At 62.1% G+C, this 55,917-nt stretch carries 58 protein-coding genes and 3 pseudogenes (1 of these 61 only partly in view); 28 read left to right on the top strand and 33 right to left on the bottom strand.

All coding sequences use genetic code 11. The features are described from left to right. From Q8K08_RS00590 to Q8K08_RS00575, 4 genes are all read right to left on the bottom strand, one after another. On the bottom strand, window positions 1-78 hold the 5' end (the start) of the coding sequence (locus Q8K08_RS00590; RefSeq protein WP_305248853.1) for a hypothetical protein. 849 nt of this gene lie to the left of the window's left edge; only the first 78 of its 927 coding nucleotides appear in the window; its start codon is at window positions 76-78; the stop codon falls past the left edge of the window. Next, complete coding sequence (locus Q8K08_RS00585; RefSeq protein ID WP_305248852.1) at window positions 75-872, bottom strand: HipA family kinase; 798 nt, start codon at window positions 870-872, stop codon at window positions 75-77. The genes Q8K08_RS00590 and Q8K08_RS00585 overlap by 4 nt, the downstream gene beginning before the upstream one ends. A gap of 139 nt (window positions 873-1,011) precedes the next feature. Beyond that, complete coding sequence (locus tag Q8K08_RS00580) at window positions 1,012-1,938, bottom strand: ImmA/IrrE family metallo-endopeptidase (protein WP_305248851.1); 927 nt, start codon at window positions 1,936-1,938, stop codon at window positions 1,012-1,014. A 2-nt stretch (window positions 1,939-1,940) separates the two neighbouring features. Beyond that, window positions 1,941-2,321 carry a helix-turn-helix domain-containing protein gene (locus Q8K08_RS00575; RefSeq protein WP_305248850.1) on the bottom strand — a complete coding sequence of 127 codons (381 nt, stop codon included), beginning with the start codon at window positions 2,319-2,321 and terminating at the stop codon, window positions 1,941-1,943. Window positions 2,322-2,476: 155 nt separating this feature from the next. Here Q8K08_RS00575 and Q8K08_RS00570 point away from each other — a divergent pair, with 155 nt between their 5' ends. From Q8K08_RS00570 to Q8K08_RS21880, 3 genes are read left to right on the top strand one after another with little or no spacing between them, the layout of a single operon-like run. Next, window positions 2,477-3,586 carry a multiubiquitin domain-containing protein gene (locus Q8K08_RS00570; RefSeq protein ID WP_305248849.1) on the top strand — a complete coding sequence of 370 codons (1,110 nt, stop codon included), beginning with the start codon at window positions 2,477-2,479 and terminating at the stop codon, window positions 3,584-3,586. After that, window positions 3,583-4,977, top strand: a complete 1,395-nt coding sequence (locus Q8K08_RS00565; protein WP_305248848.1) for a ThiF family adenylyltransferase — start codon at window positions 3,583-3,585, stop codon at window positions 4,975-4,977. Before Q8K08_RS00570 ends, Q8K08_RS00565 begins: the two co-directional genes overlap by 4 nt. After that, the gene (locus Q8K08_RS21880; RefSeq protein ID WP_370870471.1) at window positions 4,977-5,312 is read left to right on the top strand and encodes a DUF6527 family protein; all 336 of its coding nucleotides are present in this window, start codon (window positions 4,977-4,979) and stop codon (window positions 5,310-5,312) included. Before Q8K08_RS00565 ends, Q8K08_RS21880 begins: the two co-directional genes overlap by 1 nt. A gap of 156 nt (window positions 5,313-5,468) precedes the next feature. Here the strand turns inward: Q8K08_RS21880 and Q8K08_RS00560 are convergent, their stop codons facing one another. From Q8K08_RS00560 to Q8K08_RS00485, 16 genes and pseudogenes are all read right to left on the bottom strand, one after another. Beyond that, window positions 5,469-6,065 carry a WYL domain-containing protein gene (locus Q8K08_RS00560; RefSeq protein WP_305248847.1) on the bottom strand — a complete coding sequence of 199 codons (597 nt, stop codon included), beginning with the start codon at window positions 6,063-6,065 and terminating at the stop codon, window positions 5,469-5,471. A 196-nt stretch (window positions 6,066-6,261) separates the two neighbouring features. Further along, entirely contained in the window at window positions 6,262-8,253 is a 1,992-nt protein-coding gene (locus tag Q8K08_RS00555; protein WP_305248846.1) for a type IV secretory system conjugative DNA transfer family protein, read from the bottom strand. A 2-nt stretch (window positions 8,254-8,255) separates the two neighbouring features. Beyond that, window positions 8,256-10,439 carry a hypothetical protein gene (locus tag Q8K08_RS00550; protein WP_305248845.1) on the bottom strand — a complete coding sequence of 728 codons (2,184 nt, stop codon included), beginning with the start codon at window positions 10,437-10,439 and terminating at the stop codon, window positions 8,256-8,258. A gap of 57 nt (window positions 10,440-10,496) precedes the next feature. Then, window positions 10,497-11,480 (bottom strand): ATPase, T2SS/T4P/T4SS family, encoded by a 984-nt coding sequence (locus tag Q8K08_RS00545; protein WP_305248844.1) that lies wholly within the window; start codon window positions 11,478-11,480, stop codon window positions 10,497-10,499. Next, a complete protein-coding gene (locus Q8K08_RS00540; RefSeq protein WP_305248843.1) occupies window positions 11,480-12,799 on the bottom strand; it encodes a TrbI/VirB10 family protein in 1,320 nt (439 codons plus the stop codon). Before Q8K08_RS00540 ends, Q8K08_RS00545 begins: the two co-directional genes overlap by 1 nt. Continuing rightward, window positions 12,796-13,512 (bottom strand): TrbG/VirB9 family P-type conjugative transfer protein, encoded by a 717-nt coding sequence (locus tag Q8K08_RS00535; RefSeq protein WP_305248842.1) that lies wholly within the window; start codon window positions 13,510-13,512, stop codon window positions 12,796-12,798. Before Q8K08_RS00535 ends, Q8K08_RS00540 begins: the two co-directional genes overlap by 4 nt. A gap of 1 nt (window position 13,513) precedes the next feature. After that, window positions 13,514-14,149: pseudogene (locus Q8K08_RS00530) on the bottom strand (virB8 family protein). Between the two features lie 111 nt (window positions 14,150-14,260). Then, complete coding sequence (locus Q8K08_RS00525) at window positions 14,261-15,130, bottom strand: type IV secretion system protein (RefSeq protein ID WP_370870469.1); 870 nt, start codon at window positions 15,128-15,130, stop codon at window positions 14,261-14,263. A gap of 128 nt (window positions 15,131-15,258) precedes the next feature. Continuing rightward, entirely contained in the window at window positions 15,259-15,744 is a 486-nt protein-coding gene (locus tag Q8K08_RS00520) for a hypothetical protein (protein WP_305248840.1), read from the bottom strand. A gap of 2 nt (window positions 15,745-15,746) precedes the next feature. Then, entirely contained in the window at window positions 15,747-16,493 is a 747-nt protein-coding gene (locus Q8K08_RS00515; RefSeq protein ID WP_305248839.1) for a type IV secretion system protein, read from the bottom strand. A gap of 47 nt (window positions 16,494-16,540) precedes the next feature. Further along, window positions 16,541-17,683, bottom strand: a complete 1,143-nt coding sequence (locus Q8K08_RS00510) for a lytic transglycosylase domain-containing protein (protein ID WP_305248838.1) — start codon at window positions 17,681-17,683, stop codon at window positions 16,541-16,543. Between the two features lie 215 nt (window positions 17,684-17,898). Continuing rightward, window positions 17,899-20,241, bottom strand: a complete 2,343-nt coding sequence (locus Q8K08_RS00505; protein ID WP_305248837.1) for a VirB4 family type IV secretion system protein — start codon at window positions 20,239-20,241, stop codon at window positions 17,899-17,901. After that, window positions 20,231-20,497, bottom strand: a complete 267-nt coding sequence (locus Q8K08_RS00500) for a VirB3 family type IV secretion system protein (RefSeq protein ID WP_305248836.1) — start codon at window positions 20,495-20,497, stop codon at window positions 20,231-20,233. Before Q8K08_RS00500 ends, Q8K08_RS00505 begins: the two co-directional genes overlap by 11 nt. 15 nt (window positions 20,498-20,512) lie before the next feature. Beyond that, on the bottom strand, window positions 20,513-20,812 hold the full coding sequence (locus tag Q8K08_RS00495; RefSeq protein ID WP_305248835.1) for a TrbC/VirB2 family protein: 300 nt from the start codon (window positions 20,810-20,812) through the stop codon (window positions 20,513-20,515). 21 nt (window positions 20,813-20,833) lie between these two features. Then, entirely contained in the window at window positions 20,834-21,316 is a 483-nt protein-coding gene (locus tag Q8K08_RS00490) for a lytic transglycosylase domain-containing protein (RefSeq protein WP_305248834.1), read from the bottom strand. Window positions 21,317-21,440: 124 nt separating this feature from the next. After that, window positions 21,441-21,779 carry a hypothetical protein gene (locus Q8K08_RS00485; protein WP_305248833.1) on the bottom strand — a complete coding sequence of 113 codons (339 nt, stop codon included), beginning with the start codon at window positions 21,777-21,779 and terminating at the stop codon, window positions 21,441-21,443. 93 nt (window positions 21,780-21,872) lie between these two features. On the opposite strand from Q8K08_RS00485, the gene Q8K08_RS00480 reads away from it, so the two are divergent. From Q8K08_RS00480 to Q8K08_RS00470, 3 genes are all read left to right on the top strand, one after another. Further along, complete coding sequence (locus Q8K08_RS00480; protein WP_305248832.1) at window positions 21,873-22,379, top strand: hypothetical protein; 507 nt, start codon at window positions 21,873-21,875, stop codon at window positions 22,377-22,379. Continuing rightward, window positions 22,376-23,014: a hypothetical protein gene (locus Q8K08_RS00475; protein ID WP_305248831.1), complete on the top strand. Its 639-nt coding sequence runs from the start codon at window positions 22,376-22,378 to the stop codon at window positions 23,012-23,014. Before Q8K08_RS00480 ends, Q8K08_RS00475 begins: the two co-directional genes overlap by 4 nt. A 215-nt stretch (window positions 23,015-23,229) precedes the next feature. After that, window positions 23,230-24,075, top strand: coding sequence for a hypothetical protein (locus Q8K08_RS00470; RefSeq protein WP_305248830.1), 846 nt, complete (start codon window positions 23,230-23,232; stop codon window positions 24,073-24,075). Window positions 24,076-24,296: 221 nt separating this feature from the next. Here Q8K08_RS00470 and gph read toward each other — a convergent pair whose 3' ends face one another. The 12 genes from gph to Q8K08_RS00410 are packed head-to-tail and all read right to left on the bottom strand — an operon-like array spanning window position 24,297 to window position 36,394. After that, window positions 24,297-24,995 (bottom strand): phosphoglycolate phosphatase, encoded by a 699-nt coding sequence (gene gph / locus Q8K08_RS00465; protein ID WP_305248829.1) that lies wholly within the window; start codon window positions 24,993-24,995, stop codon window positions 24,297-24,299. Then, on the bottom strand, window positions 24,992-25,684 hold the full coding sequence (locus Q8K08_RS00460; protein ID WP_305248828.1) for an HAD-IA family hydrolase: 693 nt from the start codon (window positions 25,682-25,684) through the stop codon (window positions 24,992-24,994). The genes gph and Q8K08_RS00460 overlap by 4 nt, the downstream gene beginning before the upstream one ends. After that, entirely contained in the window at window positions 25,677-26,369 is a 693-nt protein-coding gene (rpe, locus tag Q8K08_RS00455) for a ribulose-phosphate 3-epimerase (protein ID WP_305248827.1), read from the bottom strand. Before rpe ends, Q8K08_RS00460 begins: the two co-directional genes overlap by 8 nt. Next, window positions 26,366-27,322 (bottom strand): CbbX protein, encoded by a 957-nt coding sequence (gene cbbX, locus Q8K08_RS00450; protein ID WP_305248826.1) that lies wholly within the window; start codon window positions 27,320-27,322, stop codon window positions 26,366-26,368. Before cbbX ends, rpe begins: the two co-directional genes overlap by 4 nt. A gap of 23 nt (window positions 27,323-27,345) precedes the next feature. Next, complete coding sequence (locus tag Q8K08_RS00445; protein ID WP_305248825.1) at window positions 27,346-27,735, bottom strand: ribulose bisphosphate carboxylase small subunit; 390 nt, start codon at window positions 27,733-27,735, stop codon at window positions 27,346-27,348. Between the two features lie 11 nt (window positions 27,736-27,746). Beyond that, the gene (locus Q8K08_RS00440) at window positions 27,747-29,225 is read right to left on the bottom strand and encodes a form I ribulose bisphosphate carboxylase large subunit (protein WP_305248824.1); all 1,479 of its coding nucleotides are present in this window, start codon (window positions 29,223-29,225) and stop codon (window positions 27,747-27,749) included. A gap of 30 nt (window positions 29,226-29,255) precedes the next feature. Next, the gene (gene fba / locus Q8K08_RS00435) at window positions 29,256-30,335 is read right to left on the bottom strand and encodes a class II fructose-bisphosphate aldolase (protein WP_305248823.1); all 1,080 of its coding nucleotides are present in this window, start codon (window positions 30,333-30,335) and stop codon (window positions 29,256-29,258) included. 11 nt (window positions 30,336-30,346) lie between these two features. After that, window positions 30,347-31,519, bottom strand: coding sequence for a phosphoglycerate kinase (gene pgk, locus Q8K08_RS00430; RefSeq protein ID WP_370870467.1), 1,173 nt, complete (start codon window positions 31,517-31,519; stop codon window positions 30,347-30,349). A 20-nt stretch (window positions 31,520-31,539) separates the two neighbouring features. Further along, window positions 31,540-32,541: a type I glyceraldehyde-3-phosphate dehydrogenase gene (gap, locus tag Q8K08_RS00425; RefSeq protein WP_305248821.1), complete on the bottom strand. Its 1,002-nt coding sequence runs from the start codon at window positions 32,539-32,541 to the stop codon at window positions 31,540-31,542. Next, window positions 32,538-34,514, bottom strand: coding sequence for a transketolase (gene tkt, locus Q8K08_RS00420; RefSeq protein WP_305248820.1), 1,977 nt, complete (start codon window positions 34,512-34,514; stop codon window positions 32,538-32,540). Before tkt ends, gap begins: the two co-directional genes overlap by 4 nt. A 12-nt stretch (window positions 34,515-34,526) precedes the next feature. Further along, window positions 34,527-35,399 (bottom strand): phosphoribulokinase, encoded by an 873-nt coding sequence (locus tag Q8K08_RS00415; RefSeq protein WP_305248819.1) that lies wholly within the window; start codon window positions 35,397-35,399, stop codon window positions 34,527-34,529. Between the two features lie 2 nt (window positions 35,400-35,401). Continuing rightward, a complete protein-coding gene (locus tag Q8K08_RS00410) occupies window positions 35,402-36,394 on the bottom strand; it encodes a class 1 fructose-bisphosphatase (RefSeq protein ID WP_305248856.1) in 993 nt (330 codons plus the stop codon). 119 nt (window positions 36,395-36,513) lie between these two features. On the opposite strand from Q8K08_RS00410, the gene Q8K08_RS00405 reads away from it, so the two are divergent. The 21 genes and pseudogenes from Q8K08_RS00405 to Q8K08_RS00305 form a co-directional block, all read left to right on the top strand. Beyond that, window positions 36,514-37,461, top strand: coding sequence for a LysR family transcriptional regulator (locus Q8K08_RS00405; RefSeq protein ID WP_305248818.1), 948 nt, complete (start codon window positions 36,514-36,516; stop codon window positions 37,459-37,461). An 86-nt stretch (window positions 37,462-37,547) separates the two neighbouring features. Continuing rightward, window positions 37,548-38,999: a sigma-54 dependent transcriptional regulator gene (locus Q8K08_RS00400; protein ID WP_305248817.1), complete on the top strand. Its 1,452-nt coding sequence runs from the start codon at window positions 37,548-37,550 to the stop codon at window positions 38,997-38,999. A gap of 437 nt (window positions 39,000-39,436) precedes the next feature. Then, entirely contained in the window at window positions 39,437-40,399 is a 963-nt protein-coding gene (locus Q8K08_RS00395) for a HupU protein (protein WP_305248816.1), read from the top strand. Between the two features lie 23 nt (window positions 40,400-40,422). Next, window positions 40,423-42,030: a nickel-dependent hydrogenase large subunit gene (locus Q8K08_RS00390; protein WP_305248815.1), complete on the top strand. Its 1,608-nt coding sequence runs from the start codon at window positions 40,423-40,425 to the stop codon at window positions 42,028-42,030. Between the two features lie 75 nt (window positions 42,031-42,105). Then, on the top strand, window positions 42,106-42,492 hold the full coding sequence (locus tag Q8K08_RS00385; protein ID WP_305248814.1) for a hypothetical protein: 387 nt from the start codon (window positions 42,106-42,108) through the stop codon (window positions 42,490-42,492). 13 nt (window positions 42,493-42,505) lie between these two features. Beyond that, window positions 42,506-42,817 (top strand): hypothetical protein, encoded by a 312-nt coding sequence (locus tag Q8K08_RS00380; RefSeq protein ID WP_305248813.1) that lies wholly within the window; start codon window positions 42,506-42,508, stop codon window positions 42,815-42,817. Further along, window positions 42,814-43,290, top strand: coding sequence for a hydrogenase maturation protease (locus Q8K08_RS00375; RefSeq protein WP_305248812.1), 477 nt, complete (start codon window positions 42,814-42,816; stop codon window positions 43,288-43,290). The genes Q8K08_RS00380 and Q8K08_RS00375 overlap by 4 nt, the downstream gene beginning before the upstream one ends. Beyond that, window positions 43,287-43,613: a hypothetical protein gene (locus Q8K08_RS00370; protein ID WP_305248811.1), complete on the top strand. Its 327-nt coding sequence runs from the start codon at window positions 43,287-43,289 to the stop codon at window positions 43,611-43,613. The genes Q8K08_RS00375 and Q8K08_RS00370 overlap by 4 nt, the downstream gene beginning before the upstream one ends. 84 nt (window positions 43,614-43,697) lie before the next feature. After that, entirely contained in the window at window positions 43,698-44,699 is a 1,002-nt protein-coding gene (locus tag Q8K08_RS00365; RefSeq protein WP_305248810.1) for a hypothetical protein, read from the top strand. Window positions 44,700-44,734: 35 nt separating this feature from the next. Then, window positions 44,735-44,920 carry a hypothetical protein gene (locus Q8K08_RS00360; protein WP_305248809.1) on the top strand — a complete coding sequence of 62 codons (186 nt, stop codon included), beginning with the start codon at window positions 44,735-44,737 and terminating at the stop codon, window positions 44,918-44,920. Between the two features lie 13 nt (window positions 44,921-44,933). Beyond that, window positions 44,934-45,155: a hypothetical protein gene (locus Q8K08_RS00355; protein ID WP_305248808.1), complete on the top strand. Its 222-nt coding sequence runs from the start codon at window positions 44,934-44,936 to the stop codon at window positions 45,153-45,155. Window positions 45,156-45,159: 4 nt separating this feature from the next. After that, on the top strand, window positions 45,160-46,032 hold the full coding sequence (locus Q8K08_RS00350; RefSeq protein ID WP_305248807.1) for a NifU family protein: 873 nt from the start codon (window positions 45,160-45,162) through the stop codon (window positions 46,030-46,032). Next, on the top strand, window positions 46,029-47,207 hold the full coding sequence (locus tag Q8K08_RS00345) for an NHL repeat-containing protein (protein ID WP_305248806.1): 1,179 nt from the start codon (window positions 46,029-46,031) through the stop codon (window positions 47,205-47,207). The genes Q8K08_RS00350 and Q8K08_RS00345 overlap by 4 nt, the downstream gene beginning before the upstream one ends. Continuing rightward, on the top strand, window positions 47,204-49,615 hold the full coding sequence (hypF, locus tag Q8K08_RS00340) for a carbamoyltransferase HypF (protein WP_305248805.1): 2,412 nt from the start codon (window positions 47,204-47,206) through the stop codon (window positions 49,613-49,615). Before Q8K08_RS00345 ends, hypF begins: the two co-directional genes overlap by 4 nt. Further along, entirely contained in the window at window positions 49,543-49,830 is a 288-nt protein-coding gene (gene hypC / locus Q8K08_RS00335; RefSeq protein ID WP_305248804.1) for a HypC/HybG/HupF family hydrogenase formation chaperone, read from the top strand. The genes hypF and hypC overlap by 73 nt, the downstream gene beginning before the upstream one ends. After that, window positions 49,827-50,966 carry a hydrogenase formation protein HypD gene (hypD, locus tag Q8K08_RS00330; RefSeq protein ID WP_305248803.1) on the top strand — a complete coding sequence of 380 codons (1,140 nt, stop codon included), beginning with the start codon at window positions 49,827-49,829 and terminating at the stop codon, window positions 50,964-50,966. Before hypC ends, hypD begins: the two co-directional genes overlap by 4 nt. After that, a complete protein-coding gene (gene hypE / locus Q8K08_RS00325; RefSeq protein WP_305248802.1) occupies window positions 50,963-52,009 on the top strand; it encodes a hydrogenase expression/formation protein HypE in 1,047 nt (348 codons plus the stop codon). Before hypD ends, hypE begins: the two co-directional genes overlap by 4 nt. Window positions 52,010-52,039: 30 nt before the next feature. Then, the gene (locus Q8K08_RS00320; RefSeq protein WP_305248801.1) at window positions 52,040-52,627 is read left to right on the top strand and encodes a HupE/UreJ family protein; all 588 of its coding nucleotides are present in this window, start codon (window positions 52,040-52,042) and stop codon (window positions 52,625-52,627) included. Window positions 52,628-52,676: 49 nt separating this feature from the next. Continuing rightward, entirely contained in the window at window positions 52,677-52,919 is a 243-nt protein-coding gene (locus tag Q8K08_RS00315; protein WP_305248800.1) for a hydrogenase/urease maturation nickel metallochaperone HypA, read from the top strand. Window positions 52,920-52,963: 44 nt separating this feature from the next. Further along, complete coding sequence (gene hypB, locus Q8K08_RS00310; RefSeq protein WP_305248799.1) at window positions 52,964-53,875, top strand: hydrogenase nickel incorporation protein HypB; 912 nt, start codon at window positions 52,964-52,966, stop codon at window positions 53,873-53,875. A gap of 100 nt (window positions 53,876-53,975) precedes the next feature. After that, window positions 53,976-54,527 (top strand): annotated as a pseudogene (locus Q8K08_RS00305) (IS5 family transposase); the annotation flags it as partial. Between the two features lie 100 nt (window positions 54,528-54,627). Here Q8K08_RS00305 and Q8K08_RS00300 read toward each other — a convergent pair. Next, window positions 54,628-55,617, bottom strand: a complete 990-nt coding sequence (locus Q8K08_RS00300) for a TniQ family protein (RefSeq protein WP_305248798.1) — start codon at window positions 55,615-55,617, stop codon at window positions 54,628-54,630. A 110-nt stretch (window positions 55,618-55,727) separates the two neighbouring features. On the opposite strand from Q8K08_RS00300, the pseudogene Q8K08_RS00295 reads away from it, so the two are divergent. Further along, window positions 55,728-55,917 (top strand): annotated as a pseudogene (locus tag Q8K08_RS00295) (ISKra4 family transposase); the annotation flags it as partial.

The raw sequence follows: 55,917 nt of genomic DNA, 5'->3' as shown, positions 1-55,917 counted from the left end.
AAGCAGGATCGGTGCCCAATGAGCGCGGACGCTCTCTTTCAGTGAAGGGAAGCGGCTGGTGTCCAGTCGAAGGGTCATAACATCACCGGCACATTAAGCGCCTTGCTGGCATGGAAAGTGACCTGAGCGCTGCGCTGCGTCAGGAACTGCTTTAGGGCGTCAACATAATCCATCGGCATCAGATCCACCACGCGGCTGGACTTAGTAGGTTCCTCGGCATCAAACCCCGCCAGCGCAGCCTCGACAGCTTGCGCTTCTGTGCGTCGGGTATCCTTTTGATCAGTACTCAGGAAAGGAGTCATCCACTCGGACAGCCGACTGGCAAACTCTTTGGCGGGGTCGAGATCGGATGGTCCCCAAGTCGGTCCAGTGAAGCAATGGCCGTGATCAATCAGCCATGTATCCCCGACGCTGCCGAAAAGAAGATTGCCGCAATGGCGGTCAATGTTGGCAATCCAAGCGTCGAATGCATAGAGTTTGCCTAAGTCTGGCCATTTCGAGATTTGGTCGATGATGGCACGTTTACCTATCGGTGTTGACGCGCGAAGCCGAAATGTGACGTTCGGTACCTTCACATCGGTGCTGACGAAAACCAAACGGGAACCATCAGGCAGTGCAGGTGCCTTGTTCACGCTCAGTATGTCGGGACGGACCAACCCAAGGAAACTGTCGGGGATGGGCAGGCCAAGCCGACGGGCCAGGCAAAAGGCGAGTAGCTCGTTGCAGAGCTGGATCAGATCGAGATCCTTGATTATTGCCTGCCTGATCTCTCCGCCATGAAGTAAAACCTGCCCACGATACGTCTCGTTGACGTTGCCTTCCGTGAAGCCTGCCGCCCCAAGCAACACTGTTGCGAAGTTGATTTCCGCCATGCCGTTCCTGCGCGATAGGTTGATCTTGTCACTAAGTATGCAGGTAAACCGCTTAAACCCGAGGCGGGCAACTAAAAACGGATCAAGGCGACTTTGGCCTATCCGCCTGCGACATTGCTGCGGTGCTTGCGGAGGCAGTCTAAACCGCTTTGAGGAAAATAGGTCGCGGCGCGGCTAGCGTTTTAATCACATGGATGAGAACAAAGACTTGGTGGGTCTGTGTAAAGGATTCAGCAACGCATTCATGGCGGTCGCCGTTGCGGTCCAGCAGGACAAGAGATTTTTGGCCGGATGACCTTTGGCCGCTGATCGGTATCAGCGCGCCGATATCGTCATCAGGCGTGTAGACAGGCTTCCAGTCGTGAGCGCCGAAAATTGTCGTGAAACTATCAGATTGAACGGGACGTCTTAGGGTGGCGCGGAAGCCATCGCCCTCAACGAATTCGGGCATGTTCAACACCACGACTGCGCAGGCGCGATGATTTTTGGATACGTACTGTCGCACGCACGCATAAATCGACGCGTCGAACTTCTTCGATAGCTTGACCGGCGTCCAGATGCTGAACTTTTCCCCTTCGGCTATGTCGCGAAAACTGTCGAGTTGGAACAGGACTTCGGCAGCGAAGACGTTGGCTTCGCGATCGAAAAGCTCAGCCGCATCGGGGTCCAGAGCATTGTCACAGTCCTCGACCAAAGCGTACATCGGACGTTGCCAGGGCATGAAGCCGTGTCCAGACTCGTGTAGTCGCACGAAGCGCTTCTTCACCGCCATCATTGTTTGATCCAAGAATAGCAGACCGGCACTGGCGTGGAACAGGCCCATCACTTTGCCCACAGCGCGCTTGAGGGCACCGCCCGCCTGCTCAGCGCTGGACCGAAGCTTGTCGATGAAGCTGGGGTTAAGGACGTCTTCCTTGACCTCTTCAACCTTCGCAACAGTCATGATCGCCTCAACTGGCGTCGGGAAAACTCCGAGCGCGCCAGCTTCTCGCAGCGCGCGCTCGGCCTCGGCGCGAACGCGGGCGAGCTGCCTTGGGGTTAAGCTACAGTCGTCCGGTCGCCGCATAATCAGCCCTTCTTGGTACGTAGGTATGCGAGGTAGTCCAAGAGGGCGGTTTCCTCATCGGCCGTTAGATTATCGACCGCGAACGTTGCGGCCCGCCCATGCTTGACGTCAGCAGGACGTTGGGCCGACGGCACGATGTAGCCCGCTCGCTCCATCAGCGTCTCGTAAGGGACCGCCAAGACGGTCGAGAGGGTGTATAGGATGTGCGGAGAGGGTTTGGTGATTTTTCCGCTCTCCAATTGGCTCAAGTAGGCATTCGAAATCTCCTTGCCGGTCGCCTCCTCGACATCGCGTTGCGACATCTGAAGATCGGTACGGGCCTTCTTGATGATCTGGCCGAGGTTGGTTGGCCTGGCGGCTTGATCAGTTTCATCATCGGTCATGCAGGCTCCTCCGCGAACCGGACACGGAGTCCGGCCTATAGAATATCGGCTACCTCGATAAGTTCGTCAAGCGAGCAAAGTTAATGCTTGACATACTTAGCACGCATTCTCATCTTAGCGACATCGGCGATTGGCCGGAGAAGCTGGAGTACGAAATGACTGAGTTGAGTGAAGAAGCCGCGGATCGCGGCAAGCGTCGCCGCATCGAGGTTGCGGATGAGACCCTGACCTACCGAAACGTGCTGATCGACGACCTGACGCCGACTGGCGCCCAGCTCGCCGCTGCAGCTGGCTTCAAGCCGAAGCAACACGCCGTTGTGCTGCAGGTGCTTGCGAACGGCGAACTTGAGGACATACGCCCGAGCGAAACCGTGGACCTGAAACGAGCCGATGGCCAGTTCGTGATCGTCGAGACTGATCGCGACTACTTCATCACGATCGACGGTCAGCGCTTCCAGTGGCCGTGCCGCATTGTCTCGGGCGCTATCGTTCGCAAGCTCGGCAAGCTGCCTGCTGGCGTCGCGGTGTACCTCGAGCAGGTTGATGAACCTGATCGTGAGATCGGTGATCAGGACCTAGTTGATCTGGACGGGCGCGGAGTCGAGGCCTTCGTAGGCCGGAAGCCGTCCTGGAAGCTCAACATTCAGGGTGTGATCATCGTGTCCGACACGCCGACCATCGTCGTGAGCGACGCGATGATCAAGGCCGGCTTCGATGTCGCCCAGAGCTGGCACATGTTCCTGAAGGTGGCGGGTCAGGCGAAGCGCGAAGTCGTGTTGACCGATGTTGTCGATCTGCGCACCCCTGGCATCGAGAAGATCCGCCTGACGCCGAAGGAAGTTAACAACGGTGAGGCACCTCCGGCGTCTCGCCGGGACTTTGACGTGCTGGGGGTGGATGAAGCCTATCTCGATTGCACCGGCTTTAAGTGGGAGACGGTGAATGACGGGGGGAGGCGTTGGCTGGTCATCCACCACTATCCCGTTCCGGCCGGCTTCAGCGTTACTCAGACGCGCCTCGCCCTTGAGATCCCGCCGACTTACCCGGCCGCCCAGATCGATATGTTTTACACCTATCCGGCGCTTGCACTCGTGTCGGGTCGAGCGATCGACTGTACTCACATTCCGGCGACGATTATGGGCGTGCCCTACAATGGCTGGTCGCGCCATCGTGGGCCGGGTTCGGAGTGGAATCCTGCGTCCGACAATATCATCACGCATATGGCGCTCGTCGAATCGGCGCTCGGCAAGGAAGTCGGGGAATGATGCCGAACTGGACGCTCAGCTTCGCCGGAGCGACGCTTGATTGCGTCCGCCGGCATCTCTTCCCTGGCGATGGCTGTGAGGCCGCGGCAATCCTTGTCTGCGCCCGCGTGCCAGGCCCTCGACAGCGCCTATTGGTCCGAAAGGCAGTCCTCGTGCCCTATGAGGACTGCGCGCTGCGTGAACCCAACCGCATTGTTTGGCCTGGTCTCTGGATCGAAGAGGCGATCGACCTGGCCGAATCGGAGAATCTGTCTCTCATTTTGATCCACTCCCATCCCGGCGGCCTGTTCGACTTCTCCAGAGCCGACGACCAAAGCGACGCTCGGGTGATCCCTGGCCTGTTTGAGGCCCTCGGCTCGTTTCACGGTTCCGCCATCATGATCCCGGATGGGCGGGTGCGCGGGCGCCTGTACGCTCAGGACGGAACGTGTTGGCCAATTAATCTTGTGTCAGTGATCGGTGATGACATCGACCTGATCTGGGCTAGCGAGCATCCACCGTCCAGAGTCACTGATCGGCCCGTCGCATTCACAAGCGGTATGACCCGCGAGCTGGGGCGCCTGCGTGCTGTCGTGATCGGAGTCTCGGGCACTGGCTCGATCATAGGTGAGCAAGCCGCCCGATTGGGCTTCGGCAGAGTTGACCTGATTGACTTCGACCGCATCGAACCCCACAACTTGAATCGTATTTTGAACGCTACCCAGGCTGATGCCGCGGAACGCCGGCTCAAGGTCGAAATGTTCGCTTCTGCAGTCGCCAGTCATCGCGGCGAAGGTGTCGCGACTGCCATACCGGCATCCATCACTAGCCGGGAAGCGGTGCTGGCGGCCAGCCAGGCTGATGTACTATTTTGCTGCGTTGATACGCTTGAGGCTCGCCAAATGGCAGACTTCATCGCTCAAGCGTTCCTGCTTCCTCTCTTCGACATGGGTGTGGTGATCCCGCTCCGCAAAGCTGCACGAGGAATGGCGATTGCAGATGTATGCGGTCGGGTGGATTATGTTCAGCCGGGCGGTTCCACGCTGCTGGATCGCGAAGTGTACTCACCCGCCAGTTTGCGCGCGGAGTACCTACGCCTTACGGCTCCCGGCGCCCACCAACACGAACTCGTAGCTGGATATATCAAAGGCATGATTGAAGAGGCCCCCTCAGTGATCACGCTCAATATGCGAGTCGCTACGGCAGCGATGAATGAGTTCATTGCGCGAGCTTACCCTTTCCGCCTAGACCCCAACGGGAATTATGCCCGCACGGAGTTCAGCTTGGCAGCGGGTGAAGAAGAGTTCACTGCGGAAGAAGCATTTCCCAAGTCCAATCTTGGCCTCTTCGCGCGTGGTAATCTGGAGCCGCTGCTTGGCCTTCCAATACTTAAACCGCGGAGGGCGGATTGATGATGGACATTCGGAAGTGGTGGCGCGACGTTTGGGCACAGTTCGGACCTGGGCGGCGAATGATCGTGATTGAAGGGGACAGTCTGCCTCAATCCATGCCACGTCGTGATCTCGTGCTGGCGCGCGAAGACGGTGAGGACTGGTGTGTAGGCATGCGCTGCCCCTGTGGTTGCGGAGACATCATCGAACTCCTAGTCATCGCTGAGGCCAAGCCTCGCTGGGACGTTAGAGCTGATCGAGAGAACAGACCGACATTGTCTCCCTCCGTGTGGCGCAAGACTGGTTGCCGGTCACACTTTTGGGTGCGGCGGGGTCGGGTTCATTGGTGCGATTAACTTCGTCCCCAAAGCCAGCTCTCATTGGGGTGCAGACGCCGCGGACGAATTTCTGCGCCACACGTTGAAAGACCGCTTCCGGGAACGCCGCCGCGCAGCAGTCGAACATGTCGAATGTCGGCAAAGGGCCGGTGGCTTCGTCAACCCAACCGAAGCTCAAGCGCGAGCCGCTTCCTTTTCCAGCAACCCTCGCAGCAGTGCCAACCGATCACCGCTAAATTCACCCTCCCTGAGGGTCAGCTCCTGCATTGCCCTAACAAAAAACTGGCGGAAATCCCTGCGCTCCTCGCACCAGGCAAGTAACTTCACCCCTTGGGGCGGATGCACGAGGGCCAGGGGCAGGACCGTGCGCGTTGTCTCTTGTCCGGAAAGGTCGGTGTATTCGAAGGCCACCGGCTGGCTGGCACGGATCGCCCCGTGGAGTGCGGAAAGATCGGCTGCCGCTGCCGCAGGCAGATCTCCGTGCCAATAGGCGGCGGGACGTACGTCCAACAACTGGTAGATTTGACCGAGAAGGGCGGCTTCAGGATCGGTTTCCGCCAGTCGGGCAAGCGTTGCTTCGGCAGCTTTTGCGGCCACCGGATCACCACGATGGCTTGCCAAGGCGAGACCCCTGAGGGCCGCGTCACGCAGTTCGAGATCCAAAGCAGACGCTGGTTGGGCTGCCACGCTGGTCGCTGCACTTTGCCCAAAACCGATAGCGGCGGCAAATCCAGCAAGCCGGGTGCCGAGCGCGCGGCGCGTCAGGGACAAGGGCGTGGGGCGACCGGGTCGCATGGCAAATCCTCGTGGGCATTGGAAAAGACTGCCTTCTTCGCACGGCAGGGGTCGTTTGGTCCAGTATTTTCACGTAGAACCATCGCCTCCGAACCTGGAAAATGCCCGCATTCACAAGGCTGACGGCCTGTTCAAGTACGCGAATTGTTCCGGAGTCGATCCCCGGATGGCACTAAAGTTCCAAGCCTGCGAGGTTGTTGGAGAACTTGCTCATCTTTGAGACCGCGATTGTGATGGGTGGTCTCAAGGCTGCGAGATCAATCTCGGGCTCAGCGATGGCTTCGGCCTGTGTCACCTTGACGAGCACCTTAGTATCGACTGCAGCTAGCTCGGCCTCTGGCGCGATTTCTTCCCTCGCCAAAATCTCGGCCGCCAGTTTCGGCTCTGGTTCAACCGGGACTTCCGCCTTCGCCTTCTCCGGCCGCACAAAATCAACCACCATCCTTTCGGCTAAGCGCCGTTCCAACGCCTCCATCCGTTGGGTCAGCACCTGCACGTCCGCAACTTCCTTTGGCGGATAGGGCAGGGCACCCTTTTGGGCATCGAACAGCTTCTTGAACGTCGGGTCCTGGAAGTAGACGATCCTATGGACCAAGAGCGGGTTCTGCCGTTCCGGGATGAGGATCGCTTGATCCAGGTTCAGCCGCCGCACCTCGTCGGGCGTCAGGAGGGGACGCTCTTCCATGCGCCGACTGACTGACCGCCGCTGCATGAAATCCCGATCCCGCGAAACACTATCCGACACCGAAAGCTTGGTGGTCTTGCCCAAAGCGTCTGAGATTTCCCCCGCCGTTTTCTTGTCGTTGGCGGCAAGGTAAAGCTTCATTCCAGCTGCGGACTCGAGCGAAAGCCGGACATTCTCGCCATAGATGTTGTCGAGGCCGGGGATCGACTGGGTGATGATCGACACCCGCGCACCGTGACCGGCGAGCTGTTTCAGGGCCTGCTCGACGATGGGCATGGGCCCGAGCTGGTCAAATTCATCCAGCATGACCATTACGGGCCAGGGCTCTGATTTCGGGTCGGGGAGGGTGGAGCGCATGGTGGCGATCAACTCACCAAAGAACAGCCGTACCAAAGGTGACAAAGTGCGGATGTCATCGGCGTTGACCACGACATAGATCGACATCGGCCGTTTGCGCAGATCGGCAAAGGAGAAGTCATTGCCGGAGGTTGCGCGATCTACTGCCGGGTTGTTCCACAGCGTCATGCCCGCGCCACCAAGGACTGAGGCGTGGGAGGACAGCGTCCGATCAGAATAGCCTGCGAATTTGCGGAAGGTCTGGGCCGCGTTGGTATGTTTCACCTCCTCGGAATGCTCGCCGTAAACTTCCTGAGTAGCGCCGCGCCCAAAGAGGATGCGGCTGATCTCGCCGATCGTGGGTTTGCCCCGCTCGATGGCCAGAAGCCCTGCGGCCACGAAGAGTTCGCGTCCCTCGGTCAGGAAGTCGCCGGCCGTCCCCTTGTCCGAAACCGTCAAGAAATAGTCAGAAATTTTGGCCAGTTCGGTGTAGCGCTGTTCCAAATTGGCAATGCGGGCGACGCGCTCGAGCGGGTTGTAGCGATGGGTTGGATGTTCAAAATCGAAGGGCGAGAAGCGATAGACCGCATCACCTTCGGCCTGTCGGTGCCGGGAAGTGGCCTCGAAAATCTCGCCCTTCACGTCGAGGACAACGATGCTGCCATTGAAGAGAAGGGTATTCGGGATGACATAGCCCACACCCTTACCAGCGCGGGTGGGTGCCACGACGAGGCAATGCGGGAATTTCTGGAAGGTGGCGCTGACATATGGCGCGGTCTTTGAAGGCGCGCCCAACTTGCCGAAGACCATCCCCGCGCCCAAAGGCTGCAGGAGGCCATTTGCCTTCATCTCCGCGCGCGCCTGGAATTTGGCCTGCCCGTATTCGGTGAGCTGCTGGCGGAAGGTCAGGGCGACGGCGGCAATCGTGAAGAGCACTGTCGATGCGCCGACGATCTGCCAAGGCAGGACCCATGGCACGGAGGTCAGCCGTGCAAAACCAGGGAACTCGGCGATTAGGACAAAGATGCCAGTTGCGTTCGGATCGCGCCCCAAGATCAGGTTTAGGACGAGACCCCCGGCGATGAGACCAACCAGCAGGCCGGACGTGAGACCAAGGGGAAGGAGATATGCAATGCGTTGCATGATCAAAACTCCCGGTCTTGATTGCGATCATGAGCATGTGCCCGCGCGTGTTCCGGCGGTCGCGACGCCGCTTGCGCCACCATTCTGCGTTCCGCCGCTTCCGCTTCATGCGCGCTGAGGCCAAGTGAGGGATGTTCCTTCGCCGCCGAGACGACGGCCACTGCCATAGCCGCCCGAGCGGCTGGGTCCGGCACATCCTTGGCCAGTGCCTCGGCCCGGCCCGCGGCGATATCCTTCAGAACTGACGCCCCGTAGCGTTCCTTCATCTCTTCCGCGAAATCCCGTGCTTGATTTTCGTTGCGGAAGGCGACCGAGCCTTGGTTGGCATGGACGCGTGCCAGCGACCCCAATGCCTCGATTAGCGGATCAGGACTGCGCTCCAATGCGCGATTGTGCGCTGAGTGGATGAGTTCAGCAGCCCGTTCATAAAACTGGTCCACCCGTTCCGCCGCAGAACTGCGACCATGGGAACTGCCGAGATCAAAGCCGTGGCGCTTCGCGACGTCGGCGATATCGGATTTCACCCAAGATTCCTCCTCGCGGGCGTTGGCGGCCCCGGTCTCCAGACGCTTCCGGAGTTTTTCGGCGTCGATCCCTGCAGCGCTTGCGGTCAAGCTAAGCATGCTCTGAAATAATTTGGCACTGCCCGTTTGGAACTCGGTCTCTGCGCCACCAACCACCAGCGTGGTCGCGGTGATGGCGGTGTTGTAAAGGGTCGAACGCGGCTCGGTTTCGCGCTCTGTCTGCCCCCGATCCAGTCGAAAGGCCGCCGTCGCTTCTTTGGCGATGCCCTGCATTTCGGCTCGCAGGTCGTCTTGTCGGTCAGGCGGCAATCGGTCGATCTGCGCGGTTGATTGCGCCACCCAGGCCGAGATTGCCCGCGCCGGGTCGGAAGCAAAATCGCTCCGCTGCCTTTCTTCATCGACATGGGCCGCCATCACCGGACTTTGCGCCAGATGCTTGGCCAAGGCTTCACTGAGCGGACCCTCATCGGGGAACTTCGCCAAAACCTCAGCACTGCCATCCCGGGCATAAGAAGTGACGGCCAAAAGCTCATCGGGCAGAAATCCGGCGGAGCCTTCGCCGTCGACAAAGCGACCGGTGCCGAGCGTGGTTTCAGCATCGGCGATATGCCCGGCCACCACCTTGCGAAATGCCGGGTCCGCGACGAGGCGCTCCGCCAGATCGCGGGTGTTTTCATTGTCCCGGCCAAGGGTCAGCACAAGCTGCGCCTCGTCGCCCGCATAGATGGCGGTCTCGGGGCGGGCGAACTCGGGCTGTGGCCGATGCTCAAGGACAAGACCTTCCGGCCCGCGGTCGGGTTCCTCCACCAACTCGCGGTCAATTTCGGCCGCGCGCTTTACAGCAAGCTCAAGCCCTTCCTCACCACCTTCATAGAAATCATAGGCATGGCGCAGGGCTTCACGGGAATTAGGGAAGGTGCGCTCCGAGACTTTAAGATCAATCTCCCCTCCTGGCAGATTTGCCTCATAGCCTGTGTGAATGCCCCGATCAGTTGCCGCCGCCACGGGCCGAAGCTCTACATTTGCATCGGTCGTGACCCAGTCGCCGGTGGCGATGACGGGCGGTTTTTCGGCAAGGGCATCCTGATACGCGGCCAACTCTCGATCCGCCACTTCTCCACTGGCTTGCACCGCCGCGCGCAATGTCGGCCCGGGTGGGACCGCGTCATTGTGGTCAGTCCAAAGCGCCACTGCCTTTTCAGGCGCGCGGCGCGCGAAGGCCTCGAGATCATCCCGCAGCCCCGTATCGAGCCGCTCGGTCACGGCCGGACCATCTTTGCCCCGCTCAACTTTGCCCAACCGCTCCGTCAGCGAGGCCTCCATCGCATTGAGGAACCCGGCGCGAAACTCCGCATCGGGTGCATGTGAATCCGGCAGGCTCTTGAAATACCGCGTTTCGCCGGTCTCATGGGTGCCATGAAGCTCTGTTCGTGCCATAGTGCGGGCGGTGTTACCATCAATGTGTGCAACCGAGGGCCGTTCGGCCGGATCCGCGCGAAAGAAAGCTTCGCCCGCCAGACGGGGATCGTCGAATTCTTGCGCCGCCCCTGAAAGGGTCAGCCGGACCGAGAAGTATTCCTTGGGTCGGTCGGTGGCAGAGCGCTCCGCATCGCTGCGCTCAGTTCCCGCGCGCGCCGCGCTTGTATTGATTTTGTTTTCCATGGGTTACCTACGGGCAAAAGAGCCGGAAATGGGGAAGGCGCGCGCGCTGCGGCGGTTTCAGTCGTCGAGGCCAGGGAAATACATCTCCATGATCCCGCGCTGATCGCCGAGACGGCCCATCTGCAGGATCACGTCGATCGAGGTCTGAAGATACCGGATCACCTCGCCGAAGCTGAGCTTGGTGCCCTGCGCCATCACGAGAAGCGCTAACCGGTCCATTGCTTTGCGGGCCGAATGGGCATGCAGCGTGGTGAAGGACCCCGAATGGCCTGTGTTGATCGCGTCCAGAAACGTCGCTGCCTCGGCCCCGCGCAATTCACCGAGGATGATGCGGTCTGGCCGCAGCCGGAGGGTGGCCTGCAAAAGCTTGTCGGCCGAGCGGGGTGAGCCTTCATCGCGCTGCGCGATGAGACTGACAGTATTGGGCTGGCCGGGAAGGAGTTCGAGGGAATCCTCTATCGTAACAATCCGCTCATCTGAGGCGACCATTTCCAGAAGCTTGCGGCCCAGCTCGGTCTTGCCGGTCGAGGTCCCGCCCGAGACGATGACGTTTAGCCGCTCGGACACCAGCTTGCCCAAGAAGGCCTCAACATCCGCCCCTTCCGATCCGGCGCGAATCTTAGCGACCATCGCGCGGCGCTCCTCTTCCAGGGAGTTTTCTTGGCCGCGCAGGAAGCTGAATGATTTGGCCGTCCGCCGAATATCCCCCCGGGATCGAAACACTCGAATGCCAATCACCGTGCCGCCCGAGACGGCGGGGGTGCCCACCACCTGACAACGCAACATCAGATCGCGATACCGCACCGCCGCCGAGACCAGCGGCGCCGTTTCCGTGAAGGTGTTCGATGTCGAGTTGGCAATCTGGGAGGCCAGATCGCGCACCGCCCTTGCGGGCAGGGCGGCAAGGCCGCTTGGGGTCATGTGGATTTGCCCCGCGCGCTCCAGCCAGATCGATCCATCGGCGTTGATAGCGAGTTCCATGACCGCTGGGTCTGACAGGGCGGCATCGAGCTGCCCAAGATAGGTGTCGAGATAGCTCATCAGTAGAACGCCAGATCCGCATCGACACGTATCATCACCACCGCGCCTTGGTTGACGCTGATCGTCGGCGGGATGCTGAGATAGTCGGCCATCACGGTGTTGACTGCCTCGCCGAGATCGGTGCCGACATTTTCGGCGGTGTCAGAGGCCACTTCATTGGCCGCATATTTGTCGGCTGCCAGTGTTGGCACGGCACCGATCAGTGAAATCAGAGCGGCCGTGCCAAAACGCTGGAGGAAGTGGTTCCGTACAGTACCGGGCAAGCCCGCGCGCCCGATGCGATCCGTGCCAAAGGCAGCAAGTGTGACGGACTGCCCGTCGGTGGTGACCAGCCGATCCCAGGCGATAAGCACACGCCGCTGACCAGCATCGACCTCGGAATCGTATCGCCCGAACAGCCGCGAGCCGCGCGGGATGAGCACTTGGGACATATCAAACGACCAGACATCATGACTGACGATAGCTGAGACATTGCCGGCCAGATCCGTGCTGATCGCGGTCTCAAGCGCGGCCTCGATCAAAGTGCCTTGCATGACAGTATGGGCCGGATCGGCGATGACCTCTGCTTGCCGGACTTCGGCCGCTTTGGCCCCGGCCCTGCGAAACGCATCATCGCCGGTGGCCGCCTGTCCCGGCGCACCCGGGGCAGGGGCCGCGGTGCCAGCCTCACCGCCCATGTCCATGCTGGAGCGCAGGGCCACCATGTCGGAATGAATCTGCGCCTCATTCAGCATTTCGGCCTCTTGCCTGCGCCGGGCCAATTCTTCTTCCCGGGCGCGCGCGGCTTCAGCCTCAGAGTCCCCATCGATCAGCAGCTTGGTCTCAAGTTCGGTCTGAAGCCGGATGTTCTCGCGCTCAAGATCGGACAGCGCTGCCGCACGCGCCTTTGCATCGGCATCAAGGGCAGCGACCTGCGCTTTCAGGTCTGCGAGTGCCGCCTCATCGGTGACGGTCACCGGATTGGCCTTCAGATCGGCGATCTGGGCATTGAGCGCCTCGATCTCTGCCTGCAAGCGCTCCGCCTCAGAGGTATCCGGCGCTGCCGGGACGATTTGCGGCTTTGGCCGTGAAACGCTGAAGCCATCGGTTCCTGTCCCGTCGCCTTGGAAATCGCTGACTGAGGCCGTCTCGATGGCGGGTGCCGGGGCAGGGGCGTCGGGTGCGGCAAGGACCAGCCAGGCCCCGACGCCGACACCGGCAACGGCTGTGACGGCGGAAAGCGCGTAGGGGTTTATGCCACGGCGGCGCTTCGGGGCCTCAGACGGCCTCATGCGCTCCATGCGGGCGGTGAGTTTCTCGGCCTGGGTCTCGTCAGTCATTGGCTGACCCCCGCCTCAGCGGTCACGCAAACATACTCCTCGCCATAGCGCAGCACCCAACGCTCAGAGCGGGTGCTGACGGTGATGGTGGTGCCGCGGACGGAGGAATTGACCGAGTATTCCTGCCCCTTGGCATCTGCCCGGAAAATCGTCGGCATCGGCGCACCGGGCGGGATGACAAATGTGGTCTTTCGCCCGTCATCCGAAATTGACACCGGCGCAAAGCCGGGCTGGGCGCGGCCCTTTTTCATTATCTTGTAGCTCATGGGCAGGGAGGGGGGGATCTCGCTTCCGGCGGCCGCTGCACGCGTGCTGCCCGGCACGGTGAACTTCACCGAATAGTTCGGCTCTCCACGGCCGCCTTCGGTCACCTGCAGAAAGTAAATGTTGCGCTGCGTCTCGACCGTCAGGTTGGTCATGGCCCCGGCGACCACGGGTTTGATGATTAAGAGGTTCGCACGTTCCAGTTTGTCGATCTTGAAGCTTTCCAGATCGCCGATGGCAATCGACTGGATTTGCTCGCCGCTCCCAAGTTCGACGAGGGTCACGTTTCTAAGGCGCGTGTTGATCCGGTAGACCTGACCTTCCTGATAGGTGGCATAGGTCACACGAGCATCATGGCTGCCGGGCCTGGGCGCGATTTCGGCCAAGGCGGGCAGAGCGGCGAGGCTGGCAAAAAGACCCAGCATAAGAAATGAAGAACGGGGGATCATGTCAGCCCTCCTGCGGGGTCAAGGTTTCAGCGGTGATGCGGTAGTCCGTCACCAGAAACCCGGTCGGGTTCTGCCAGACGAGATCGAGCGCGGTTTGTTTGGAGGGCTCGAAGCGATAGGTGACTGTGGCGGTAAACTTGCCGATCCGGTCAGGCACACCCTCGCCATCGGAAACCCAGGTCTTGGTGAAACGCACCTGGGCGGTGGTATCCGTCACCGGGGTGATCGACAGGACGTCGATGACCACTTTCGAGTTCTGGCCGTAAAGCTTGGGCGGATAGTTGGCGTTGCCTTCCGTCCAGAGGCTGACCAGCCCTTGGCGGGCATTGCCTTCGGACTAGGTATAGGCGCGCAGAATGCGGGACTCATTGTCGTGCTGGTCATAGGTTTCGCGGTCGGTGACATAGGCAAAGAGCAGGCTCTGCCGGATGGCCTCGGCCTGTTCGATCCCGGCCTTTTCGACCGCAACCACACGTTCAGCGACGCCGGTGTCCTTGTCGACGATGGCGAGGAAGGCCTCCGTCTGTTTCAGGGGCAAGAGGGTCACAACGGCGATCATCCCCATCAAGCCGATGGCCAGCCCGCCACCGGCCACGGCATAGGCGATGCGCTCGCGCTTTTTGACGCCGTAGAACATCTCAGCCTCGAGAAAACTTCTCAATTCAGGGGGCGATCCTGTCATTTTCTTGCTCCGGAAATAGGAAATTGCGCGGTCGGCAGTCGTGCGGCGTGGGCCAGCTCGTCAGCGTCAACTGTCGCGGATGAATTGACCCAAACGCGCCCTTGCGGCCTGGCCGCGCTCGGCATCGGACCGTGCCTGATCGCGCAGATGGTGGTGTTCAGTCTTTCCGTGCATGAAGCCCGAGCGCACTTCGTTCATGCGCCGCGCCGAATAGTCGGAAGCCTTTTCCAGCGGCTTACCCGCAACGCGCAGCGCTTGCGGCGCAAAGCTCGCGAGGCTGATCTGGCCGGTGATATGTGTTACGGCATTCGGGATCGCCATGAGGGCAAATATGCCGACGAAAACGATGACGAAGAAACCAAGAATCGAGCCGAGGTCGGTGACGTCCTCGGTTTCCCGAAACACATCGTGCGCCACGGTTACCACGGCCACGATGACTCCAGCCGACGCCACTGGGTACATCAGGTAGCCGATCATGGCCGAGAGCCAGGCCTCGAACATGCCCTTGGTCTTCTCGAAGATCGTAGCGCCGATGGCAATCGGGGCAACCCCGAGCAAAAAGGCGATCATCAGCTTCGAGAAGCCAACGATGAAGACATAGACCGCCATCAACACGCCAAGCACGACATAAAGGACTGCAGCCACGAAGCCGCGCATGATGGACGACATCGCCGAAGACACGGAATCCACATTTCCGGCCATCATGTTCGCCATGTCATCCATGGCTGCTGTGGCGGATGCACCGACACCGCCGCCCCCGAGCCGGAAGTATTCCAAAGCAAGGGCGCTCAGCCCATTGCTGGCGGCGTCGTAAATCTGGGTGAAGTTCGACCAGGTCAGGCCAAACATCAGGACCATAACGATGCGGAACGACAGTTGCACTGCGTCGCGCATGGAAATCCGGTAGACATTCAAGGCCGCGTTGATCCCGACCATGACCAAGAGGAGGGCGAGCAGGGTTGTGTAGATCGGCCCAACAGCACCGGCAGTTGCCTCAAAATACTGCCGCCCGGCGGAGGTGATCGCCGTGTCCAGCGTCGTCAGGATGGTCGAGACACTGTCCATCAGAAACTGCCGCCGCACATCGTTTCGGCGACCGCGATCAGTTTCTTGGCCTCTGTGGAAATCGCTTCAGTCTGTAGCCAGGTCAGACGCTCGACGTTGTGGTATTCGCGCAGAGCAGCCGCCACCGCATCGACCTCGTCCCAATCAGCCACTTTGCCGGCGCAGCCGCAGTCCTTCGTTGCGATGACATTGCGCGCACGCACAAAGCTATAGATGTCGCGCAAAGCTCGCGCTTCGGGGCCGGACCGCGCCAGCTCATAGCCCGCAGGCCAGAAGGCCTGACAGTTCCGAAACTCCTCGTTCACTGCTCCCGGGATAGGCTGGACATCGTCGGGTAGCTCGATTTTCGGCAGAATGCTGAGAAACGCTTCTTCCTCAGCGATATCTGCCGGGGCAGGGGTTGTCTCAGCCACTACCGCCCCGGAAATCAGAGGCATCACCGCCAATGCTGCACCAAGCGCACGTCCAAGATTGATGGTTTGCATCGTCATTCTCCCCCAAGGACCTTGATGAACTTCTGTTCTTCGGCGGCTGTGGCGGCATCCATGACGCCGGCCTCGCCCATGCCCATCAGCTGAGCGGATTCCATGTTCCAGATATTGGCCAGCGCGATTGACAGTTCTGCCGTCACGCGGGTGTTGAGGTCGATGGCCTCTTTCAGCCCTTCGGTGTCTGGAATTTCCTGAACGAGCTCGTGGACCCGCTCGAGGCTTTCAGAAGCCTTGACCGAGGATGTTTCTGCGGCTGCCGAGAGAAAAGCAGCCGTGTTTGCTTGCGTGCCGATCCGAGCCGCCCCTTCGTCTTCGCTGTTCGCAAGTGTGTCGACGGTGGCCACATCAAGACCCGCCGAGGCGAAGAACTCTGAGACATATTGCGCGGCGGGCTTGTCGCCGACCTTGCCCGAGGTCGTCATCAGAGAGTACTTGCCATCTTTCGCGGAAATCAGGCCGCCTGTGAGGTCGGCAACGTCGGGCAAGATGTCGTCAAAGAACGTGTCCGGGTCTGGAATGCCCAAAGCCTCCAGCGTGAGCCCGTTTCGCAAGGCGTCCAGCTGCGCCTTCAGCGTTGCGATCTGTTCGATCTGCTTCAGGATCTGCTCATCGAGCTTCAGGTTTGAGGCGATCATCTCCTTCACCTGCAGCTTGGCCTCGGTCAGCACCTCGCCGATCTTGGCAATGCTGGTGAGGTCAATCGTCGGCACGCCTTGCGCGAAGACGGGGGCAGGGGAGAACAAGGCTGCTGAGATCAGAAAAGGGCCAAGACCCCGGACGAGATTGCGGATCATTCGGAACCACCCTTCACTTTGATAAATGTTGCGTCGATGGCATAGGCCTGCAGCCAGAGGGCGTAGCGGGCCTGATCGACCTTTACGCGCGCTGCCTTGACCCGCTCGACCATCAGCCCGATCCGGACGGCTTCCGCCCGGGCATCGCTGTTGAGGTCCAGCGCCTCTTTGGTCGACTTGGTCGTGGGGATGCGCTCGATGATGGACCGAAGGCGCTTCAGCGAAGCCTCGATTTCGATGCTGGCATGCATGCCGTAGTGCAGTCCCGCGTCGGATGTGTTGCTCGCCTCAGCGATCGCCATGTCGCGCGGATCAAAAGTGCCAACCTGATCGACGCCAGTGATCTTGCCCGCATAGGCATTGAAGAACCCTGTGATGCGGACGACGTAATTCTGCGTCTCCTCAAAGGGCGGGATGCCACCGTATTTGGTGACATTGCCGGGGCCGGCGTTGTAGGCCGCCAAGGCCAGCGGCACCGAGCCAAACTTGTTGAGCTGGGTCAGGAAGTACCGCGCGCCACCATCAAGCTGCAGCATCGGATCATCATAGTAGGCGGGGTAGATGCCAAGATCCTTTGCCGTGTCCGGCATGACCTGCGTCAGGCCAAAGGCCCCAACCGGGCTGCGTGCCCCGATGGAAAACCCGGATTCCTGCTTCACGAGGCTTTGAAACCAGATGCGGAACTCCACCGGGTTCAGCCCGGCGCGGGCAAGGCCCGGGTGTCCGGAATACTTCTGCGCGGTGGCGACAATCATCTCTTCGATGCTGGTCTTAGCATCGCCAAACAGCCGATCGGCGTAGGGGTTGTTGTCCTCCACGGCATAAAGGACTTCGGCCTCGGCCCCGGGGATCATTTCGAGATCGCCAATCCACGGTGTCTTGCCCGTCATCATCGCCAGCGTGGCGTCGAGCGCGTCGAGCTGTTCCTGATGCAACTCGTCGATACGGCGTTTCTTGTCGGCCTCAAGTTCGCGCGCGCCGGTCAGATAGGACATCTGCGCGATTTCCAGCCCATGCTGGATGATCGACTTCGGGTCGACAATCGGCACGCCCTGCGCCGACGCAGGCCAAGGCAGGACGGCCACGCCCAAAGCCAAGGCCCCGAACAGGCCAAGAGGTTTATTCGCAGGGAATGACATCAAGGCTCGACGTGTTGCCGCGAGAGACAAGCCCCGCATCCGGGCTTGCGCCCTTAGTGGAAGTGGTCATAGTGGATCCTGCGGTGGCCCAGCAATTGGTTTTGGCAATCGGCACGCCGGTGCAGGCGGCGAGACCGAGGGATGCCCCCATCATGACAGCCCAAAACCGGACTCGCATAATCAAGGTTATGTAACTAATTGATCTCATTGGTCAATCACTCCTTCCAGAATTTGGGCCGCGCGGCGTAGTCGGTGCCGAAGGCATTGAGCCCGGCTTGACCACCGCCGAGCGCCGTCAGCAAAGGCCCGAGCGCCTTCAGATCGACGTTGAGGACGGTCGAGCCGCGCGGGGAACGTGACAGCACCAAGCGCTGACCCGGGATCGGGTTCAGGACGAAATCCAGCTCACCATCGGTCAGGCGGAAGCTGTCATAGTCGCTCGATGCCGCTTCGCCGTTCGGAAACAGAAGCTGGTTTGGCAGCGCCTCCAGGATCGACCGGGCTTTCGAGCCGCGGATCTGGCTCGGGAACTGGGTCATCATCACGACGACCACGTTCTTCTTCCGGGCCGTCACCAGCCATTCAGCGAGCTTTTTGGCGAAATACTCGTCGTCGAGGACTTTCCATGCCTCGTCGATCAGGATGAGCGTCGGGCGCTTTTCTTCAATCAGCATCTCGATGCGTCGGAAGAGATAGCCGAGGATCGCGGTGCGCTCGGTGCCGAGATCGAGGATCTCCGTCAGATCGACGGCCGTCACATCATGGCTGGTGAAATCCACCACCGGCTCTTTGGCTTCGCCGAAGACCCAACCATAGCGGCCATCCGGCCCCCATTCGCGCAGGCGCTGCGCAAGGTCGAGACCATCGCCGACGTCCCCAAAAAGCTCCTGAAAGCTCTGGAAGTTCCGCAGTCCATCGCGTGCCTTGCCGTTCTGGGCGACGGCGGATTTGAGCGCCTCGGATTGCAGCGGTGTCATTGGCCCGGAGCGGGATTCCAGGAGTGCAACCAGCCAGTCGAGAAGCCAGGCTTCCCCACGCTCTCCGGCCTCCGTGGCGAGCGGGTTCAGACCCGTCGGGCGTCCAGCACGTACTTCGGCATAGCGGCCACCAAGGGCACGTACCGCCATTTTGAGCCCAGCTTCCTTGTCGAAGATGATGGTCCGGCCCCCTGCCCTCTGGGCCTGGGCGGCAAGGAAGGCGACGGTTGTTGTCTTGCCCCCGCCGGACTTGCCGAGAACGAGGGTATGCCCGTTGGTCGGTTCCGCAATCGGATCACCTGGTTCATGGAAGCTGAAGCGGTGCAGCGAGCCTTGCAGGGTCTGGAAGGCGGTGATCGGCGTTGCCCAAGGAAGGCGTGCTTTTTCCGTGCCGGTGTCGGCGGCATGGAGTGCCGCCATATCCGCGAAATTGATCGACGACACTGTCATATCACGCGCCCGGTAGTCCATGTTGCCGGGATGCATAGCGAAGAACGCCGCTTCGAGCGCTGTGACCTCGCGCACGAGCCGCATGCCGTTTTGATGGGCGATGCCGCGGATGCGGGCGACTTCGCTGTCGAGCGTCGCCTCATCTGAGGCAAATACCGTGATCATCATCTGATGAACGCCAAAGCCGAGCGTGCCGCTCTCGGCCTTGTCGGCCGCCTCGAAAAGCTGCGCCTCGATCGTGGCTGCGATGTCCTCGGAGGCCCGCATTTGGGCGACGCGTCGTTTGACCCGTTCTGTGATGCTGCTGCGCTCAATTGGCGTGTAGCTGTGGGTGATGATCGTATCCTGCGCGGCCCCAAGCGCATCGAGCATTCCGGGCCAGGTCGCATTGGCATAGGATTTGACATAGAGGACGGCGGCAAGTTTCGGGTTGGCGGTACCCTCTTCGATCTCGACCACGCCATTGCGAAACTGCACGGAGGCCCCGGCGGCGTCCTCCGCGAGGAGGCAGTACGGGCTGCGCGGATGGTCCCGCAACTCGCCAGTCAGAAGCGAGGCGTAGAAGCCGACTAGGCTGCCATCGCTGATCTTTATCCGACGGGTCTTTATGCCCAGGCCCGTCTCGAGAATTGAGACGACCTCACGCATTTCTTCCAGCCGACGGGCGGTGTCTTCGCCCCAAACTCGGGCCGCAGCCTTGCCGAACAGCGGAACGGCCAGCGGTGCCACTTGCCGCCGGACTACCGTTAGGATCAGAACCGAGTCTTGCAGGTTGCGGCGGTTGAGCTCCTTGCCCCAGGCCTTTTCAATGTCGGCCGCAAAGCTGAGCCCGTGGATCGGCGCAATGCCGGTCTCTGCGGGCCGCATCATCCTGTGCAAATAGAAGGTGAAACGCTCATCGAGCGTATCCAGGAGGTGTGCGAAACCGCCCCGGAGTGCTGAGACCACAGCCGCACCGGAAGTGACGCCGTCGATGCCGGTCACTTCCAGCGACAGCATCAGCGCATTGTCCCGGGTGCGGACGACTTCGTCATCTAGCTCGATGACGTAAGGCAGATGCGCATAGATCTTCGGGTCCGGTGGGATCAGCGTACGCGCCTTGCCCCGCAAGCCTTCCTTCTCAAGAAACATGACGCCGCCCTTTCCGCAGGATGGCCATCGGCGTCAGCTGCATCATAACGGCAAAGACGTGATGCCCGTTTGGGTTTACCTTGGTTGCCAGACGCGCCAGCCCGTACCAGATCGGGGCAGTCAGGAACCACCAGACCGGCTTGAACAAGATGAAGGGCAGCACGGTCATCGCTCCCACTGCCATGGCATAGGGCATCGGCAGGCCAAGAAACTTGGCTTGCCGCGAGAGCCCGAGGATGACCGCGCTTTTCTCCATGGTTCTTGCCCTGCCTTAGCTGAAGGACGAGCGCAGGTTGGCGACGATGGCTGGACCCGCGAAGACGAGGAAGGCACCGACCACGACGAGCGCCACCCAGGCCCAGCTGATGCGGTTGAAGGCCGCGAGGAACCCGGTCACCACGAAAGCGATGCCGAAGAAGGCGGTCGCAAGGGTTCCCCTGAAGGAGGCCAGAACGCCGGTTGCGACAGTTTCGGCTTTGGTGAACACCACCTGCGCCAGCGCGGGCTCGGATTGCGCCAGAAGAAAGGTGCAAAGGGTCAGGCCCAGAAGAGCCACGTTTTGGTTACGCATGAGGGGTTTGTCCTTCTAGGTTCAGAGCTCGGTGAGGATGCGGTCATAGACCGCCATCACCTTGACGATGTGGGATTGAGTCTCGGCGTAGGGCGGCACGCCGTCATACTTGCGCACGGCTTCGGGGCCAGCATTGTAGGCGGCAAGGGCAAGCTCGAGGCTGCCGAAGGCTGTCATCTGTTCGAGAAGATAGCGCGCGCCGCCGTCGAGGTTTTCGATGGGGTCGGCAGGGTCGACGTTGAGGTAATCAGCTGTGCCAGGCATCAGTTGCGCGAGGCCAAGCGCACCGGCATGGCTGACAGCGCCTTGGGTGTAATTGCTCTCGACCTTGATCATTGCCTGAAAGAATGCCGCCCATTCGGCAGGCGAAAGCTCGAGCCGCGTAAGCGCCGGGTGGTCTTGATAACGCGTGGCAATCAGCCGGATCGAGGGCAGGACATCCCTGGGGGCCGCAACGCCCTTGGTACTGTAAGTCACATCAGCAGCGGCCTCAGCCCCCTCCATTTCTCGGGCCTCTTCTTCAACTGGTACAGGGCGGAGCGGTACAATCAGCTGTCCCTGCCCATCATAGCGCAGAACAGACGTATCAAGCGACGCAAGTTGGACGCCACCCCCCTGCCCTTCAGGCTCATTCCACCGGATCACTTCCGCCCGGGAGGCTCCGCATGCCAGTGCAGACAGCGCCAGCGACAGCAGGCACGTCGAGATGGTCGAGGTTGAGCTTGCCAAAGGCCAGGCCGAACATGCCGATCGGCGAATTGACGATGCGTTCCCGCGCAAGGGCCGTGACCAGCAGGAAACGCTCTCCCGTGGGACTGACAACGTAAAACAACCATTCCCCCGAAAATCGTTCGTCGGGCTTTGGCGCACTGACACACTCGATCTCAACAGTCGCTCCTTCGGATGCGGCCAGCTTGCGGAAGTCACGTTCCAGCAAGACAGGCAATGCGCGCCGTTTGGTATTCATGGGGTCCCCTCGGATCATCTGTTGGGAACGTTGTATCGCAGATTTCCTTATGAAACGACGCCTAACAGAAAGTATGGCGCATTCAATACAAAAATGACAAACACGATAAAAGAGGCATACGAATCCGAACCTGCGGTTGATCCGACGGGTGTGCGATGCTGGCAGTTGCACCTGTCGGTCCTCGAGAAAATGGAGCCAAGTTGTGAGACGCAGACGTTGAGAAAAGCCCAAGAAATATTGCCGGTTTTGCGGCCTTTACGTGCTTTTGAAAGATGTGGCCGAGCACGTGTGTCGCACAGACAAGCGGTGCAACTGGCCGCGATCACTGTGGTCATGTTTGTGAACTCCGCAGCTTTCGCACAACCAGAGGTGATTCGCTGCCTGCCGCCCGATGTGCCTGGCACCGACCTGCCCGAGGCAGTTCTCACTGAGTACCGCGCAGAGATCGCGGCCGAGTTCGAGACCTATTTTGCGGCCGTCAGCACCCATATCGCCTGTCTCGATACCGAGCGCAATCGAGCCCTGTCCGAAGCGCGCGTGGCTACCGAGGCCTATTCAGCCTTCCTCAACATCCCCCCAGCCCAGAAGGACCTCCCGTGAAACCTCTCCTCCCTGCCCTTCTCCTGGGTGTCGGCCTCTCAACCGCAACCGTCACCCCGTCAGTCGCTTACCCGGCAGACTGTGCGATCCTTCTGTGCCTTGCCGGGGGCTGGCCCGCGTCTGCCGAATGCACCCATGCCCGCGCGGTCTTCATTCGCCGCATCACGCCTTGGCCGATAGAGCCGCCGCTGCAGATCTGGAACTGTCCGATGCGTGTGAGTTTCCGGGCCGCGCAACGGCCGCTGGAGCGGCTCTACGACATTGCTGCTCGCAGTAGTCCAGTGCCACTGGCCTCCGAAACGGAAGCGAACTCAGCCCTCATTCTTGTGCAGGACCAAGCGGACGTCGACATCTCGGATACTGCTTTTGATTTTGTTCGATCAATCCGTGTGTTCGAGATCACCTTTCACCAACGTTGGACCGAGAAAGGTGACTGCAAGATCTCGTCTGCCGTCTACATTGGCAGCTACGGGGAGCAGGGCGACTATCATCGCCAGCCCGGCACTTCCGCCTCGGTTCCGACCGCATCAGATCTCGCTGTTCCGGCAGACTGCCGCAACTATTGGCATCGGTCCATCTTCGTCGAATGGCGCGACTATGAAGGCAGCTACGGACACGAAGAGGTTCACTACTGAGAACCTGACCCACGGCCATGCCCCACGTTGAACGAAAAACCGACACCTAGAAACAGAAACGACGCCAGACCATAGGCCCGACGCCGCACTGATTTCCTCGTGGTAGTGAGAACTTAGCGCGAGCTTTGGGTCCGTTCAACCGGCAAATGCCTTTGCCGGAACGAAATTTTGCACGCCTCACGGTCTGGTGTCGCCCCAAGACGGAACGACACATCATGGAACTCACGACCGGCGCCATCCTGCGCCGCATCACCGAAACCCCGCTTTCCACGGCGGCCCATAAACTCGCGACGATCATCCTCAATGGGATCGCCTGGAAGGATGGCTACAACGGGCTTGAACGCGGAACTGCCGCCTTCACCCTCGGCAGTCTTGCCGACAAGATGGGCATATCGCGTCAGCACCTGACCCAGCTGTTGGCGGAATTGGCGTCATCTGCCCTTGGGCTCTTGCGTTGGAAGCCGCATGGCAAATTCGCGCCTTGGCTCTTCCGCTTTGGTGCTGTGGATAACCCTCCAACTGAGCCAGATTTCGTGTCAGCCACAGATGACACATCACTATCTAGAGATTCTAAGAACAAAATGATGTTCGCTGGAAGGATCGAGATAGGGCCTGGGTCAAACGTCTACCGCACGCCTTGGGCTGCGATGATTAAATCAGCGAAGACCGCCCTGCCCTGCTGGAATGTCGATTCCCAGATCATCTGGGACGCGTTCCGAGCGTTCAACAAGGCAAGGGGCAACGAGGAGGTGCCGGCAGGATATCTGCTAGGCTTCATGCGGAAGTGGCGGGCGTCGTCGCCAATTTCAGCTCCAAGGACCAAAGCATGGTCGGAGCCGGCGCGCAAAGAAGATCCCAGAATGCAAGAGCTCCATGACCAGATCTGCGCCGCACCAAGCGCCAACCGGCAGTTTCATGCATCGGATCTGTGCAGGCTGATTGGTCAGGCTGCCTACGAGACTCGTGTCCTCGACGTCGCCCGACGGTTCGGATGTCCGAAGTTCGCCGCAATCCTTGCAGTCCATGGAAGGGCGGTACTGGCAGGGGAGATATCACGTTGATACTGGCCTGACGCGGAAAAGTGACGCTTGTCACTTGCTTTGCCCCTTCTTACTTTGCTGACGGGAAGCATGGATTTCTGTAAAGTTTTAGGCTGGCTAGGCTCCAGGCCAATTGATCGTCAAAGCCGGAAACTGGCGGCAGCGGCGAGGGCGACGGCGGAGGGAAAGGCCTTGGCGCAACGGTTTCAAAGCGGCACCAGTCTTTCATCCGCCGAACATGACTAACGGTGAAGCAGTTGCATTCCTGCGGGCGGAGCTACTGGGAGGTTGCCGATGACATGGACGAGCGTTGTGACGAGTGTAGCGAAGCTGTTGAAATGCGCGTTGTGCGGAATGACGGAGATCGGTGATTTCCGGTACCCTGACGTGAATAGGACAAAGGGCAGGTTGGCATTCACGGCGGTTTCGGCGTCCACCTCGCTGTCACCGACATAGACAACCTGTGACTGTCCCAGCGCCTCGGCGGTAGCGAGAAGCGGCCTTGGGTCGGGCTTGCGCACCGGCAGGCTGTCGCCTCCGAGAACCGCCCCGAACCGCTCGATCAGACCCAGGTGCCGCAGCACCGCCTGTGTCGGCCGCAGGGGCTTGTTGGTGCACACGCCAAGCGCGAAACCCCGTGCCAGCAGGTCGTCCAATGCGGCCTCAACGCCGGGATAGCAGGTGGTCAGCCCGACGGCGTCCACATACCCGGCGGTGAAACTTGCCACCATCCCGGCGTGACGCGGACCGGCCGGATCCTCGCCGCTGGCCTGCAACAGCCGCTCCACCAGATGCGGCACGCCCTTGCCGATGAAACTGCGCACCTCGGGCAGGGTCAGGGGGGGAAAGCCTTCCTCGGCCAGCACGCGGTTGGAGGTGGCATGGATGTCGGGTGCCGAATCGATCAGCGTTCCGTCGAGATCGAAGATGATTGCCGTCATGCCGTTTGCCCCATGATCAGGGCGTTCAGCCCGGAAATGCCGTCAAATTCGGTGAAACCCGCGCGCACCCCAAGCGCCCCGGTAAAATCCTCGCCCACGGTATAGGTCGAGGGCGAGACGACGCAGGCCAGACCTGCGGCGCGGGCGGCGGCAAGGCCATTGCGGGAATCTTCCAGCGCCAGGCAGTGAGCGGCAGGCAGGCCCAGACGCGCCAGCGCCAGCAGGTAGACATCGGGCGCGGGCTTTTTGCGATCCACCTCGTCGCCGGCGGCGATCACCTCGAACATCTCGCCCGCCGGTCGGTCCCAGACCGCCAGCGCCAGCGCCTCGACGTTCGGGCGGCTGGTGGTGGTGGCGACGGCCAGCCGCAGGCCCGACGCTCGCGCCTGATCTATCAGGGCGCCGATGCCGGTACGCAGCGCGATGCCCCCTTCGGCCATCAGCGCGGTGTAGCGGTCGGTCTTTGCCCGGTGCATGGCGGCGATGTCGATCTGAGCTGCGCCGATCTCGGCGATGAAGCGCGCGATCCGCTCCTTGCCGCCGGTTGTGGTCAGAAGTCGCCGGTAATCCTCGACCGACCAGTGCCGGTCGAGGTTTGCGGCCGAAAAGGTGTCGTTGAAGGCGCGGCGGTGCAGCTCCTCGGTCTCGGCCAGGGTGCCGTCCACATCGAAGATCAGCGCCTCAAGCACGAGCGGCCTCGGCTGCGCCCCGGATTGCGCGGATGTTCGCCCCGTAGGCCGCCGGGCTATCGGCGCTGCCCCCCTTGAACACCGCCGAGCCGGCCACCAGCACATCCGCCCCGGCAGCGGCGACCAGCGGCGCGGTCTGAGCCGTGACGCCGCCGTCGATCTCGATATGGATCGGTCGGTCGCCGATCAGGGCGCGCAGACGACGGACCTGATCGACCTGGGTCGCGATGAAGGACTGCCCGCCAAACCCCGGGTTCACGGTCATCACGCAGACCAGATCGACCATGTCGAGAAGCGGTGCCGCCACTTCGACGGGCGTTCCTGGGTTCAGCGCCAGACCCGCCTTGCAGCCAGCGGCGCGGATCGCCTGCAGCGTGCGGTGGATATGCGGCCCGGCTTCGACATGAGCGGTGATGAAGTCGGCCCCGGCCTTGGCGAAGGCGTCGATAAATGGATCGACGGGGGCGATCATCAGATGCACGTCCATCACCGTCTTCACATGCGGGCGGAGCGCCGCCACCATCGGCGGGCCGAAGGTGATGTTGGGCACGAAATGCCCGTCCATCACGTCGATATGCACCCAGTCCGCCCCCTCGGCTTCGATGGCACGGCATTCGGCACCGAAACTGGCGAAATCCGCCGCCAGGATCGAGGGCGCGATCTTCAGCTTGCGCGAGAAGTTCATTTCTTTCCCTCCATTTCTGCGGTTCTGCTGTCCAGCCCGCCGCTGAATACGCGGCTTGCCCGCACGTCGGCCTCGACCAGGGTCGAGAGCGCCTCGGCGTCAAGCGGACCCTCGGCAGCGGCAAAGAGCCGGTTGGCCTGCCGCAGGCGGGCGCGGTCGAAGGCATTGCGGATCGAGCGGGCATTGGCGAAATGCGGCTGCGCCCGGCGCAGGCCGATGTATTCGCCAAAAGCGGTGCGGGCGTCGTCGGTCGCGCGGTAGTTCTGTTCCGCCATCATGTGTTCGGTGATCGCCAGCAGCTCGGCGTCGGTATAGTCGGGAAAATCGATGTGATGCGCGATGCGCGAGCGGAACCCCGGATTGGCGTTGAAGAACGTGTCCATCCGGTCGGCATAACCCGCCAGGATCACCACCAGATCATCGCGGTTGTTCTCCATGATCTGCAGCAGGATCTCGATGGCTTCCTGACCGTAGTCGCGTTCGTTGTCGGGGCGGTACAGGTAATAGGCCTCGTCGATGAACAGCACGCCGCCCATGGCGCGTTTCAGCACTTCCTTGGTCTTGGGCGCGGTGTGGCCGATATACTGGCCGACCAGATCATCACGGGTCACGCTGACGAGATGGCCCTTGCGCACATAGCCGAGGCGTTTGAGCAGCCCTGCCATCTTCAGCGCAACCGTGGTCTTGCCGGTGCCGGGATTGCCGGTGAAGCTCATGTGCAGCGTGGGCGTTAGATGCGTCAGGCCCAGGGTCTTGCGCGCCTTTTCGACCAGCAGAAGCGCCGCCGTTTCGCGGATGCGGGCCTTGACCGGGGCAAGCCCGATCATATCGCGATCAAGTTCGTCGAGCACTTCGCGCACGCCCGATGATTCGTATTCGGCGCGCAGGTCAACGGTTGTGGCCAGCGTATCCACGGCAAGGCTCCTTTCCTGGCAGCGGTCCGCCCCCGGCATCGACCGGGGGCGGCAAGGTTTAGTTAGCGAACGATCTCGTGGGTGTAGCGGACCGAACGACCATTCACTTCCTGCCGGGTCATCCGAATCGTCGGCTCGACCTTCGGCCGGTTGACGATGAAGCTGAGCGTAACCGACTCCACCGCACGAGTGTTGTCGAAGGCATTCAGCCGGATGTAGGCATCGCCGTGGACCTTGCGGCAATCCGCCAGTTCCATCATCACGCCTTTGGGATCCTTGAGGTCAAACATCGGGTTGCCCCACATGTCCCAGTAGATGTTCCGCGGATGCGGGTCATAGCAGTACTCGACCCCGACCGCCCAATCCTTGTCGAGACAGTATTGGATCTGGGCTGAGATCTGGTCGTCGGTCAGATCAGGAAGAAACGAGAACGTGCCTTGGGTGTTGCGCATGGTTGTTCTCCCTACAGGCTGACGGACGGCATCGGGGTGAAGTCCGATGTGTCGGTTGAAGTATAGTCGAAGGTGATGCTGCCCCAGACATCCAGCGCGGCCTCAAGCGGTTTGCACCACTTGGCGGCGGCGCGCAGGATGTCGGGCCCTTCGGCCAGGATGTTGCGGCCTTCGTTGCGGGCAAACACCATCGCCTCAAGGGCGACTCGGTTGGCCGTGGCACCGGCCTGGATGCCCATCGGGTGGCCGATGGTGCCGCCGCCGAACTGAAGCACAACGTCATCGCCGAAGAGGTCGATCAGCTGGTGCATCTGTCCGGCATGGATACCACCCGATGCCACCGGCATCACCTTCAGCATGTCGCCCCAATCCTGTTCGAAGAAGATGCCGCGCGGCAGGTCGACCGGGTTGTGCTGTTCGCGCAGCACGTTGTAGAAGCCCTGCGTCACCAAGGGATCGCCTTCCAGCTTGCCCACCGAGGTCCCGGCATGAATGTGGTCCACCCCGGCCAGCCGCATCCACTTGGCGATCACGCGGAACGAGATGCCGTGGTTCTTCTGCCGCGTGTAGGTGCCATGCCCGGCGCGGTGCAGGTGCAGGATCATGTCGTTGTTCCGGCACCATTCCGACATCGACTGGATGGCGGTATAGCCGATCACCAGGTCGATCATGATGATGACCGAGCCGAGCTCCTTGGCCAGTTCCGCGCGGCGATACATCTCTTCCATCGTGCCGGCGGTGACGTTGAGATAGCTGCCCTTGACCTCGCCGGTTTCGGCGCTGGCACGGTTCACCGCCTCCATGACGTAGAGGAATCGGTCGCGGAAGTGCATGAAGGGCTGCGAGTTGATGTTCTCGTCGTCCTTCATGAAGTCGAGGCCGCCCTTCAACCCTTCGTAGACAACCCGGCCGTAGTTCTTGCCCGAAAGGCCAAGCTTCGGTTTGGTGGTCGCGCCCAGCAGCGGCCGGCCGAACTTGTCCAGCCGCTCGCGTTCCACGATGATGCCGCTGGACGGGCCCTTGTAGGTCTTGATGTAGGCGACCGGGAACCGCATGTCCTCCAGCCGCAGCGCCTTCAGTGGTTTGAAGCCGAACACGTTGCCGATGATCGAGGCGGTCAGGTTCGCGAGCGAACCCGGCTCGAACAGGATCAGGTCATAGGCGATATAGACGAAGTACTGGCCTGGCGTGTTCGGTACCGGATCGATCCGGTACGCCTTGGCGCGGTACTGGTCGGCAGCCGTCAGGCGATCGGTCCAGACCACCGTCCAGGTCGCGGTCGAGGATTCGCCTGCCACCGCCGCCGCGCATTCGATCGGGTCGACGCCCTCCTGCGGGGTCATGCGGAACAGGGCAAGGATGTCGGTGTCCTTGGGCACATAGTCGCCATCCCAGTAGCCCATCTGCGCATACTTCAGCACGCCGGACTTGTAGCGTTCCTTCTTGTCCTTGATCTCGGTGCTGTCGGTATTCTTGGCAGTGTCTGCCATATCGGGGTCCTCCTCGTTCTGGAACTGGTTTCAGGCGGCGTTTGTCAGCGTGGTCTTCGGGTCGAGCGTGCCTGCGGCATAACGGCGGGCCATCTCGCTCATCGGCATTGGCTTGATCTTCGAGGCCTGGCCTGCCGTGCCGAAGGCTTCGAAACGGGCGCGGCAGACGGCGGCCATCGCGTCCATCGCCGGTTTCAAGAACTTGCGCGGATCGAACTCGTCGCGCTTGCCGTTGGCGACCCGGCGAAATTCGGCCGTAGCGGCAAGCCGCAGGTCGGTGTCGATGTTGACCTTGCGAACGCCGTGACGGATGCCGCGGACGATCTCGTCCACCGGCACGCCATAGGTTTCACGCATCTGGCCGCCGTTATCGTTGAAGATCTTCTGCCATTCCTCGGGCACGCTGGACGAGCCGTGCATCACCAGATGGGTGTTGGGCAGCCGCGCGTGCAGCCGCTCGATCACGTCCATCGCCAGGACATCGCCGGTGGGTTTGCGGGTGAACTTGTAGGCACCGTGGCTCGTGCCGATGGCAACCGCCAGCGCATCGACGCCAGTTTCCGCCACAAAGCGGGCAGCCTCTTCCGGGTCGGTCAGCAGCATAGAACGGTCCAGCGCGCCTTCGAACCCGTGCCCGTCCTCGGCCTCGCCATGGCCGGTCTCGAGACTGCCAAGGCAGCCAAGCTCGCCCTCGACCGAGGCTCCGACCATATGGGCAAGTCGGGAGACCTCGGCGGTGATCCGCACGTTGTAGTCGAAATCGGCGGGCGACTTGGCGTCTTCCTTCAGCGAACCATCCATCATCACCGAGGTGAAGCCGTTCTGGATCGCCGACAGGCAGGTGGCGACGTTGTTGCCGTGATCCTGGTGGATGCAGATCGGGATGTCGGGATACATCAGCTCCAGTGCTTCCATCATCTTGGCGAGCATGATGTCGTTGGCGTAGCTGCGCGCCCCGCGCGAGGCCTGGATGATCACTGGCGCATCGACCGCGCGCGCCGCCTCCAGGATCGCAAGGCCCTGTTCCATGTTGTTGATGTTGAATGCAGGCACGCCGTAGGCATGTTCGGCGGCGTGGTCGAGCAGTTGTCTTAGAGTGATTCGGGCCATCTGGCGGTCTCCTATGCTGCGTGGTCGGCGCGCATCAGCGCCGCAATTCCGGGAAGTGTTCTTCCCTCAAGCCATTCAAGGAATGCCCCACCTGCAGTGGAGACATAGGTGAACTGATCGGTCACCCCTGCGGCATTCAATGCCGCGACGGTATCGCCTCCGCCCGCGACCGAGGTGCAGAGCCTGGCGCGCGTCAGATCAGCAGCGGCTTGCGCCAAGGCCACGGTGGCGCGATCAAAAGGGGCCAACTCGAAGGCGCCCAAGGGGCCGTTCCACAATATGGTGCGCGCGCCCGACAGGACCGCTCTGAAGCTTTCAATCGCGGCAGGGCCGGCGTCCAAAATCATGGCATCCTCGGGGCAAGCATTCGCCGGGATCACAGCGTTCGGGGCGTGGGCGGCAAAGGTTTGGGCGACCACGGCATCTTGGGGGATGTGAATGATGCAACCGTGTTGCTTTGCCAGGGCGCGGATCTCGGCAACGGTTGCCACCTGGTCCGCCTCGTGCAGCGACTTTCCCATGGGTGCTCCGTCCGCGAACAGGAAGGTGTTAGCCATTCCACCTCCGACGATCACATGGTCGACCTTTGCCACGAGGTTCTTCAACACCGCGATCTTGGACGATACTTTCGCGCCGCCAACTATGGCGACCGAAGGCGATTTCGGCGCCTCCAAAGCCGCATCGAGCGCGCTGAGTTCTTCCATCATCAACGGCCCCGCCGCAGCAGGCATCAGGCGAGCAATTGCCTCGGTAGAGGCATGCGCTCGATGAGCGCACGAGAACGCGTCGTTGACATAGATATCGCCCAGTAGGGCGAGACGGGCGGCCAAGGCTGGGTCGTTCTCTTCCTCACCCGCCTCAAAGCGGATGTTTTCGACCAGCAATACCTGACCGGGGGCCAACCCCCGCGCTGCGTCCAGGGCGCCATCCAATTTGGCAAAAGCCACTGGACAACCCAAAGCTCGCGACAAGTCATCGCGCAAATGGCGCAAGGAGAACGCCGCATCGAACCCGCCTTTGGGCCGCCCGAAATGCGACAAGACCACCAGCGCGGCACCTTTCGCCAACAGCACCTTCATGCCGTTCGCAAAGCGGGTGATGCGCGTCGCGTCGGTCACGCGACCCGCGGCCATCGGCACGTTCAGATCAGCACGCACCACAAGGCGCTTGCCCGATATGTCCATGTCTTGAATGGCGGCAATTCTCATAGCAGCCTGCCCATCGCCACTGCGGTATCGGCCATGCGGTTGGAAAAGCCCCATTCATTGTCGTACCACGACAAGACCGAGCAGAAGGTGCCGTCCATCACCTTGGTCTGATCCATGTGGAAGACCGAGGAATGCGGATCGTGGTTGAAGTCGGCAGAGACATTCTTCCACTCGGTATAGCCCAGCACGCCCTTCAGCGGCCCGTCAGCAGCCGATTTGATCGCGGCGTTGATTTCGTCCACCGAAGTGGCGCGCTTGGCGATGAACTTCAGGTCGACGACCGAGACATTGGGCGTCGGAACTCGGATCGCGAAGCCGTCAAGTTTGCCCGCCAGCTCCGGCAGCACCAGGCCCACGGCCTTGGCCGCCCCCGTGCTGGTCGGGATCATCGACAGTGCAGCGGCGCGACCGCGGTAGAGGTCCTTGTGCATAGTGTCGAGGGTGGGCTGATCCCCGGTGTAGGAGTGGATGGTGGTCATCATCCCCTTCTCGATGCCGATCGTGTCCTGCAGGACCTTGGCGACCGGCGACAGGCAGTTGGTGGTGCAAGAAGCATTCGACACCACGGTATCGGCGGCCGTCAGCGTGCCGTGGTTGACCCCGTAGACGATGGTCTTGTCGGCCCCGTCGCAGGGCGCCGAGACCAGGACGCGCCGGGATCCGTTGGCCAGATGGGCGCTCGCCTTGTCCTTGGTGACGAAGATGCCGGTGCATTCCATGGCGACATCGACACCCGCCCAGGGCAGATCCTTGGGATCGCGGATCGCGGTGATCTTGATCCGGCCCCGGCCCACGTCGATCCAGTCCTCGCCCGTCGTCACGGTGCCGGGAAACCGGCCGTGGACACTGTCGAACCGCATCAGATGGGCGTTGGTTTCAACCGGGCCGAGGTCGTTGATGGCAACGACTTCGATATCGCTGCGCCCCGATTCCACGATGGCGCGCAGGACGTTGCGCCCGATCCGGCCAAATCCGTTGATAGCGACCTTGATCGTCATGCTTTCCTCAATTCCTTGGCGGCCAGCACGATGGCGTCCGCAGTGATCCCGAAGTGGCGATAAAGCTCTGGCGCGGGCGCCGATGCGCCGAAACCGGACATGCCAATGAACCGGTCGGACGGGCGCAGGACCGAGTCCCAGCCCATGCGGATGGCGGCTTCGACCCCGATCCGCGGCGCATCGCCCAAGACCGCACGGCGATATTCATCGCTTCGTGCTGCAAAGAGTTCCATTGATGGCAGCGACACCACTGCGGCCTCGATTCCCTGTGCTGCAAGTTGGTCCGCAGCGGTCATGGCTATTTCCACCTCCGACCCCGTCGCAATGAGAGTCACATGTCGTTTCTCAACCCAGCGGAGGAGGTAGCCGCCAGTTGCCGTCATGTTCTGCGAGCAGTCCTTTCGGAACGTCGGCAGGTTCTGGCGCGACAGCGCCATCAGGATCGGCCCGTCGCGCGTCGCCATCGCGATTTCCCAGGCCTCGGCCGTTTCCACTGCGTCGCAGGGGCGCAGGACGGTCAGGTTCGGGATCGCCCGCAGGCTGGCCAGATGCTCGACCGGCTGATGCGTCGGCCCGTCTTCGCCCAGACCGATCGAATCGTGTGTCATCACGAAGATCGTCGGCACCCCCATCAGGGCCGCCAGCCGGATTGAGGGGCGACAATAGTCGGCAAAGGCCAGGAAGGTGCCACCGTAGGGACGGAACCCGCCATGCAGGGCGATGCCGTTCATCGCGGCGGCCATGCTGTGCTCGCGGATGCCGAAATGGATGTAGCGGCCCGCAAAGTCGCCGGGCTTGACGGTGGTCATGCCCTTGGTCCGCGTCAGGTTCGACCCGGTCAGATCTGCCGATCCGCCAACAGCAAAAGGCAGGGCGTCATTGACCACAGCAAGAGCCATCTCGCTCGCCTTGCGGGTTGCCACCTTCGGGCGGTCGGCAAGAAGTTGCGCCTTGTACGCGGCCATAGGTCCGGCAAGGGCTGTCGACTCGGCAAGCTGCGCTTCGACAAAGGCGGCGCGGTCGGGGGAGGTTTCCAACCGCGCCGTCCAGGCATGCCGTGCTTTCGCACCGCGCTCTGCCACCCGGGCAAAGGCTGCGTAGGCCTCGACCGGCATCTCAAAGGGGTCGTCCGTCCAGCCCAGATGCGCCCGCGCCGCGGCAATCTCGGCGTCACCGAGGGGTGCGCCATGCACATCATGCCCGCCCTGCTTGTTGGGCGCGCCGTAGCCGATAACGGTTTGGCAGGCAATGAGCACGGGACGGTCCGAGGTCCGCGCCTCGGCAATCGCATCAGCGATCTCGGTCGGCGTGTGGCCATCGCAGTCCAGGGTCTTCCAGCCGCTGGCGCGAAAGCGGGCTTGCTGGTCGATGCTGGTTGAAAGTTCGGTGCCACCGTCAATGGTGATGCGGTTGTCGTCCCAAAGTACGATCAGCCGGTTCAGCTTCAGGTGCCCGGCGAGGTCAATTGCTTCCTGGCTGATGCCTTCCATCAGGCAGCCGTCGCCCGCCATTACATAGGTGTAGTGGTTGACCAGGTCCGGAAACCGCGCCGCTGCCATCCGCTCGGCCAGTGCCATGCCGACAGCGGTGGCGATACCCTGACCCAGGGGGCCGGTGGTCACTTCGATGCCCTGCGCATGACCATATTCGGGATGCCCGGCCGTGCGGCTGCCCAACTGGCGGAAGGCGCGGATCTGGTCCATGCCCATGTCGGAATAGGCCAGCAAATGATTCAACGCATAGATCAGCATCGAGCCGTGCCCCGCCGACAGCACGAACCGATCCCGGTCAGGCCAGTCATGCGCCTGCGGATCCAGCGTGATGAAACAGTTGAACAGAACGGCGGCAACATCCGCCATGCCCATCGGCATTCCGGGATGGCCGGAATTGGCCTTTTGAACTGCATCCATCGTCAGGGCACGGATCGCGTTCGCCATCAGGCGCTCGGTCGTGGAGTTCGGCTGCACGTTCATGGTGATTTCCTTTCAGGCGCGCTTTTTCTGGTCGAGAAGCCGCAGGATCAACGGCGTGAGGATCAACTGCATCGCCAGGTCAAGCCTGTTGCCCGGGATCACGATGGAGTTTGCCCGGCTCATCCAAGAGCCATTGATCATCGAAGTGAGATACGGAAAATCGATCCCGCGCGGCGACTTGAAGCGGATTACCACCAGGCTTTCATCGGCCGTGGGGATCCAGCGCGCGATGAACGGATTGGAGGTATCAACCACCGGGACCCGCTGAAAGTTGATGTCGGTTTCAGTGAATTGCGGGCAGATACAGTGGACGTAGGCGTGCATCCGCCGCAGGATCACATCGGTCACTGCCTCGGTCGTGTAGCCGCGGCTCGCGCGGTCGCGATGGATCTTCTGAATCCATTCGAGATTCATCACCGGAACGACGCCGATCTTCAGGTCGGCCCAGCGGGCAAGATTGACCACTTCGTTGACGACGGCACCGTGCAGGCCTTCGTAGAACAGAAGGTCGCTCTGGTCTTCGAACGGTGCCCAATCGGTGAAGGTACCGGTGGGCGTGTTGTAGACGGCGGCTTCCTTGTCATCGTGGACGTAGTGGCGTGTGCGCCCGCGACCGGTCTCACCGTATTCGCGAAACACCCGCTCCAGTTCGCCCAGCTCGTTGGCCTCGAAGGAAAAGTGCGAAAAGGTCTGGTCGCCTGCGGCAGTGCGGCGTGTCAGCTCTGCTGCCATGTCCTTTCGGTTGAAACGGTGGAACGCGTCGCCTTCAATCGATACCGCCGATATTCCCTCGCGCCGGAAGATCTGGTCGAAGGTGTGCTTTACCGTGGTGGTGCCGGCACCAGAGGAACCGGTAACGGAAATGATGGGGTGGCGGATGCTCATGATCAGCTCCTGAAAAGGCCGCGGCTGCCGAACAGGGCGGCCGTCTCGGATTCGGGCAAGTCGTGATAGGCGGACAGCTGCGCGACGTTGTCGGCCGAGCCGAACACCAGCGGCGTGCGCGCATGCAGCGAGGTTGGCGTGGCCCCCAGGATCCGGTCGATCCCGTCGGTGGCCGCGCCGCCTGCCTGCTCGATCAGATAGGCGATCGGCGCGCATTCGTAGAGATAGCGCAGCCGACCGCGCTCATAGCCCTTACGGGCGTCTCCCGGATAGAGAAACACGCCGCCCCGCGTCAGGATGCGATGTGCTTCCGCGACGAGTGAAGCGATCCAGCGCATGTTGAAGTTGCTGTCTCTCGGGCCGTCGATGCCCGCCACACAATCGTCGACCCAAGCCCGAACGGGGCGCGACCAGTGGCGATAGTTCGAGGCGTTGATCGCGAACTCGTTGGACTTGCTTGTGATCTTTTCCCCTGACGCAAGCAGACAGAAGCGATTCGTATCCGGGTCGAGCAGATAGCGCTGAACGCCGTTGCCGAAGCTGAGCATCAGGCAGCATTGCGGTCCATAAACGGCGTAGCCGGCCCCAAGCAGATCCTGTCCGGGGCGCAGGAACGTAGCGTCGGCGGAACCTTCTGCGGGAAAGAACCCGAAGATGGAGCCGATCGACACGTTGACGGCGATGTTGGAGGAGCCATCCAGGGGGTCGATGGCAAGACCCAGCGTCCCGGCCGCGTTGATCTCGACAACGTCGTCCTGCTCTTCGGACGCATAATAACGGATCGCCGAGCCGACCAGCGCCTGCCGGAATGCCTCATCCGCGATGACGTCGAGCGCCTTCTGGGCATCGCCACCTGCGTTTGCACTTTCGGTGTCCGCTTGCAGGCTCTCATCCAGCCCGCCCCGCGCAATCTTGCGCGACAAGGCCGCGACAACCGTGGCGATACGCTCCGTAACATCTTGAAACTGCTCTGGGATCAATGATCCCGGCAGCATTGTTGCCTCGTCCCGCACAGCGCTCCTCCCCGGAAGCCGATGTCGCCTTGCAATCTTTCTTGCAGGATTCGACGTAGTGTGAAACTTTAGAATTCTGATTATGGATTCAGGGAAATTGAATGCCCCGCCTTGATGCCGTCACCCTCCGACAGTTGCGCGCCGTATCAGCGGTCGCCGAGACCGGCTCGATCGCCGCAGCGGCAGAGCGCCTTGGCCTGACGCCGCCCGCTGTTCACGCGCAGATCAAGAACCTTGAGGTGGCGCTCAAGGTAACGCTGCTGCAGCGCAACCAGACGACCAGCGGATCACAGCCGACATGGCAGGCAAAACCCGTTCTTGAAGCGGCCCGCCGCGTGGAGATCGCGTTGCAACTCTGCGTTAGTCAGATCGCGTCGTTGAGCTCGGGTCAGTCCGGGCGCGTTGCCTTGGGTGTGGTCTCGACGGCCAAGTACTTCGCTCCGCGGCTCATATCCTTGCTGAAACGGGTCGCTCCGTCGCTTGATGTGGTGTTGCATGAGGCAAATCGCGAAGGGATTATCACCGGCCTCGAACGCCTTGGTCTTGACTTGGCTATCATGGGTCGGCCGCCACGTCAGCCCGAAGTGGCGGCTACGTTGATCGGCCCGCATCCCCATGGACTGATTGCGCCACCTGATCACCCGCTCGTCAGTCAGCGTGTCCGAGTCGAAGACCTGATCTCGGAGCCGATGATCACCCGCGAGGAAGGTTCCGGGACGCGGATTCTCATGACCCGCTACTTTGACACGCATGCCGAAGGGATGTCTGTAAACCTAACCGTGATGGGTTCAAACGAAACCATCAAGCAGGCAGTGATGGCCGGGCTGGGACTGGCGTTTCTGTCCTTGCACACGGTGACCGAGGAACTGCGGCAGGGGCGATTGGTGACGCTCGATGCCCCTGGACTGCCCCTTGTTCGGCAATGGTTCCTTGTCTACCCGCAGGGCGTTCCCCTTTCCCCGGCAGCAGCCGCGATCCATGACCGGATCATCGCGATGGCGGGCAGTTTCCTGCCAGAGCTGCCTGCGCCTTCTCCGGACTCTGTCTAGTCGTGGGGCCTGGTTTGCAGCCGGGCTTGAGAAGTCTGCAGACAGAACGTAAAGTTTCTTAGCAGTCTTGCAACGGAGAACGTGGTTTGGCCACTTTTCAGACGGTTCTTGTGAAGTCGACCGACCCGGCCGTGCTCGAGGGGATATCGCGCGCGCTAAGTGAAGCCGACGGATATCGTCTCATCTTCAGCGAGGACGACAGGTCAGCGATCCGCCGGCTTGAAGAAGTGAATGTAAACCTCTTTCTTTACGACTGCAGCGACGAAGTTTCCCAGGACGAAAGCGCGCTGTTGCGGTCACGCCTGGCACATACCTCGTGTACGCGCATCCTCCTTCTTGACCGCGAGAAGGTCAGGTCCGGCCACGAACTCGCAAACCGGACGGCTTCGTACTTGTTTCTGTTCAAACCGGTAGAGGCGATGCAGCTTGGCCTTGTTGCGAAGCGGGCGCTTGAACAGGCCGAACTGTCGCGGCGTCACCGTATCCTGAGTCGCGAGCTGAAGCTTTCGCTCGACGACGACATCTTCCATGGCGTGCAGGAAAACTTTGTTCAGGGAGGCTATTCGCAGTTCGAGCGGCTGGTCTTCGTCAGTCCGAAGATGACTGAACTGGTCTCCGAGGCGCAAATGGCTGCGAAGACCAGTATGCCGGTGCTGATCCAGGGCGACACCGGCACCGGCAAGGAGCTTCTGGCCCGCGCGATCCATTTCAACTCGCCGCGGCGCAAGGCGGCGATGCTGGTGCAGAACTGCGGCGGCATCGCCGAGAACGTGTTGCACTCCGAGCTTTTCGGCCATGTCCGCGGTGCCTTTCCCGGTGCGATCTCGGACCGGCTGGGGCTGTTCCGCGCGGCGGATGGCGGCACGATCCTGCTGGACGAGGTGTCCGACATCTCGCCGCAATTCCAGATCGCGCTTCTGCGGTTCCTGCAGGAGGGCGAGGTGAAGCCCTTGGGTTCGGACACCATGCTGCACAGCGATGTGCGCATCCTCGCGGCGTCGAACAAGCCGCTGGAACGGCTGGTCGAGAAGGGCAGCTTCCGGCGCGACCTCTACTACCGGCTGCGCGGGTTCCAGCTGAACGTGCCGTCGCTGGCCGAACGCCCCGAGGACATTCCGGTGCTGACCCGCTTTTTCGTCGAGAAATATGCCGGTGTCGTCGGCCGCCGCGTGCTGGGGATCACGGCGGACGCGCTGCAGCGGCTGGAGGCCTATCCCTTTCCCGGCAACGTGCGGGAACTGGAGACCGAGGTGCAGCGCATGGTCGCGGTGGCCGAGCAGGGTGGCTATATCGCCTTCCGACACCTGTCCGACAAGATCTCGAAGACCCCGGTGCACGAGCGCGGCCCCTTGCCGGCGCTGACCTCCGGGGGCAGCCTCAAGGAGATCGTGGAGCAGGTCGAACGCTCGGTGGTCGAGCGTGCGCTGGACCGCCACCAGTGGAACCAGAGCAAGGTCGCCGCCGATCTGGGGTTGTCGCGCGTCGGCCTGGCCAACAAGATCAGGCGCTACGATATCCAGCGGGAGCGGCGGGCATGACAGAGGAAAGCGATTCTGATGACCCCTCTCGGGCCCATGTCGTTGCCTTTCCGGGTCCGAGCAAGCGTTGGCCAAAAGCGCAGGCTCCAGTCCGAAACCTGGGCCTGACCCCACTCTCCAAGGCACTTGGACCTGTCGCGTTGAATCCGAAGGGACACTGGTGCGACCGTTGCGGCGGGGTCTGGTACAGTCATTTTGGCGAGGCACGCTGCCCGTCTTGCGGCGGCCGCTGCTGATCAGGCCGGCAGGACTGCAAACCAAGTTTACAGTATGCAGTTTGTTTCACGCATTAGGCCGTGCCGGGCCGCAAGTTGATTTCGGGATGCGGGCCTTGGGCCGTAACCTCGCGGTTCATGGATCGGCTTGTATACAAGAGTCGACCGGATCGCTACCGCTGGCTGGGAGGCCAAGGCAGCTCAACGAGAGGGAGGAAAAGAATGGCCAATCTGCTTTGGCTGCAAGGTGGTGCGTGCTCGGGGAACACGATGTCGTTTCTCAATGCCGAGGAACCGAGCGCGTGTGACCTGGTGACCGATTTCGGCATCAACATCCTGTGGCAGCCCTCGCTGGGCCTGGAGCTGGGCGAGAACGTCAAGACCATCCTGAAGAAGTGCATTTCGGGCGAGATCAAGCTCGACATCTTCGTGTTCGAGGGCAGCGTCGTGAACGCCCCGAACGGCACTGGCGAGTGGAACCGCTTTTGTGGCCGCCCGATGAAGGAATGGGTCAAGGAACTGTCGGAAGCGGCGGATTTCGTGGTGGCGATCGGTGACTGCGCCACCTATGGCGGCATCCCGGCGATGGCGCCGAACCCGACCGAAAGTGTCGGCCTGCAATTTCTCAAGCGTGCCAAGGGCGGCTCGCTCGGCACCAACTTCAAGGCGAAATCGGGCCTGCCGGTCATCAACATTCCGGGTTGCCCGGCGCATCCCGACTGGGTCACGCAGATCCTGGTCGCGGTCGCAACGGGCCGTGCGGGCGATCTGACCCTTGACGAGTTTCACCGGCCGAAGACGTTCTTTTCGTCCTTCACCCAGACCGGTTGCACCCGCAACATGCACTTCGCCTACAAGGTCTCGACCACCGCCTTCGGGCAGCGCAAGGGCTGCCTGTTCTACGATCTGGGCTGTCGCGGACCGATGACGCACAGCCCCTGCAACCGCATCCTGTGGAACCGCCACTCGTCGAAGACCCGGGCCGGCATGCCTTGCCTTGGCTGCACCGAACCCGAGTTTCCCTTCTTCGATCTGAACCCCGGCACCGTCTTCAAGACCCAGACGATGATGGGGGTGCCCAAGGACATGCCGACCGGCGTGGACAAGGTCGGCTACATCAAGCTGACCGCCGCCGCCAAGGGCATGGCCCCCAAATGGGCCGAAGAAGACATCTTCGTCGTATAACCCCGTTCAGGGAGGAACTGAAAATGACAGCACTATCCAGTGTCGAGACTCTCGACATCTCCCCGGTTGGCCGCGTCGAAGGCGATCTCGACGTGCGCGTTGATATCCAGGACGGGGTTGTGACCAATGCCTGGACGCATGCGGAACTGTTCCGCGGCTTCGAGGTGATCCTGAAGGACAAGGACCCGCAGGCCGGCCTCGTGGTGACGCCGCGCGCCTGCGGCATCTGCGGTGCCTCGCACCTGACCTGCGCCGCCTGGGCGCTGGACACCGCCTGGGGCACGACCGTGCCACGCAACGCGATCCTGGCGCGCAACCTGGGCCAGATCGTGGAGTCGCTGCAATCCTTGCCGCGCCACCACTACGGCCTCTTCATGATCGACTATACCAACGCCAATTATGCGGCGAGTCCGTTCTACGAGGAAGCGGTCAAGCGCTATTCGCCCTTTACCGGCACCTCGTACGAGGCGGGCGTTACGATCTCGGGCCGTCCGGTCGAGATCTATGCGCTTCTGGGCGGGCAGTGGCCGCATTCGTCCTTCATGGTGCCGGGCGGCGTGATGTGCGCGCCGACCCTGACCGACGTGACGCGCGCCTGGGCGATCCTGGAACATTTCCGCCAGAACTGGATCGAACCGCTTTGGCTGGGCTGTTCCATCGAGCGTTACGAGGAAATCCAGACCCTCGAACAGTTCGAGGCCTGGCTTGACGAAAGCCCGAAACACGCGAATTCGGATCTGGGCTTGTTCTGGCGCATGTCGAAAGAGATCGGGCTGCAGCACTATGGCAAGGGCCACGGCAAGTTCGTGACCTGGGGCTACCTGCCCCACGAAGACAAGTACAACAAGCCGACGATTGACAGCCGTTCGGGTGCCGTAATCATGAAGGCAGGCACCTATGACGGTGCCACCGACACGTTCGGCCCGATGGAGCATATCTTCACCCGTGAGGATACGACCCACGCCTGGTATGACGAGGGTGGGTCGGCCAAGCACCCGTTCGATCGTACGACGAAGCCGATCGCGAAGAACACTGTCGACCCGACGGGCAAGTACTCCTGGAGCACCGCCGTGCGGCATGCCGAAAGCGGGGCGCTGGAGGCAGGTCCGCTGGCACGGCGCCTGATCGCCGGCAACACGACCGGGCAGGCATTCCAGCATTCCGATGGTCTTGTGCTGGATATGTACCGCAAGATGGGCGGCGCCTCGATCATGCTGCGGCACTTCGCGCGGATGCACGAACTCTGCATCCTCTATCGCGAGGCCGAGCGCATCCTGCGCGAGTTCCGCCTGAACGACGAGTGGTACATCAAGCCGACTGAACGGGACGGCAAAGGCTGGGGTGCAACCGAAGCGATCCGTGGCGCGCTGTGCCACTGGATCGAAGTGAAGAACGGCAAGATCGCGAACTACCAGATCATCGCGCCGACGACGTGGAACGTCGGTCCGCGGTCTGCAGACGGACAACGCGGCCCGATTGAAGAAGCCTTGCTCGGTACCCCGATCAAGAACAAGCACGACCCCGTCGAGGTTGGCCATGTCTGCCGGTCCTATGACAGCTGCCTCGTTTGCACCGTACACGCCCATGATGGCGAAACCGGCCACGAGCTGGCCCGTTTCCGCACCGCCTGACCCAGCCCCCCCGAAACGGTCCCGCACTGTGGCGGGATCGTTTCGGGGGAAACGCACACCGGTGGGGAGGCCGTCATGAGAGAACAAATGGATGCCGTTGCCACGGCGCGGGACACGAAATACTTCACAGAACGCTACGGCCTTTCTCCGGCCGATGCCGATCATGACCTCTTGCTGCGCATGATCGAGGACATGTTCTTCGACGGGCTAGTGACCGAGGTTGAACCGTTCCCGGAGACCGACCGCGAGTTCGGCAAGCTTCTGGACATCCTGCGGCCGCTGAGCGCTGACGAGCTGCGCCAGAAACTGGTGATCTCGGGATGGCTTCTGGAGCCTTACGGACCGGACCGGATGCGCTGTCAGGAATGCATGTATTATCTGGTGCACCGGCGCTGGTGCGACCTGCCCGAACTCAACCTGCCTGCCAAACCGGACTGGTGGTGCAGGCTCTGGCGCATTTGAAAGGCCACGCACTATGGACATGGATGCGTTGCGTCGCTCAATCGCCGACCGACTCTCGGCGGGGCTCAAGACAGAGGTCTGGCCACGGGCCGGAACAAGCGAAGAGGTCAACGCCATCGTCAACCGACTTCAGGTCGAAGCCGGCGAAGATCTCGACAAGAAGCTGGTGATTGGGGGTTTTACTGACCACACGATCGATGCTGAGGGCATGCCGCAACCTTGCGAGACCTGCATGTACTACAAGGTCCACGCAAGGTTCTGTGATCTTCCCGAGCTGATGCTTCCGGTCGAGCCCGAGTGGTCCTGCAGGTTGTGGAGGATTTGATCGAACCTCAAATCATCGTTCTTGGCTGCGGAAATCCCAACCGTAGCGACGACGGGGCCGGACCTGCGGTGATTGACCTGCTTCGCAGCCGTCAATTCCCACCGGGGGTTCGTTTTTTTGACGTTGGCACCGACGGTATGGCCGTGATCTACAAAGCGCGGGGCGCCACCCATCTGGCAATTGTGGACGCGCGGGTTCCCATGGGAACACCTGGTTCGGTCTACGAAGTGCCGGGCGAGGTTCTTGCCGCACCTCCGGCGCGCGGAGCGGGCCTGCACGAGTTTCGCTGGGACAACGCGATCTATGCCGGGCAGCGCATATATGGCGATGCGTTTCCCGCCTTTGTGACGGTCTTCCTGATCGAGGCCGAGACACTCGCTCTTGGCTTGTCTCTCAGCCCTAAGGTTGCCACTGCAGTCGAGCTTGTTGCAAACAAGGTGACAAACCTGCTGCAACACTGGACTTCCACATGAGCAGTGGCATCGCCGTCCGTGACGGGTCTGTCTATCTGCCGGCGTCGGTTGTCGAGACCTATCTTCAGGGTGTTGCGGCGGTTGTAGTGCTGATCCGGGACCAGACGCTGATGGTTCTGCCGGTGCATCATGCGACCGCGGGCGGCTGCTTACTAAAACTTCGCAACGTCGCTGGCGACCGCGTCGCGCAGGCGCGCGATGTGTTTCAGGACCAGGGGCTGCTTGGCATGACGGTGTTCGACTTGCCAGTACACTGGAATACAGAGATGTGCGCTCTCTGCGCTCCGATCCCCGGCGATTTAGCAAAGTTAGTTTCCAGATAAGTAAGCAGGTAGACAGCCGCGCGGTGAATGCTCTAGTGTGACAGGGGGATGAAGCGACCGTTCGAGTCGCGCAGGGAGGAATCGGTGGTCGCAACAAGTCGGACAAAGCAACAGGTCGATGCGGCTCTTGCAGCGGTTGAGGATGCAGACGCATCCAATTCTGACAAGGCGCAGATGCTGATGGAAATCGCCATGGGCCTGCAACAGGCTCCGCGCGACCCCGAAGACCTGCACGCGGCCGTCGATCTTTATCGGCGGGCAATCGCGCTGGTGCCGGCAGTCGAATCATTGGGTGCCGCCCGCATCCGCGCGCGGCTATCGACCGCGCTGATGGCAGTGCCTGCCAGCGACGCAGAGGCCATCAAGGCGGCGCGGTCAGAAATGACGACGGCCATTGCCACTCTGACAGCAGAGGGATCGGATGCAGAGATCGCCGAAGCCGAGATGAACCTCGGGCTGATCTGCCAGACCATGGCGGGGATGGGGCTCGCCCCGATTCAGCCCGCGATCAGTGCGTATCAGCGCGCCCTGCGCACCTTTGACCGGACTGCCTTTCCCAAGGAATTCGCGATCCTGCAGAACAATCTGGCGACGGCCTTCCTGTCGATGCCCTTTACCGAAGACTCCGGCAAGATGCGGGAGGCGCTGGCGGTTCAGGCGTTCGAGGAAGCGTTGCGCGTCGTCACCCTGATCGACCAGCCGGTCGAGTATGCCATGCTCCAGAACAACCTCGGCAATGCGCTGCAATATGTGTCATCCGCGCACCGGGTCGAGAACGGCTTTCGCGCGCTTGAGGCCTATGACGAAGCCTTGAAGGTGCGCACCCTGCGCGACATGCCGGAGGGCTATGCCAACACCATCGCCAACAAGGCGAACTGCATGGCAAACCTGCCCGACGATCCCGCGAACCCCGAGGCGGGCAATCCACGCAACGTGGCCGAGGCGGTTGCGCTGTTGCGCGAAGCGAAGGGCATTTTCGCCGCCCGCGGTGCCGAAGACAAGGCGCAAGCTGTCGCCGATGCGATTATCGAACTGTCGTCGCACCTTGCGCCGCACGGCGCATTCGCGTCCGACGCCAGGCACTGACTACACCAAACAAACCCGAAGAAGGAGGCTATCGCTTGATCACATTTGCTGCATTGGCCGCAGGATGCCTTGCCGCGCTGCTCGCTGGAGCCGTGGGCGGCGTCGCAGTCGGGAAATCCGCTCTCGGGACGGAACTCGCCGCCTATATGGGCGGCCTTTACGGCGCGATCGCTGGTGGGGCGGCTGTCGTCGCGACCGTCGTTGTTTTGTCGCTGATCTGAGGGAGGAGCGCACATGTTTGGCATGGCCATGAGTTCCGCAAAGCAGTTCTTTGCTGGAAAATTGTTCAAGAACAATGGGCAAGTGACTCTCCAGTTCGCGCTCGGTTCCCTTGTGGGGATCGTGGTCGGCGTCGGTGTCGGTCAGATCGCCCCGGTCTGGGCGGCAGCACTTGCCGCAGGTGGCGTGTCCGGATTGATCCAGCCCTTCCTCCTCAGAAACGTGAAGTACGCGTAATCCGATGCCAGACAGCGGCGCCCCAGAGCAGAGTGATCGACCCGGCCTCGACCGGTTGTTGGGCGATCTTCGCGCGCTCGAGGCACTGGCCGACGGGTGGGACGATGCGGCGCGTATGGGGGCCAAGGCTCAGGCTGCGGCGATTGACGCGTTGAATGCCGAAGCGTTCCGACGAATGATCCGAACGCTGAAGTCCCGCGACGGCTTTGGCAAGGCGCTGGCCGAGGCGGCGAACGATGAGGTCGTCTATGCCGTCCTGCGCCGGCACGGAATCCTGAAACCATCGCTGCATGAACGGGTGGAGGCCGCGCTCGAGACGGTGCGACCGATGCTGGCAAGCCATGGTGGCAACGCCGAGGTTGCCTCGGTCGAGGGCAACCGCGCCGAGATCCGGTTTCTGGGTGCCTGTGACGGCTGCCCGGCCTCGCAGCTTACCTTCTATGCCGGTGTCAAGAAGGCCATCGAGGACCATGTCCCCGAAATCACCGAGGTACGCCAAGTCAAGGGGCTGGGCGGTGGTGGCGCCGACACGGTGCATTTCACCTCGCCCTTTGCAGAGACTCTGGGGGGCAGCTGGATCAACGCGCTCGATCTGGCGAAGTTGCCAGATGGCACAACGCTGTTCGAGACCGTCGGCGGCGAGTCAGTCATCTTTGCGCGCCAAGGTGATCTGGTGACGTGCTTTCGCAACGCTTGTGCGCACATGGGTCTAGAGATGACCGAGGGTGCCGTCGAGGCGGGCATCCTAACCTGCCCGTGGCATGGTTTTCGCTATGCGCTGGAAAGCGGTGAGTGCCTGACCGCGCCAGAGGTGCAGTTGCATGCTCACGCAGTCCGGGTCATCGGCTCGCGCATCCAGGTCAGGATCGTGCCATGAAAATATCGCTGTCGCCCTCCTTCTCACCGATCAAGGCCGAGGGCACGGTGACACTCGGAGCGCCACTGCTGGACCCTGAGGGCGCGCGGGTGATCCTGGGATCGGATGGCGGAATGTTGGCCGACCCGATCACGCCCGCCGCGCATCGAATGTTTGGACCGCGTGGGGTTTGCTTGCACCCCGACGGCTCGTTCTGGGTCGCCGATACCGGGCACCACCGCCTTCTGGGCTGGCGCAAGCTGCCGGACCGTGACGATCAGTCGGCCGATATCCTGTTCGGCCAGCCCGCTTTCGGCCGCGAAGGACGCAATGCCAAGGGGCCGGTGACGGCAGCCACGCTGAACGTCCCCACCGGCATCTCCGCCTTTCGCGGCGGCCTGGCGGTGGCGGATGCCTGGAATCACCGGGTGCTGATCTGGCACCGCCTGCCCGAAGGCCCGGACAGTCCGGCCGACTTCGTGCTCGGTCAGGCCGATGCGGGGTCGGCGCTGGCCAATCGCGGCGCAGATGCGCCGACTGCCGCGACGCTGCACTGGCCCTATGGCCTGTCCGAGATCGACGGCAGGCTGGTTGTCTGCGACACCGGCAACCGCCGCCTGCTTGTCTGGAACGACCCGGTCGAAACCGGGCAACCTGCCGATCTGGTGCTGGGGCAGGACAGTTTCACCTGCCGCGACGAGAATGGCGGTGGGCCAGTCGCGGCGGGCTCAATGCGCTGGCCACATATGGCCAGCGGCTGGCGCCGCGGGCTGGCGGTGGCGGATGCGGGCAACAACCGGGTCATGGTCTGGTCCGGTTTTCCCCAGGCCAATGGTCAGCCTGCCGATGCGCTTGTTGGCCAGGCGGGGATGACCGATTGCGACCTGAACCGCGGTGCCTATTACCCGTCGTCGCTGGCAGTCAACATGCCCTATGCGCTCGGGGTGCTGTGCGACCGGCTGATTGTCGGGGATACCGCCAATTCGCGGATACTGGGCTTCAGCGAGACCGGCTTTGCGGCCGAGGCCGACCGGCTGACTGGCCAGCCTGATTTCGCCTCCAAGGGCGACAACCGCTGGGGACTGGCCTCGCGCGACAGCCTGTGCTGGCCCTACGGCTTGTCCGTTCGCGGAAGCACGGTGGCAGTGGCCGACAGCGGTAACAATCGCGTTTTGATTTGGGAGGCCGCGACATGACCGGGGCGCGCCTGACCGTGCGGGGGCAAGTTCAGGGTGTCGGCTTCCGGCCGACGGTCTGGCGGCTGGCGCGCGAGATGGGGCTGGCAGGCGACGTCAAGAATACGTCTGAAGGGGTGGTAATCCGGCTCTGGGGCGAGGGGCTGGACAGCTTTCCCGGCAGGCTGCGCGCCGCCCTGCCGGCGCTGGCTCGGATCGAGGAGCTGCGCGTCGAGCCGCTGGAGGATGCACCGCCTGCGGGCTTTGCCATCGTCGCCTCGGAGGCGGCCGGCACGATGCGCGGCTCAGTGACGCCGGACGCCGCGACTTGCCCTGATTGCCTGGCCGAGATCCGAGATCCGTTCCAGCACCGCTACCGCTATCCTTTCACCAACTGCACCAATTGCGGCCCACGCTTTTCTATCGTGCATGGCGCACCCTATGACCGGGCGCGGACGACGATGGCCCCGTTTGATCTGTGCGAGATCTGCGCGGGTGAGTATGCCGACCCCGCAGACCGGCGTTTTCACGCCCAGCCGGTCGCCTGCGGCCGCTGCGGCCCGCAGATCTGGATCGAGAAGCTGGGCCCCGGCGCGGTGAACCACGAAGCCTTCTCGATGCTCGATGACATCGACGCCACCGGCGGCATGATCCTGAACGGCCATATCGTCGCGATCCGGGGCCTGGGCGGCGTGCATCTGGCTTGCGACGCGACCAATGCCGCCACCGTCGCCGAACTGCGACGCCGCAAGGGGCGCAAGGGCAAGGCCTTTGCGCTGATGGCCCGCGATCTGGGCGTGGTGCGCGAATTCTGCGAAGTCTCTGAGGCCGAAGCCGAGGCCCTTTCCGGCCCCGAAGCGCCGATCGTGTTGTTGAAGTCGCTGCCGAACGCCTTGCCCGACGCCATCGCGCCGGGGCTGGACCGGCTGGGCGTGATGCTACCCTACACGCCGTTTTACCACCTGATCCTGCGCAGGATCGGCCGTCCCGTCGTGATGACCAGTGGCAATCCTTCGGGTCAGCCGCAATGCACCGGCAATCAGGAAACCCGCGACCGGCTGCCCGCCATCGCCGACTTTGCCTGCCTGCACGACCGCGAGATTGCCAACCGCATCGACGATTCCGTGGTGCGGGTGGACCTTGGCCGGCTGCGCGTCTTGCGCCGGGCGCGCGGCTTTGCTCCGGCTGGCCTGCCACTGCCGCCGGGTTTTTCTCGCAAGGCGCAGGTGTTGGCAATGGGAGGAGAGCTGAAGAACACCTTCTGCCTCGTCAAAGACGGCCAGGCGATCCTGTCGCAACACATGGGCGATCTGGAGGATGCCGCCACCCATGCCGATGCGGCGCGGAACCTGTCGCTCTACACCCGGCTTTACGACCATGCGCCGGGCGTGATTGCGGTCGACCGGCATCCACAATACCTGTCCACCCAGGCCGGGCGGGCGCTGGCCGGGGACCGACCGGTGATCGCGGTGCAGCACCACCATGCCCATATCGCCGCCTGTCTGGCCGAGAACGGTCGCCCGCTGGATGCGCCCCCGGTCCTTGGCGTCGCACTTGACGGCAGCGGCCTTGGCGATGACGGCACGATCTGGGGCGGAGAGTTCCTGGCCTGCGACTATCGCCGTTATGCGCGGGTCGGCTCCTGCAAGCCGGTGGCGTTGCCCGGCGGGGCGGCGGCGGTCCGCGAGCCATGGCGCAATGCCTATGCGCATCTGATGGCGGAAGTGGGCTGGGCCGAGTTCGCGATGAACTTCGACGGGCTCGAGATCTTCCGCAGGCTTTCGGCGGCGCCGCGCGCGACGCTGGATGCGATGATTGCCAGCGGCACCAATTCACCGATGTCGACGTCCTGCGGCCGCCTCTTCGATGCCGCCGCGGCCATTGCGGGCCTGGCATGGGACAGGCAGGACTACGAGGGCGAGGCGGCGATGCGGTTTGAGGCGGTGATCGACGCAGATGCGATGAACGAGCCGGAGGACCTGGCCTATCCGTTCAGCATTCCCCTGACCGGGGGCAAGGGCATGCCCTATATCGAGCCGCTGGCGGTCTGGCGGGCAATGCTCGGCGATCTGATCCTTGCCACCCCGATCGGTGTCATCGCGGCCCGCTTTCATCGTGGGCTGGCGCAGGCCGTTGTCCGGATGGCCGAGCGCATCACCGAAGATACGGCGATTGACACCGTCGCCCTTTCGGGCGGCGTTTTCCAGAATGCGACCTTGTTTTCTCTGGTCCACCGTGGGCTCGAAGCCCGCGGGCTGACCGTACTCAGCCACGCCCGAATCCCCGCGAATGACGGGGGACTAGCCCTGGGCCAGGCCGTTGTGGCCCTGGCCGTCAGCCAAACGGAGGAAGCCCCATGTGCCTTGGAATCCCGGGCAGGATTGTCGCAATCGCCGATGCCCGCCGAAAGCTCGCTACCGTCGAGGTGATGGGCGTCCGCCGTCAGGTCAATGTCGCCTGCATCCTGAAGGATGAGCCGATCGAAGCGCTGATCGGCACTTGGTCGCTGATCCATGTCGGCTTTGCCATGAGCCGAATCAACGAGGAAGAAGCGGCGCTGACCCTGGACGTGCTGCGCCAGCTTGGAGAGGCGCAGGTCGAGATCGAGGCGATGCAGGCCTCGGAAAGGATGCTGGCATCATGAACTACGCAGATGAATTCCGCGATCCTGTCGCTGCACGCGGCGTCCTAGCCGCCATCGCCCGTGTCACCGACGAAATTGGCGCGACCAAGGAAAAGCCCGTCCATATCATGGAGATCTGCGGCGGCCACACCCATGCGATCTTTCGCTATGGCCTCGACAAACTGACGCCGCCAGGGCTTGAGTTCATCCACGGACCGGGCTGCCCGGTCTGCGTGCTGCCGATGAGCCGGATCGACGAATGCGTCGAGATCGCAGAACGGCCGGGCGTCATCATGACCACCTTCGGCGACGCGATGCGGGTGCCGGGGCATCGCAAGTCGCTGATCCAGGCCAAGGCCGACGGCGCCGACATCCGTATGGTATATTCGCCGCTCGACGCACTGGAACTAGCTCGGCGCCACCCCGACCGCGAGGTAGTCTTCTTCGGCCTCGGGTTCGAGACAACTACGCCCTCGACTGCGCTGACGATCTTGCAGGCAGCAGCGGACAACCAGACCAATTTTTCGGTCTTCTGCAACCACATCACCGTGCCGCCGCCGATCAAGGCGCTGCTCGACGATCCGCACATGATTCTCGACGGCTTTGTCGGGCCGGGTCATGTCTCGATGGTGATCGGGGTGCGACCGTATGACTTCATCGCCCGTGACTATGGCAAGCCTATCGTAGTGGCGGGGTTCGAGCCCCTGGATTTGCTTCAATCGGTGCTGATGGTGCTGGAGCAGATCCGTGACGGCCGCGCCGAGGTGGAAAATCAGTACTCCCGCGTCGTCCCGGATGACGGCAACCCAGTCTCGCTTGCGGCCTGCGCCGAGGTCTATGAGCCGAGGCCCAGTTTCGAATGGCGCGGCTTGGGCGAGATCGATGCAAGCGGCGTGCGCATCCGCCCCGCCTATGCTGCTTGGGATGCCGAGGTCAAGTTCGGGGTCGGCTACGGCAAGGGTCCGCGCATGGTCGCCGAACCTGATGGCTGCCGCTGCGGTGACGTGATGACGGGCCGGATCAAGCCGCATGCCTGCCCGCAGTTCGGCAAGGGCTGCACGCCCGAGATGCCGCTCGGCGCGCTGATGGTCAGTTCCGAAGGCGCCTGTGCGGCTTACTACCAGTATGGCGGGCTGCGGTTGGAGGAGGCGCTGTGAACCAGCAGTTGCGCCCCCCCCGTCGCGTAGTTGCCGACCGGGTGACGCTGGCCCACGGCGGCGGCGGCAAGGCAATGCGCGATCTGATTGAGGATGTGTTCACCTCGGTCTTCGCGCCGCCGGGGATGGAGGATCAGGCTCGACTGATGCATCCTTCCCTGCTGGAGCCGGGCGCCCAGCTTGCCTTCACCACCGACAGTTTCGTCGTCTCGCCGATGGAGTTTCCCGGCGGCGACATCGGCACCATCGCGGTCTGCGGCACGGTCAACGACCTGGTCGTCGGCGGCGCGCGGCCGTTGTGGCTTTCGGCCGCCTTTATCATCGAGGAAGGCGTGCCGATCACCATACTTCGCCGGATTGCGGCCTCGATGCAAAGGGCTGCCGAGGCAGCAGGCGTGCGGATCGTGACCGGTGATACCAAGGTCGTCGGCAAAGGCTCGGGCGATGGGGTGTTCGTGACGACCTCCGGTGTCGGGGTGATCCCGCCGGGGCGCACCCTGATCGCGTCCTCGGTGCAGCCCGGCGATGTGGCTATCGTGAACGGTGTGCTCGGCGACCATGGCGCGGCGATCCTTGCCGCGCGCGGCGATATGGCTTTGACGACGGATATCCAGTCCGACTGCCAACCGCTCAATCGCCTGATGGAAGCGGTTTTGGCCGCAGCCCCCGCCGTGCGCTGCGCTCGCGATGCCACGCGCGGCGGCCTCGCCTCGGCCCTCAATGAGATCGCCGATGCGGCGGGTGTGGGGGTCGAGATCATGGAGGCCGACCTGCCCTTGCGCGCCGAGGTGAAAGGGGTTTGCGAAATCCTTGGCCTTGATCCGCTCTATCTGGCCAATGAGGGGACGCTAGTGCTGTTCGTGCCCCCCGATCAGGCCGAGGCCGCGCTCTGCGCCATGCAGGCGACCGAGGCGGGGCGCGGGGCCCGCGTCATCGGGCGCGCCACCACCGCTCATCCGCGCACTGTCATCATGAAGACCGTTTTCGGCGGCGGACGTATCGTCGACATGCTGGTGGGTGAACAACTGCCCAGAATTTGCTGACCAAATGGAAAACACAGGAGAGGGACGATCATGAAAAAGTTGACTAGCGGCCTTGCCGCCATTCTTGCCCTGCTGCCCGCGGCGGCGATGGCCCATACCGGAACGGGCGCGCATATCGACGCGATGCACGGCTTTCTGCACCCACTGACGGGCCTTGACCATGTGCTTGCGATGGTCGCCGTAGGGGTCTTTGCGGCGCAGCTTGGCGGACGTTCGCTTTGGGCGGTGCCAGCGGCCTTTGTGCTTGCGATGGTAGCGGGCGGTGCACTTGGGTACTTCGGAACACCGCTCCCGATGGTCGAGCAGGCCATCGCGCTTTCGGTCATCGTCATGGGCCTTGCCGTGGCCTTCGGGATGAAACTGCCGGTCGGTCCTGCAATGGCGCTGGTCGCGGTGTTCGCGGTGTTCCACGGCCATGCGCATGGCGCTGAAGGAAGCGGTTCCGGGTCGTTCCTTGGCTACGCTGTGGGCTTTGTAGTGGCGACCGCGCTTCTCCATGTGGCCGGGGTCGTGCTTGGTAGGACGCTGGAACGTCTTGGCGGCGGGCTTGCGCTGAACTCCCGGCGTCTGGTGGGTGCAGCGGGTGCCGTCGCTGGTGCCGCGATCCTGATGGGCTGACCGCTGTTGGCGGGGCCATCCCCGCCAACCCAACAAAAGGACTGGACCCATGCATGAGCTTGGCATGGCGCGCAGCATCGCTGCCATCATTGAGGAACATGCGCGCGGCCGCCCGATCAAGGGCGTGCGGGTCGCCATCGGGCCGCGCGCCTGCATCGAACGGGGGGCGCTGGCGTTCTGCTGGGATATCGTGACGGAAAAGACCGCACTGGCAGGGACGACCCTCGGCTTCATCGATGCCGAGGGCGACACCTTCACCGTGCGGGATTTCGAAATCAGGGAGGAAGCGTGATGTGTGGTGTCTGCGGCTGTGCCGATCCGAACAGTGAGGTCTCGATGACCGACGTCAAGACCGGCGTGACGCGAAAATTGTCCGACCGCGCCTCATCTCTCGCCGAGGCGCATGCCTTCGCCCATGCCCACGGTCTGCCACATGACCATCTGCATGACCACACGCACCACCACGATCATCTGCGTGACCACGGCCATTCCAAGGCCGACGCGCACGGCCATGTGCAAAGCCACAGCCATGACCACCCGCACGATCACGACCACATCCATGATCACGGGCACGGGCACGGGCACGGCACCGACAACCGCGTCGTGGCGCTTGAGGCCGCAATCCTGGGAAAGAATGACGCCATCGCCGCCCGCAACCGCGGCTGGTTCGAGGGGCGTGGCGTGCTTGCCCTGAACTTCGTCTCCTCTCCCGGGTCGGGCAAGACGGCCCTTCTGGAGGCAACGATAAAGGCTCTGAAGGATCAGGTGGCAATCTCGGTCATCGAGGGCGACCAGATGACCACAAACGACGCCGACCGCATACGTGCCGCCGGTGCGCCTGCGATCCAGGTCAATACCGGTGCGGGGTGCCATCTTGAAGCCGATATGGTCGCCGAAGCCGCCCGTGCGCTGAACCCGGCACCGGGCTCGCTTCTCCTGATTGAGAACGTCGGCAACCTGGTGTGCCCGGCGATGTTCGATCTTGGCGAAGCCATGAAGATCGCTGTGATCTCGACCACCGAGGGCGAGGACAAGCCGCTGAAATATCCGCACATGTTCCGGGCGGTGAAGATCGTCATCGTGAACAAGATGGACCTTGCCCCGCATGTCGGGTTCGACGAGGCAGCCTGTTGCGACAACATTCGCGCCGTGAATCCAGGGGCTGAAATCATCTGCCTGTCGGCGAAGACCGGTCAGAACCTCGAGACATGGTTGGACAGGCTGATGCAGCTCCGCAATGCCATCTGAAGACACGTCGAATGGTCTACATCTCTTCGTGTGGGGCGTTGTTGCACAACTCTGTCTGCCTAGGATTCACATCGTGAATCCATGCGGTTAGACAGGCCGAATGAGTAAGCCATCACCCGCCCGCTACCGCACGACGAACTGGTCCAGCTACACTGCCTCGCTGCGCAAGCGCGGGTCTTTGCTGATCTGGCTGGACAAGGAGATGACCTGGCTCGCGCCGCCGGACGGCGGCCCAGGTCGCCCTGCGGTGTTCTCGGATGCCGCGATCCAGCTCTGTCTGACGATCAAGGTTTTGTTCAAGCTGCCCTTGCGGCAAACCACCGGGATGGTGGCCAGCCTGCTGAAGATGGCGAACCTGGACTGGGCCGTGCCGGATTACACGACCTTGTGCCGGAGGTAGAAGACGCTCGCCGTCCAGATCCCGTATCGGCGCGTCGACGGCCCGCTGAACCTGCTGGTGGGCAGCACCGGGATCAAGTTTCGCGGCGACGGCGAATCGCAGGCCCGCAAGCACGTCATTCAGGGCCGCCGCCAATGGCGCAAGGTGCATCTGGCCATGGATACCGCCACTTCGGACATCCGCGCCGTGGAGTTTACCCCCAGCAGCGATGGTGACAGTCCGGTTCTGCCGGAGTTTCTCAACCAGATCCCCGAGGGTGTCACTGTACCCCAATAAATCAGATTCGGCGGATTCAGCACATTTTGGGGTATTTCTGTACCCTTAATTGCAATACATCCACAGGCCCGGCGCTTCAGGATTTTAACCCATCTGAGCGCTTCCAGATTGCATCGGCACGCGTCAGAAGCGCTTGACGATTTGCGTTGGGTCCGAGCTCGGAGATGGCCTGACGCGCTGCCAGCAGAGCGCTCGCGGATGCACTGCTGGGATGGCTTATTCCATGTGTTTCCTGCTTGTGCACATGCGCTGCCTCACGCCGTCCCGGAAGCCGCCGGTCCAAGTCCCGCGACAATCGGCGGATCTTCTCAATCACCCGGCGATGCCGAGGAAAGACCCGGCGCAACTCCCGGACCACCTGATCGTTTCCTCGCAGGATGATGGCGGCACCTAACAAGGGACGGGTCATGCCGACACCGATCGTTGCAAGCGCGATGAGCCTTTCGCGCGCATTGGCGGAAATGACGGACGCTGAGCGGCCGGCGCCGAGCAACGATACGACACGCAGGGTCAAATCGATCCGGCGCAACCGCCTGAGATCGTTGGCCACGACAACCGTTTTCAATGCTTGTGCGCCACGAATTCCTCGCGCAAGAAGCCGATCTGATATAGCCCCGGCTGGACTTTTCGCCGCGAGGGCCTGACCACAGGCCTTGCAGATCAGCGACCACGCGAAGCGCCAATGGCGAAGAACCAGGTCGGGCGTTTTCTGCACACATCCGGGACAATACTGGAAGTCATGGCGCGCAACGCATCGCACTGAATGATGCACCGTGTCCGGGAGGGTCATGGCGGCGATCTCATTAGGGATCCGCTGAACCCCCTCACATAGCCGGGCCCAGTTCACCGTGTGCAAGTCACTTTCACGCTCCGGCACCCTGCCCTGCCCCAGACCGAGATAGCCGCAAAGTTCTTCCGCGGAGCAATGATTGGCCTGCGCCAGCCGCCCGATCCAGCTCGACAGAAGCTCATCGTGTGCAGGCGGCGGTCGAAATGGTAGCGGTCTTACGGTCACCCGAATGCAGAGGCGGGCACGCGAGGGATGTTCCAGGCGTGCTTCGTCCATACCGGTTGCCAGGTGTCGCGTTGTCCCTAATTAGGGAGTGGACAGAACATGGGGGTCGTCGTCGGTGATCTGGCCTGTGCTAAGGTAAGCTCTTTGTATGGGGGGCTGCCATGGACGTACGGATTACAATCGAAACGACCTTCGACAACGGGGAGAAGAGCACTCATCAGCTTGACGGCATTTCTCGACCATACCGGGTGACCTGCCCAGACGGGATCGGGCTGCGCCTCGAGGATGGGAAAAGGATCCTCGAACAGATCCAGAGGGTAATCCTTTACGATCAGGTCGATGAGATCATTC

This window comes from Pseudotabrizicola sp. (genome assembly GCF_030684215.1).
Classification (GTDB): domain Bacteria; phylum Pseudomonadota; class Alphaproteobacteria; order Rhodobacterales; family Rhodobacteraceae; genus Pseudotabrizicola.
The sequence above is the reverse complement of the archived record's forward strand: the minus strand, read 5'-3'. Positions and strand labels throughout refer to the sequence as shown.

Bases quoted from the DNA above. Each gene is read 5' to 3' on its own strand.
- Q8K08_RS00585 (WP_305248852.1), bottom strand. From the start codon at position 872: ATGGCGGAAATCAACTTCGCAACAGTGTTGCTTGGGGCGGCAGGCTTC.
- Q8K08_RS00580 (WP_305248851.1), bottom strand. From the start codon at position 1,938: ATGCGGCGACCGGACGACTGTAGCTTAACCCCAAGGCAGCTCGCCCGC.
- Q8K08_RS00575 (WP_305248850.1), bottom strand. From the start codon at position 2,321: ATGACCGATGATGAAACTGATCAAGCCGCCAGGCCAACCAACCTCGGC.
- Q8K08_RS00570 (WP_305248849.1), top strand. From the start codon at position 2,477: ATGACTGAGTTGAGTGAAGAAGCCGCGGATCGCGGCAAGCGTCGCCGC.
- Q8K08_RS00565 (WP_305248848.1), top strand. From the start codon at position 3,583: ATGATGCCGAACTGGACGCTCAGCTTCGCCGGAGCGACGCTTGATTGC.
- Q8K08_RS21880 (WP_370870471.1), top strand. From the start codon at position 4,977: ATGATGGACATTCGGAAGTGGTGGCGCGACGTTTGGGCACAGTTCGGA.
- Q8K08_RS00555 (WP_305248846.1), bottom strand. From the start codon at position 8,253: ATGCAACGCATTGCATATCTCCTTCCCCTTGGTCTCACGTCCGGCCTG.
- Q8K08_RS00550 (WP_305248845.1), bottom strand. From the start codon at position 10,439: ATGGAAAACAAAATCAATACAAGCGCGGCGCGCGCGGGAACTGAGCGC.
- Q8K08_RS00545 (WP_305248844.1), bottom strand. From the start codon at position 11,480: ATGAGCTATCTCGACACCTATCTTGGGCAGCTCGATGCCGCCCTGTCA.
- Q8K08_RS00540 (WP_305248843.1), bottom strand. From the start codon at position 12,799: ATGACTGACGAGACCCAGGCCGAGAAACTCACCGCCCGCATGGAGCGC.
- Q8K08_RS00535 (WP_305248842.1), bottom strand. From the start codon at position 13,512: ATGATCCCCCGTTCTTCATTTCTTATGCTGGGTCTTTTTGCCAGCCTC.
- Q8K08_RS00525 (WP_370870469.1), bottom strand. From the start codon at position 15,130: ATGGTCGGGATCAACGCGGCCTTGAATGTCTACCGGATTTCCATGCGC.
- Q8K08_RS00520 (WP_305248840.1), bottom strand. From the start codon at position 15,744: ATGCAAACCATCAATCTTGGACGTGCGCTTGGTGCAGCATTGGCGGTG.
- Q8K08_RS00510 (WP_305248838.1), bottom strand. From the start codon at position 17,683: ATGTCATTCCCTGCGAATAAACCTCTTGGCCTGTTCGGGGCCTTGGCT.
- Q8K08_RS00505 (WP_305248837.1), bottom strand. From the start codon at position 20,241: ATGTTTCTTGAGAAGGAAGGCTTGCGGGGCAAGGCGCGTACGCTGATC.
- Q8K08_RS00500 (WP_305248836.1), bottom strand. From the start codon at position 20,497: ATGGAGAAAAGCGCGGTCATCCTCGGGCTCTCGCGGCAAGCCAAGTTT.
- Q8K08_RS00495 (WP_305248835.1), bottom strand. From the start codon at position 20,812: ATGCGTAACCAAAACGTGGCTCTTCTGGGCCTGACCCTTTGCACCTTT.
- Q8K08_RS00490 (WP_305248834.1), bottom strand. From the start codon at position 21,316: ATGGAGGGGGCTGAGGCCGCTGCTGATGTGACTTACAGTACCAAGGGC.
- Q8K08_RS00485 (WP_305248833.1), bottom strand. From the start codon at position 21,779: ATGAATACCAAACGGCGCGCATTGCCTGTCTTGCTGGAACGTGACTTC.
- Q8K08_RS00480 (WP_305248832.1), top strand. From the start codon at position 21,873: ATGACAAACACGATAAAAGAGGCATACGAATCCGAACCTGCGGTTGAT.
- Q8K08_RS00470 (WP_305248830.1), top strand. From the start codon at position 23,230: ATGGAACTCACGACCGGCGCCATCCTGCGCCGCATCACCGAAACCCCG.
- gph (WP_305248829.1), bottom strand. From the start codon at position 24,995: ATGACGGCAATCATCTTCGATCTCGACGGAACGCTGATCGATTCGGCA.
- rpe (WP_305248827.1), bottom strand. From the start codon at position 26,369: ATGAACTTCTCGCGCAAGCTGAAGATCGCGCCCTCGATCCTGGCGGCG.
- cbbX (WP_305248826.1), bottom strand. From the start codon at position 27,322: ATGCCGGGGGCGGACCGCTGCCAGGAAAGGAGCCTTGCCGTGGATACG.
- Q8K08_RS00445 (WP_305248825.1), bottom strand. From the start codon at position 27,735: ATGCGCAACACCCAAGGCACGTTCTCGTTTCTTCCTGATCTGACCGAC.
- Q8K08_RS00440 (WP_305248824.1), bottom strand. From the start codon at position 29,225: ATGGCAGACACTGCCAAGAATACCGACAGCACCGAGATCAAGGACAAG.
- fba (WP_305248823.1), bottom strand. From the start codon at position 30,335: ATGGCCCGAATCACTCTAAGACAACTGCTCGACCACGCCGCCGAACAT.
- pgk (WP_370870467.1), bottom strand. From the start codon at position 31,519: ATGGACATATCGGGCAAGCGCCTTGTGGTGCGTGCTGATCTGAACGTG.
- gap (WP_305248821.1), bottom strand. From the start codon at position 32,541: ATGACGATCAAGGTCGCTATCAACGGATTTGGCCGGATCGGGCGCAAC.
- tkt (WP_305248820.1), bottom strand. From the start codon at position 34,514: ATGAACGTGCAGCCGAACTCCACGACCGAGCGCCTGATGGCGAACGCG.
- Q8K08_RS00415 (WP_305248819.1), bottom strand. From the start codon at position 35,399: ATGAGCATCCGCCACCCCATCATTTCCGTTACCGGTTCCTCTGGTGCC.
- Q8K08_RS00410 (WP_305248856.1), bottom strand. From the start codon at position 36,394: ATGCTGCCGGGATCATTGATCCCAGAGCAGTTTCAAGATGTTACGGAG.
- Q8K08_RS00405 (WP_305248818.1), top strand. From the start codon at position 36,514: ATGCCCCGCCTTGATGCCGTCACCCTCCGACAGTTGCGCGCCGTATCA.
- Q8K08_RS00395 (WP_305248816.1), top strand. From the start codon at position 39,437: ATGGCCAATCTGCTTTGGCTGCAAGGTGGTGCGTGCTCGGGGAACACG.
- Q8K08_RS00390 (WP_305248815.1), top strand. From the start codon at position 40,423: ATGACAGCACTATCCAGTGTCGAGACTCTCGACATCTCCCCGGTTGGC.
- Q8K08_RS00385 (WP_305248814.1), top strand. From the start codon at position 42,106: ATGAGAGAACAAATGGATGCCGTTGCCACGGCGCGGGACACGAAATAC.
- Q8K08_RS00380 (WP_305248813.1), top strand. From the start codon at position 42,506: ATGGACATGGATGCGTTGCGTCGCTCAATCGCCGACCGACTCTCGGCG.
- Q8K08_RS00370 (WP_305248811.1), top strand. From the start codon at position 43,287: ATGAGCAGTGGCATCGCCGTCCGTGACGGGTCTGTCTATCTGCCGGCG.
- Q8K08_RS00355 (WP_305248808.1), top strand. From the start codon at position 44,934: ATGTTTGGCATGGCCATGAGTTCCGCAAAGCAGTTCTTTGCTGGAAAA.
- Q8K08_RS00350 (WP_305248807.1), top strand. From the start codon at position 45,160: ATGCCAGACAGCGGCGCCCCAGAGCAGAGTGATCGACCCGGCCTCGAC.
- Q8K08_RS00345 (WP_305248806.1), top strand. From the start codon at position 46,029: ATGAAAATATCGCTGTCGCCCTCCTTCTCACCGATCAAGGCCGAGGGC.
- hypF (WP_305248805.1), top strand. From the start codon at position 47,204: ATGACCGGGGCGCGCCTGACCGTGCGGGGGCAAGTTCAGGGTGTCGGC.
- hypC (WP_305248804.1), top strand. From the start codon at position 49,543: ATGTGCCTTGGAATCCCGGGCAGGATTGTCGCAATCGCCGATGCCCGC.
- hypD (WP_305248803.1), top strand. From the start codon at position 49,827: ATGAACTACGCAGATGAATTCCGCGATCCTGTCGCTGCACGCGGCGTC.
- Q8K08_RS00320 (WP_305248801.1), top strand. From the start codon at position 52,040: ATGAAAAAGTTGACTAGCGGCCTTGCCGCCATTCTTGCCCTGCTGCCC.
- Q8K08_RS00315 (WP_305248800.1), top strand. From the start codon at position 52,677: ATGCATGAGCTTGGCATGGCGCGCAGCATCGCTGCCATCATTGAGGAA.
- hypB (WP_305248799.1), top strand. From the start codon at position 52,964: ATGACCGACGTCAAGACCGGCGTGACGCGAAAATTGTCCGACCGCGCC.
- Q8K08_RS00300 (WP_305248798.1), bottom strand. From the start codon at position 55,617: ATGGACGAAGCACGCCTGGAACATCCCTCGCGTGCCCGCCTCTGCATT.